The sequence below is a fragment of the Streptomyces sp. NPDC091972 genome (assembly GCF_044756385.1).
Lineage (GTDB): Bacteria > Actinomycetota > Actinomycetes > Streptomycetales > Streptomycetaceae > Streptomyces.
Window position 1 is genome coordinate 170,443 of sequence record NZ_JBIVSV010000015.1, and the last position, 57,377, is coordinate 227,819.

Below are 57,377 nucleotides of genomic sequence, written 5' to 3' on the forward strand. Positions count from 1 at the left end.
GCCTCCACCCCGCTGGCAGGCTCGGCGAAACGGACCGTGGCGGAGGGAAGTTTCTCCTGCATGTGCGCGCGCATCAGAGTCTTGTCACGTAGGCGGCTCACTACAGCCGGGGGGACTCCTGGCAGTCCCAGATGCTCGGCTGCAATCGCGGCGGGCAGTAGCCCCCTTTCCGTCACCGACACCACTGCGTCAGGCCGCAATGGGCGCAGAACGAAATCAACGAAATCAATGAACCGGCCATCGGTAAAATCTACGGAGTAGAGGTTTGAGCGGGTGTCTACGAGCTTTTCAACCGGCGACCCGGGCTGTTGGACGAAAACGGTCCTGCAGCCGATTTCACGCGCGACGCGTGCAATGTTGACGCTAGCCCCTATGACGACAAGGCGGGATTCTGATATGGATTCCACGGAACGCAATCGAAGTACCTGCCCATCCATTTTAGAAGATGCGCAACCTTAACGTCTGCCATACCTAAAACTCAACACTCCTACTGCGGGCAATCCATCCGTAATCGGTACAACGTGTCCATCATTGGAAGGTCGCACCTGGGTGGTGTGCTGTGCTCTTCCATCAGGTCATCACCGTCGAAGGAGCCTATGATGCGCTCGCGGTTCACACTTTGGAGGGGCGTACGTGGCGAAGCAACAGCACCCGGTCGGCCAGAGACCGAGCACTTGTGGTACTGCCGCCACCCCACTGCTCGCTGCAGCTGTGATCGTGCACGACACCGCAGCACATCGCGTCGTTCTGCTGCAGCGCGGTCACGAGTCCCCTTTCGGGCAGGGAATGTGGGACCTACCCTCCGGAAAGAGCGAGCCGGGCGAGCCCGTGACCGCGACTGCTGTGCGGGAACTCTACGAGGAGACAGGTCTTCTGGTGGACCCGTCCGCTCTGCGTGTCGCTCACATCATTCATAGCGCATGGGGGGTGGCCGCCTCACAGGGCTACCTGACCGTTGTGTTCGCGGTGCACGAGTGGTCAGGGACGCTGGAGAATCGCGAACCCGGTAAGCACCGCCAAGTGTGCTGGGTTGATGCTGCAGCCGTCCCCAGAGCTTTCGTGCCCACCAATGCACAGGCTCTACACAGCCACCTTGTGGGCGGAGACCTCATGACGCTCGATGGCTGGAGCTGACCGACTCAGGTGCCGCTGGAAGGACCGGTGCAGAAAGGGAACCCGCGGCCCGGGCGCGCACCCCTCAAGCACTCGTACCAGATACCCGCGCGCCGTTAGCGGCCCCAGCAGGTGGTAGACGGTCGACAGCGAACACGACACACGCCGTACGAGGTACAGCCGTCGCTTCCCCAGGTTCGTCCAGGCGGGCCCGGCTCAGCAGAGAGGGCCCGAGCGATGACCGCTGATACGTTGAATTTGGGCATTTCCGGGGCGCGGGAGTGCGGAGATGCCACGTCGATCTGCGTCGGTTCGACGTGGTCAGGGCGTCACATGGGGCGGGGATGGCTGAAGCGAACTCGTTGGGCTATCGGCTGGTGCAGCGGAATGTGCGGCCCCCGCGTGCCATGAGTCTGGTGTATTCGGGCGGGGACTGGCGGGCGGACGTGCTGCGGATGGTGGAGGGTTATGCGCGCACGTGGGGTGGTGACGGCCACGGTCTGATCGCTTGTTCGCCTACGTGGGAGGTCGCGGAGCCGTTTTGGCGGCTCGCGGAGGCTTTCGACACGGATCACTGGGCGGTGTTTGTCCGGACCGGGCAGGGCCTGCAGAGGTCGGACCCTCAGGCGTACGAGGCGCAGCTCGCCTCGATCGTTGAGCGATGGGCTCGGGAGAACGACGTTGACCAGGACCAGGCCCGGCGGATGCTCGAGCCTCAGCTCCTGTCGGCCGGGGGCGCGGGGAGGGTGGCGCCGCAGGAGCTGGGGGACCGTATCCGAAGGCACATGGCTCCGCTGGCGTCGGCGCAGGTGGCGGTAACAGCCGAGTTCCGGGCGGACGAGGCGCCGCCGCACCGGCTGGTGGACATGTGCGGACGGACGTTTCAGCCCGAGCGCATCCGGCCTCGACGTGGACGGGCTGCCGCCGGCGGTGCAGCTGCTCGTTGCCGCGCGCACCAGCCTGGTGGCGCCGGGGCATCTGGCGCGGCTGCGGGAGCGCGGCGAGGTGGACCACGTCACCGTCCCGGTGGACCGGGAGGACTTGGCCCAGGTGCTGCGGTTCGCGTGGACGGGCCGGACCGAGACCGGCGTCGGCTACACCGAGCAGGAGTTCCTGGACGACATGCCGCTGGCGCAGTCCCGGCTGGGCTGCTCCTGGTTCACCACGTTCGACGCGGACGCGGACAGTGAGCCGTTGGTGGTCATATGCGGGGACAGCGCCGAGGACTTCTGCTACTCCTACACCCGCCAGCGTGTGGTGGGGGATGCGCACTGGCTGCCGCGGCCCGGACACCGAAGAACTCAGCCGGGAGGTGTACACCGAGTTGATGCGGCTCCTGTACGATCTTGCGGTGCCGCCGGTCTCCGCCCGTCCCGTCCTGCTGTCGTCGCTCACCCTCGATAAGGACCAGCTGCAGGAAGTCCGTGACCAGCTGCTGGCCACCCCGTGGGGGCAGATGGCCACCTCCGGCTCCCCGGGCCGTTTGGGCGTGCGTGTCTGTGCCCCGGCGGATCTCCCGGTGCGCCGCCGTCTCCACCCGCTCGACAAGGCCCACGTCGGCGACACCTTGCACGAGCCGTTCCTGGGAACCGACCAGGCACGAAACGTCGAGATCCCGCTGCCCAGCGAGGCGGCCGGGGTCCAGCCGGACTCCTGCCGGTGGCAGGTCGACGTCCTGGACCCCAAAGCCGTCCTTCCCGCCCGGTGGGCCCTTAACGACGTGATCACCGCCGACGGCACCTCGTGGGGAGTCCGCTCCAGCACATCCGGGATCAGCATCGACTCCCACGGCCGGATCTTCACCGTCACCGGGACCTCCCTGACCCAACTGCTGGTCCAAGTACGGCTGCGGTTCCCGACAGCCCGTCAGGTGTTCAGCACCCTCCTCGCGGGGGCGGGCGTCACCCTGGAGGAGTCCGACAAGGGCCGCTACACCCGACGCATGATCGAACTGTGGGGAGACTTCGCAGCCCTGGCCGCCGATCTCAAGGAGGGTCCTGCCGCGAACCTGCTGTCCGGGTGGATCTCCGCCGGGAAAGAGCCCGGGCGTGTCTACCAGGGCCGCAAGTACCTCACGCTCGCCGACGTCCGCACGATGACCGGCGGGAGCGAGGAAAGTGCCCGGCAGTTGCTGGATGGCTACCTGCAACGGTCCATCGCGACCCGGGGCCTGCTGTTGACCTGCGGGCAGTGTGTCGGCACGGCCTTCTACCGGCTGGAAGACATCGGAGCGCATTTCCGCTGCCAGCGCTGCCGGCAGCACACCCCGATCGTCCGATCGGCCTGGAAGGGACAAGAGCTGGAGCCGCAGTGGTACTACGGCCTCGACGAGGTCGCCTACCAGGGCCTGCGCTCGAACATCCAGGTGCCGATCCTCGCTCTCGCGGCGCTCGCGGAGCCGGCGCACTCCTTCCAGCACATGCCCGAGGCGGTCGTACGCCGGGATGGCTACCCGGACCATGAGGTCGACCTCTGGGCCGTCGTCGACGGCCCGATCGTCATCGGCGAAGCCAAGATCAGCGATCGCCTCGAGCCGACGAAACACGCCGAAGCGCGGCGTTGCGCCGCCCTTAAGGGCCTGATCGACGAGCTCAGCGCGGACGAGTTCGTCATGGCCACCACCGGCCCCGCGTGGGACCGGCGGACCGAGACCCTGGTGAACGAGAAGATTGCGCCGGCAGCGAAGGTCACCTGGCTCACCAACCTGCGCTGATACCCAGCGCCGGTGCAGCACCATGTCGCGCTCCGCGCCTCCGGGACGCCGCGCTCCAGCGCCCGCCGTCGAAGCGCCGTATCCGGTGCTCAGCGACAGCGTCCTTACCAGCCGTTTGGGCACAGGGGCCACGGGTATGAATCGCGTCTGCTCAGGAGTGATATTGGTTGATGTCGCCTGGCGCAACGGGGGGATGACGGGGTGTCGGATTCGCGCAACGAGGGGCCGGAGGGCGCACAGCCGCCTCCGCTGACAGTGCTGCCCCCTACGCTGCGTATGGCGCCGATGCCGTCACCCAAGCAGATGGTCACCTTCTACGACCCGAACCAGTTCGAAGAGTTCGTCAAGGAGTGGGTTCCGGCTCTGGACGCCAAGTACGTGCTGGTCGAACGGCATGGCGGCTCTGGAGACCACGGTATCGACGTGGCCGGCTACCTGTCGCGGGAGAGGCTGGAGGGGCCGTGGCACAACTATCAGTGCAAGCGGTACGCAGCTGCCGTGACCTGGGCGACCGCGGCCCAGGAGATGCGCAAGATGTTCGTGGCGGCCGCGGCCGGCGAGTTCACCGTCCCCACCCGCTATGTGTTCGTCGCGCCGATCATCTCGCGCAGCCTGCCCCGCCAGTTCGCGAAGCCGACCGAGTGCCGGGCCAAGTTCCTGCAGGAGCTGGCAACGACCAAGGACAAGCTCGTGACACGCCTCACCGATGACCAGCGAGCAGCCGTCCGGGATCTGGCTGCGGCCACAGACTTCGCCATGTTCGAGTGCGTCGACCTGGACGAGATGCTTGAACTACACAAGACGACCCCGCACTGGGCGGACCGCTTCCCCTTCGCCCCGTTCGATCAGGGACCCACGGAGATGGTCCCTCCGCCCCAGCACAGCGCGGACGAAACCCGCTACGTCCAGCAGCTGGTCGACATCTACCGCGAGCGCTATCCCGGAACGATCGACAGCCTGGAACACGTGCCGAGCGTCCAGGAGGCGGACGAGCACCTCAAGCGGCAGCGCGTGGCCTTCTACGCGGCCGAGGCCCTGCGCGTGTTCGCCCGCGACGCCACCAAACCCGCCTACTTCGAGCGGGTGAAGCAGGACGTGTACGACATCGTCGTGGAGGTGGCCGCCCGCTCGTATCCGGACGGCTGGGAGCGGCATGGTGCCGTCATGGAGGCCGCCGGGACCGTCCAGCTGACCCCGACGGCCCTGGTTCCCTTCGTGGAGCCAAAGGCCCGAAAAGGGGTATGCCATCACTTGGCGAACGAGGAGCGTCTGACATGGTGTAGGGAGGGAGAGAAGTGACCCCGCTCAACAGCCCGCTTGAGGTCGGCGTACGCGCCCTCGTGCTCCTGGCCGAGAGCCACCCCGAACCCATGGACCTCGCGCAGCTGGTCGCTTTGGACCACGTGCTGCTCCACAGCGGTGAATACGACGGGCCTCCCAGTCTCCATCCCGGCCTGCCGGGACGTGGGGGAGAGCTCGGAATGAAGCGAGCCGTGCTGGAAGAGGCCCTCCTAGTGCTGATCAGGGCCGGCCTTGCGGGCATAGTGGACCGCAGCGAGGGCCTGATGTACGCAGCCACCGACCGGGGGCCGGTCTTCGTCGACGTCCTGGAGGCGCCCTACGTCGAGTCCCTGCGTGAGCGCGCCGAGTGGGCGGTCCACCAGTTCGCGGCACGCTCGGACTCCCGTGCTGCGACACAGAGGATCGTCGACCGCGCATTCGCCGGACTCGTACGGGGCGGTGCCGACCGTGGATGATCTGCGGCTGGTGCATCTCACCTACGCGGGCATGGGCAAGCCCACCGCGAGCGTGGAGTTCGACCCGGCACTGACGGTGATCTACGGGGCCTCCGACACCGGCAAGTCGTTCATCGTCGAGTCCATCGACTACATGCTCGGCGGCACCCGAACGCCCGAGGTCCCGGAGGCCGAGGGCTACAGCCAGATCCTGCTCGGCCTGCGGCTTCCGAGCGGAGCTGCGCTGACCCTGATGCGCGCACCGCGCAGCAACACCATCCACATCTACCGGGACGATCTGAGGGATCTGGTAACCGGTTTCGCCGATACGCAGGTGACCGCGGCTCACACGGCGCGCAGCAAGAACAGCCTTTCGCTGTTCCTGCTGGGCGAGCTGGGGCTGGCGGATTTGAGGATCCGCAAGAACGAGGCGGGCGGCAGCCGCGGCCTGGCCCTGCGCGATCTCGTGCACCTCTGCGTGATTCCCGAGACCCGCATGGTCGACCCCTTGTCCCCGGTCCTGCACTCGTCCGCCGCGAGCGGGAAGACCGTGGCGGCCTCGGTCATGCGGCTTCTCTTAACCGGGGACAGCGACCCGGACATCGACACCGGCCTCAACGCCGGGCAGCGCCGCGTCAACAAGGGGAAGATCGCCTTGCTCAATCAGATCATCCTCGATCTGCAGAGCAAGCTGACCACGAACGAGAACGTGAGGGACCTGCGGGACCGTCAGGCACGCCTGCAGGCGTCCATCGACGAGCACTCCACCACGCTACGGGTGATCACCGACCGTCACCTCGCGGCGGTCACCGCTCGGATGAGGGCGGCGGAGGAGCTGTCCGCGGTGGAGTCGCGCCTGGCGGAAGTGGGTGACCTGGTCTCCCGGTTCGGGCTGCTGGAGGAGCAGTACCGCTCCGACCTCGCCCGTCTGGAGATGGTGACCGAGGCGGGCAGCCTTCTGGGCTACTTCCGCGTGGGCACGTGTGTCTTCTGCGGTGCCGAGCCAGAACACCAACATCCCGGGCACGGGGAGCACGAGACGACTCAGCTGCACCTCGCGGTGCAGAACGAGACCGCGAAGACCAGTGCCCTGCTGGCCGATCTGCTGCCCACGATCGAAGACCTGCGTGCCCAGTTCGCCGCGCTCGGCGCGCGGCGGACGTCCTTGCTGCAGGAGACGGCCCGCATGGATGCGGAGATCCGCGCGACGGAAGGCGAGCTGGCGCCGCTGCGGGAGCGCATGGAGGAGCACCTGCAGGTCCGTTCGGAGATCGAGCGGAGCCTGGAGCTCCACGTGCGGATCGACGAACTGGAGGAGCGGCGCTCACGGCTGGACGGAGAGACGGTCGGACCGGGGCAGCGGCCTGCTGAGTACGTTCCCAACCGGATCCTGTCGTCTTTCGACGAGATGCTCCGGCGCACGCTGGAAGCGTGGAAGGTCCCCTCGGTGGAGTTCGCGGAGTACGACCAGTACGCCATGGACGTCCGTGCGGGGGGCCGCCCCCGAGCCAGCCGGGGCAAGGGTGTGCGCTCGGTCCTGCACTCGGCGTTCACCACCGCGCTGGCCCAGTTCTGCCTCGGCAACGACCGGCCGCATCCGGGCTTCATCGTCCTCGACTCGCCCGTGGTGACCTACCGGGACCCCATCGCCGACGACCCCGTCGGCGAGGACGTCGACCTGACCTCCCACGTGGTGGACCACTTCTACCGGGACATGCTCGACTTTCCCGGACAGGCGGTCATCATCGAGAACGGCGACCCGCCCGTCGACGTGCTCTCCGAAGCCCGCAGCTACCGGTTCACCGGTACCGGCCCGGGCCGGCACGGCTTCTTCCCCGTCTCCGCCACAGACAGCTAGCAGGACTGCAGGAAGCGGCGCGGCGCCGTCCGGGGCGGTTGCACCGACGGCTTCGCTACGGGGTAGGGGGACCGCTGTTGCCCCAAGAAGGCGTGCCGTGTCCCTGCTCGCTGTTGCGCTTGCGGGAATGCTCAAGTTCGCGTTGCAGAGAGTTCGGCGAAGGCCTGCCCGTCGAGGGCCTGGCTGAGCAGTTCGTGTAGGTGGGGGCTGGCCCGGTGCATGTACGGGGGCAGGCCGGGGTCGAAATCGCGGAGTGTCGCTGGGTGAGGGGCGCGGAAGACGCGCCGGGCGGCATCGGCAGGGTCCGGGCTGTCGAGGATCTCGCTGATGACGGTGAGCTTGGCGGCCGCGGTGACCGGGTCGCGTTGCTGCCTGGAGCTGCTCGGTGATGTGCGGCGCCAGGGGTAGAGGAAGCCGCAGTCGGAGCGCTGCCAGCCGACGTTGCGGTCGGTGTCGTCAAAGTGTCGCCCGGGCGGCAGACCACGGGTCGCCGCTGAACAGGATTTGGGCAGAGATTCGCAGTGCCGCTGCTTTAGCCATGGGTTTTGGCCCTGCAATCCTGGGGGCGTAAGCTCCTTGATTGGACGGCGTACAGAAATCGGTGAAGCCGTCAGCGACAACCGGGTCGGCTCATACTCCACTGCCCGGGGCGCACGTCAACCTCGACCAAGGAAGCTGCCACGGCTCCGAAAAGCATCGCATGACAGACCTCCTGCTGACTTTGCAGCCCGCCCACTTCCGGTTCGAGCGTTGCCACTAAATCAGGCATGGCGTAAAACGCCGCCGCAGGACACGACGCGACTCATCGCTCGGATCGTCGAGTCAGTGCGGGTCGCCGCCCCCTCCGTGAAGGGGCACAACGGCCGGGTTCCGCGGTAGGCCCCGACTGCTGCGCCGAGGATCAGGCTGCTGCCCTGTCCCCTCGAACGCGCTATGTGACGCTGAGGCTTCAGGCCCGCCGCTGCCGATGAGCTGCTCTTTTCACGGTGAGTGACGATCCTCCCGTGCTTGGCCTGCGCGTGGATCAGACACTGAAATCTTTCGTGCGGCAAATGTGATGTAGGTCACCTCGCGAAAGATTTCAGTGCCCTGGTCAGCGAGGTGCCAACTGAAATCTTTCCCGCCATCCGACACGCGCAGCAGGTCCGCCCACGACTCGGTCGACTCGCGCAGTCCCTCGGCCAGCGCGATCAGTTCCTTGGTCCCGTCCAGGCGGACGCCGAGCAGGACCAGCACGCACGAGTGTGTCTGCCCGAGCCGGACCTTCGGGTGGACCCCGTCGGCCCACACGTAGACGAAGTCGCCATCGCCCCACTGCCGCGTCAGCCGGGTCACCGTCGCCGACGACAGACCGGCCGTCGAGCCCAGGAACTGCTCCAGCGCGGGCACGAAGTCCCCGGACGACAGTCCGTGCAGGTAGAGCAGCGGCAGCACCTCGGAGACCTTCGGGGACTTGCGGCACCACGGCGGCAGGATCTTGGAGGAGAACCGCTTGCGCTCGCCGGTGGCCTCGTCCACGCGGCGGTCGTTCACCCGCGGTGCCCGCACCTCGACCGGGCCGGCGGCAGTGACGACGGTCCTGGGCCGGTGATGGCCGTTGCGGACCACCAAACGTCAGCCCGCCTCATCAGTCTCGGCAGCCAACCAGGCTATGTACTGGTTGACTTCCGCTTCCAGCGCCGCGGCGAGCATCCGCCGGACGCCCTCACGGACGATCTCGTCGATCAGGGAGCCGGACTGGGTGGAGCCATCCTCGGTGACTACGCTGAGCGCGGGCGTGCCTTCCCGACCCGCGCGCCAACGCGGGCCTACTCGGTGACCATCACAGGATCATTCGGGAAGGTACGCCCTCCGCATTCCACCCGGGGCTGATCCACAGGTCTTGAGCATTGCTCGCCCTCCGGTGACCACGATGGCCGAACAGGCCGTATAGGCGGTCAAGGAAGGCAAGGTCTGCCTCGTCCGGGCCGCCGTGACGCCCGATCCTGAAGGTGGAGATGTCCACGCTCGACCGGGCCCTTGGGGTGGTGATGTGCAGGTCGAAGGAGGGTCCACCGTCCAGTTGGGTGCTCATTCGATGGGAGAAGGAGTGCCCGGGTCGGGGGCCATTCATCTGCCATACCTGGATCCTGTCGGCTCACGCCCCCGGAGGCCGCCGCTTCCGCTCCGCAGCCGTAACCGACTCGCGTGCCAGGGCCCCAGTCCGTTAGAGGCCATCCGCGAGCTGCCAGGGGCGTCGGGTGTCAGCGGGCAAACCCTCCCTTGGGCTGGATGATCTCCAGATTCGTGCCGTCCGGGTCGTTGAAGTACGCGACCCTGGTGCCCAGGGCTCCCTCAGGAGTTACTTCACCCGCCAGGAACGTGTACTGGTCGCCCAGAAACTCGTACCCGGCCTCCCGCATCCGCTGATACACAGCTTCGAAGTCGTCGACCTGGAAGCACAGGTGCATGGACCCGGGCCGGTTCGCCTTCCCGTCGGTGCGCTCGCCGACCGGGTCCTGGAACTGAATGAGGTCGATACCGAGACCCTCTATGTTGATGGTGGCATATCGCAGCTTCGCGTTTGACAAGCCTTGGGAGCCACCGAACGGGACGCTGTCCATAGTCCCTTGCGCAACGGGTTCCCGTCCGGTCAGAGCTTGGTAGAACGCGACGGAGGCATCCAAATCCGAGACCGAGATCCCGACGTGGGCTGGCTGGGCCAGATTCATCGGGGTGCCAGCAACAGTCATGATGCTCTTCCCTTCCTTCACGACGAGCTCAGGAGGCCGGTTAGACCGGTGATGCGTGCCTTCCTCCGAGTTCCCGAGTGCACAGGGCTTAGACATCCCACCGGCTCCCGTTAGGCGACTGCCGGTTTCCGACGCGCTGAGGGAGGATCTGTACCTGATCGGGGCTGGCCTGCCCCGCCGGTCGAGATGAGGAGCACTCTGTATTCCACCGCGCTGAGCGTCCGCTTGACACGGCCTCCTACGGCCCCCGGCTCTCAGGCAGACGTGGTAACAATTGCTGTCTGAATTGAGAGAGCGAGGCAGGGCAGGCCGCCCTGCCGAGGAACCGGACGCGTCGAGCGGGTTGTCCGAGGAAATCATTGGGACCAGTGGCGACGGCTCACATGGCCGGGGCCCTGGTCATGGATGGGCCAGAAGAGATCGGTTAGGCACGCCTTCTCGATGCCTGCCGTGCCGCGGCCGCCTTTCCTTCGCCCGACCTACCTTTTCGACTGGTGCCGGGGCTGGTACTCCAGCTGTAGATCGTGGTCTTGCTGGTCGGGCACCAGGATTCGTAGCGAAGCGGCGCCCGCCTCGAATGGTCGGGGGGGGAAGCGGTCACTGACGCAGCGGCGCACCGAGTGCGTTATGGGTTAGACAGCGTCTGGAAACGGGGGTCGGCAAGGCTGTCGGCCAGGGCTTGCCGAATCTGAGCGGCCAACTCGAGATTGGACCCTTCGGCGGCTTCCTGTCCCAAAGCCTGCAGCACCCTGATGCCTTCGTTTGCTCTGCCCTGCTGAATCAGAAGTCGGCCTTCCAGCACGGACAGCCTCATTGCACCACGGAGCGGTTGTGGATCGTCGACGGCACCCTCATCCCGTTCCGCGACCGCAAGGTCGGCGCCTCGAGCCGCAACTACCGGTTCTCCGCGAACGTGCAGGTCATCATCGATGCCGATACCCGCCTGGTCGTGGCCACCGCCGTCCGGCTCCGGGCAACATGGCCGACGCTCATGTCTGGCGCAACTGCGGGTTGCCGGAGCAGTGCCAGGGAGGCACGATGCTCGGCGACGGCGCCTACGTCAACACCGGCCTGGTCGTCCCGCACCGCAAACGACCCGGCCGGGCGCTGCTGGTCGGCGAGGAAGCCGACAACGCCGAGCATCGCCGGGACCGTGTGCGGGTCGAGCAAGCGATCGGCCGACTGAAGAACTACAAGATCCTTTGGGACTGCCGACAGCACGGCCATGGCCTCCATCACGCCGTCCAAGCGGTCGCGCACATGCACAACCTCGCTCTGTCCGCGTGATCCGAACAGCCGACGACGGGCCCTGACCTGCAAACTCACGGCCTTCTGCAACGCGCTTGGTCGGGCTGCAGAGGAGGTCGGAGGCAGTCAGAGAAAAGCGCTCCGATTCGACCGGGGTTCGACCCGAGCTGCTCGGAGCCAGTCAGAGGCAATCGCCCTCTGTTTGGTCCCGAATCGGCCGAGGTCGGGGCGGTGTCGAACGGGTCACGACTCCTCTGGCGGCACTCCGAGTCGTTCTCGGTCGAGCCGCGTTGGGGACGTCTGCCTCTGATGCGGGGCCAGGCATACGAAGGCCTCCAGGACGGCAATCCTGAAGGTCTTCGCTTGGCACCGATTGAAGGTCGGCTCCGGACACCACCCGTGGGTTTAGCGGGCCTGGGTGGCGTCCACGTCCTTGCGAGACGACCCCACAGTGCCACACCACACCCCAGCAGACGGACTCACCCCGACGTCCAATTCACCCGAGCGAGCGACTGGGCCTTCACCGGCTGCCTCCGGCTGCGGCTGACCTGGCTCTGCTTGGCGATCTCACCGGCCGCTAAGCGGCGGGGAGCTACAGCGGGCTGGGCTCCGACCGCCGGAGCGTCGTCCTGCGCGCGGACCACCAGGGCGCGGCCGAGCACGGTCACCGGGTCACCGCAGCCATCGCCTGCCACGTGGCTCGTGCCGACGGCACCGTCGACCAGCTCACGCAGCTCCTGCTGCACCCGGAGCACGAAGGCGGACGGCACATCCGCAACATCGCGCTGCGTTCCGGGCAGTCGCGCGCCCTGGACTACGTCCGCCGGTGTGGGCCAGCGCCTCGGATGCAATCAGCACCACCATCGCGCTGAGTTCCCGGCATGAAGCGTACGAAGTCCTCGCCGCACTGCGCGACCGGATCGAAACGACACCGTGGCGCGGGGAGCGTGGGCGGAGAGCCCTGCGGGTGCTGCGGGCTCACCTGAACTTCGCCGAGGGGCACGCTGCCGTATGGCGGGCATCGGCGACGAGATCGCGTTTGAGACGAAGGTGGATGGCCAAGGCGGTGGTCCGCAAGGCCATAGCAGCCCGGATTCCGTTTGGCTGGGTGACTGCGGATGCGGCCTACGGGTTCAGCAAGGGCTGGCGGTTCGAACTGGAGCAGGCGGACGCCTTCCACGTCATGGCCACCACCCGGCACGACACGGTCGTCACCCGCTGGTCCATCGATCACCCCGTTACGACCTGTTCCCCGGCCTGCCGCGGCAGAAATGGACACGCCGTTCCTGCGGCGAGGGCGCCCACGGCCGACAGATCTATGACTGGGCCCGGTGCGGCCCTGGCACCGGGAGGACCGCCGGCATTGGGCCCTCGCCCGCCGCAGCGTCAGCAGGCCCGGGGAGATCTTCTACTACATCGCCTACTGTCCCGCCGAAACCACACTCGACGAGCTCATCCGTATCGCCGGAAGCCGGTGGGCGGTCGAGATATGCTTCCAAGCCGCCAAGCAGGAATACGGCCCGGACGACAGCCAAGTCCGCCGCTATCCCGACTGGCACCGTCACATAACCCTGGGCACGGCCGCCCCCGCCTGCCTCACCGACCGCTGCCCCACCCCCATCGAACACATCCTGCATGGTCGACATGGCGCCGACGACGCCAGCACCAAGCCCGCATCAGCCACTACAAACGACGCGGCCACAGCCCCTGAAAACTGCCCAGCAATCAGCAAACATCGTTGCAGAACTAGACCTAACGAAGCACCGCTAGCCGCCGAAGAACCCGCCGCCGAAGCCGTGTCCGTGTTCCTCGGCCCCGGTGGGTGCCGTGGTGGGTGCGGTGGAGCCGTCGGCCGCCTTGAAGCCAGCCTTGTCCAGGGCAGACTGGAGGGACGCGGCATAGCTCTGGCTGGTGTAGGTCGCACCGCTGACCACGTCGATCGCGGCGCTCTGCTTGGCTAGGGCACTCTGGCGCAAGGCCGGGATTGCAGCGTTGCTGATCTGCACGGACTGGGGCTCATTACTGGGGATTTGCAGTGGCTTGACGTCTGTGATCTTCCCGCTCTTGATGGTGACTTGCACCTGGGTGTCGCCGAACTGGGTACTGATGACCGCACCGGTGACGGTAGTGGTAGAGCCGCTCTTCGAGACGGTGGCGTCCTGGCCGGTCGAGGAAGAGGGCGAGGATGAAGAGGAGGATGAGGAGGCAACCGTCGGGGTGAGCTCATGGGGTTTGAACAGCAGCACGCCGGTGGTGCCGATCACGGTCGCGACCAGGACGATCGGTGCACGTCGCATGGGAATCTCCAGATAGTGAGGGGACTGCGGCTGGTGCGGGTTCTCAGAACGCGAAGTCCTCGCGATGGATGTGGCGGGCGGGTACCCCGGTATCCCCGGCGGCGGTGACGACCGCACGGGTGAACTCGTCGGGGCCGCAAACGAAGACGTCCCGGTCAGCGATGTCGGGGACCAGGGCGTGCAGGGACGGCGCGTCCAGCCGGACCTCCTCCCGCGGGCCGGTCAATGTGTGCAGCAGACCGTGACGTTTGGTGATCAGACGCTCGAACTCGTCGAGGTGGGCGATGTCTTGGGGGCGCCTGCCACGCAGCAGGACGACGACGTGGGTGTCTCGCGGCAGGTCGTCGAGGAGGGCGCGGATGGGGGTCGTGCCCACGCCGGCGCCGACGAGCAGGACGTTCCGGGACTGGCGTGCATCGGCGGTGAAGACCCCGTACGGGCCCTCGAACGCCACCCTGGTGCCCGGAGTCAGCCGGGGCAGGGCTGTGCTGTGGTCGCCCAGCTCTTTGACGGTGATGCGGAGATGACCCGCCTGGGGCGCGGCCGACAGCGAGTAGGGGTGGGCCTGCCACCACATCTCGCGGCGCAGGAACCGCCACATCATGAACTGGCCGCCCGCCGTGGGAAGGTTCTCCAGTTGCCGCCCACGGAGCACGATGGACCACGTGTTCGGCCCCACGCAGGACACCTGGGCCACGCGCAGGTCGTGCCGGACGGATCGGTACAGCGGCAGCCCGACTCGGAAGGCGAGGACGACGATGAGGGCGCCCACCCACAGCGAGGTCCACCAGGCCGTAGCCAGCGGGTGCCCCACGAACGGCGCGCCCGTGTCGATCTGGTGGACGAACGAGAGGCCGAGGCCCAGGTAGGTGTAGAGGTGGACGGCCCACCATGTCTCGTACTTCATCCGGCGTCGCGCCCGCCGGTAGGAGGTGATCCCGGCGGCCAACAGCAGGGTGCTGCCCACGGAGGCTGACAGGACACCGGGGTAGCTCCACAGCAGTCGGCCGATCTCCGCCAGGATCCCGGTACGCGCTGCGCGTGCGTATCCGACGGTGATCAGCACGGCGTGGGCCAGCAGCAGGTACAGCCCCCAGGGAGCCAGTCGCCGGTGCCAGACGATCAGCCGGTCCTGGCCCAGGGCGCGTTCAAGCGGGGGGATGCGTGCCGACAGCAGGATGACGATGACCATGACGTAGCCGCTGAGCATGCCGGCGACGCGACCGAGTGCGGTGGCGAGACCGCCCGGCGCGTTCAGGGCGCTGACGGTCTGGGCGCCGATACTGAGCGCGAGTGAGATGCCCAGACCGAGTCCGGCGGCCGCGGCCAGCGCGTCGACGACGAGCGGGCGCCGGGGAGCGGGAAACTTGCGAGCCGTCCGTACGTAGCGCTGGGAAGAGGGGGGCACGGACGGCGGGGGCCAGCTGCGCGGACGAGCGGACGGCTTGGGCGGCGGCTGCTGGGAGAGACCGGGCGTGGTCACGGGGACTCCTTTACTGGATCGGCCAGGGGGAAATCCGGGGTGACATACACGCGTTCGTCGTCCAACACGGTCATTGCCTCGTACCGGTCGAGCCTCAGTGTCCAGTCGACGGCTCCGCGTCCCATGGCGAAGGCCGCGGTCGCGTACGCGTCCGCAGTACCCAGGTCGGGGCCGCAGACGGTGACGGACAACAAGCCGGTGGGGGCAGTTCGGGTATGCGGGTCGATGATGTGTGCACCGCGCTCATAGGTTCCCGAGGTCGCCACCGCGAGGTCGTTGGCGTGCACCACTGCGGCCACGGCGCCGCGGTCCTGGGGGTGCTGGATCCCGATCCGCCAAGGCGGACCGTCTCCGCCTGTGCCGCCGCGACTGCCCCGGCAGATGACGTCTCCGCCCGCCGTCAGACAGAAGTCGGTGAACCCCCACTCCGCCAACATGTCCGCGGCCCGCTGCAACGACCAGCCCTTCACCAGGGCGGACGGGTCCAGCAGCCCCGTCGCCCACACGTCGAAGTACCCGGCAGTCTCCCGACGGAGTTCCTCGCATCTGCCGAGCACCAATTCCACCTCGACGCCCGCCTGCTCCGGCAGCAACTCGTCGCGGCCGATACGGGAGACAGCGCTGTCCGGGCGGTAGGTACTGAAGAGCGCGTCGACCTCGTGCAGCCAGCGCACCACCCGGCGGGCACCCGACTCGGCCTCATCCTTACCGCAGCGGCGCAGGTCGATGGAGACGACGGTGCCCATCACGTGCTCGACATGGACGTATCGTGCGGGCAGGCCGGTCGCAGAGTCGGCAGGGCCTTGAACACTGCTCATGGGGGCTCCTCGGGACGTGACGGGGACTATGGCCACCTTCTCGACCGGACTTCTGAGTTTCCTGTCATATCGGCCGGGATACGGGCTGTCCGGCCGGTTTCAAAGAGAAATCTCAGCCAGCACCACGGTGAGCACCGTCAAACCGGGCCCCTTCATGATGGTCAGCGCCCCTTGCCGACGGCCGCGATGGAGATGCCCGGCCGCGCAGTCCGTGCTGGCAGATGAAGGCCGTGCGCGAATACATCGGTGAACGTTATATGGCTCGGGACGCTGGCACTGAGCCCTAGTGCAGCAGGTCCATGACCCGGTTAACAGCAGGTTGCGGAGCAATGCTCAAGACCTGTGGATCAGCAGGTGGAACGCGGAGTGCGTACCTTCCCGGTGGTCCCTTGACGGTCATCGAGTAGGCCCGCGTTGCAGCGCGGGTCGGGAAGGCACGCCCGTGCTCAGCGTAGTCACCGAAGACGGCACCACCCAGTCCGGCGCCCTGATCGACGAGATCGTCCGCGAGGGCGCCCGCCGGATGCTCGCCGCCGCACTGGAAGCCGAAGTCAACCAGTACATAGCCGAGTTGGCAGGAGAGCGTGACGAGCGTGGGCATCGCCTGGTTGTCCGCAACGGCCATCACCGGCCCAGGACCGTGGTCACCGCGGCCGGCTCGGTCGAGGTCACAGCGCCGCGAGTCAACGATCGCCGCGTCGATGACGAGACCGGCGAGCGCAAGCGGTTCTCCTCCAAGATCCTTGCCCCGTGGTGCCGTAAGTCCCCGAAGATCTCCGAAGTCCTGCCGCTCCTCTACCTGCACGGCCTGTCCTCCGGGGATTTCGTGCCCGCACTGGAGCAGTTCTTCGGCTCCGCGTCCGGCCTGTCGTCCGCGACGGTGACTCGGCTGACGAAGCAGTGGAGCGACGACCACGCCGCCTTCCAGCAGCGGGACCTGTCAGACCGGGACTACGTCTACGTGTGGGCGGACGGTGTCCATCCCAAGGTTCGGCTCGGGCAGGCGCATTCTTGCGTCCTGGTCCTGCTCGGGGTCCGCCTCGACGGATCCAAGGAGCTGATCGCGCTGGCCGAGGGGCTTCGGGAGAGCACGGAGTCATGGGCCGACCTGCTGCGAGACTGCCGCCGCCGCGGCATGCGCGACCCGGAGCTCGTGGTCGGAGACGGTGCGATGGGGCTCTGGCGGGCCCTGGCCGAGGTGTTCCCCGCCGCCCGGCATCAGCGCTGCTGGGTCCACAAGGCCCGCAATGTCTCGAACTGCCTTCCGAAGTCAGCACAGTCGAGCGCGACGAAGGCACTGCAGGAGATCTACAACGCTGAAGACCGCGCCCACGCCGAGAAGGCGATCGAGACCTTCGCGAAGACCTACGGCACGAAGTGGCCCAAGGCCGTCGCGAAGATCACCGACGACGCCGAGGAACTGTTGGCGTTCTACGACTTCCCGGCCGAGCACTGGGTCCACCTGCGGACCACGAACCCGATTGAGTCGACGTTCTCCACGGTCAAGCTCCGCACGAAGGTCACCCGCGGGGCGGGCAGCCCTGCTGCGGCCCTGGCGATGGTGTTTAAGCTGGTCGAGTCCGCCCAGGCCCGCTGGCGCGCGATCACCGGCGCCCATCTCGTGCCCCTGGTCCGCGCCGGGGCTGTCTTCGAGAACGGCCTCCTCGTCGAGCGCGAGCAGCAGGTAGCTTGATCACGTCAGAGAGCGGTCGGCCGGGCCATGGCGGGGCCAGTCCAGCTGCATAGATCTTGATCTATCCTCAGTCCTTCACAACCGGGACAGGGGTGATCAGACAATGGCGTATCGGATTGGGGACGAAGTGATCGTCTCTTGCGAGCCGGCAAGCGCTCGGGTCGTCTCGGTGAATGCGACCCACATCTGTCTCCAATGGCCATGGGGAGAGATCGACAGCTCCAGGCAAGTTCGCTGGGACGGGACATTCCATCTCCCATGGGCCGACTCAAGCCGTGAGTGGTCCCCCTATCACTTCGAGCCGGCACCTCCTGCCCTCCGAGCAGGAGACGTCTGCCGGTGTCGATCCCTCCCACTCGCCTCTGCGTGGGGCACTACGAGGAGTACGAGCCTCCCCGCGACTTCGGCTGGGTTCCCGCCCCCACCGCCGGAATCTACGTCGTGCCACCAGAGAGTTTCGATCCGGAGGACGTGGACGAGACCGCGGGTTGCATGCTCTACCTCGGCGGAGCGGAGCCCCACCGAGTCGAACATGTCCAGGACTGAGTCGCCAACCGCACCTCATCTCGTCCACAGGTCTTGACTATTGCTCCAGGTTGCGTCAGGGTGTCCGTTTGCCGAAACTACGGGCCTGGAGACTGCGTGGTCGCTCGCCGCCGGGCAAGGCCGAGGTGAGCATGCACAGCCGCCATCGGCGCCACTCGTTACGGCATGCGGCGCGAGGAGTGCTCTGGCTCCGGCAGTCCCTTGAACAGGGGCAGCAGGATGTCCTCGACGATGCGGATGATGGACTCCTCCGGCACCGGAAGGCCCTGCAGGGACTCCGCGCGCATCAACGCCATGGGCAGTGCAACGACCCGCGCGGGGATGGCCGCGCCGCTGTACTCGCCTCGCTGCGTTGCACGTTGGAGGATGCGCTCCAGGGCCGGGCGGAGGTCCACCTGGCCAACCCGGGTGTACAGCAGCCGCGTCAGTTCCGCATCATTCAGCATTGCTGCGTTCAACTGTCCGACGACCTCGGGGGAAACGTTTGCGAACCGATCCGCGAGCGGGCGGAGCAGGGCGATGAGGTCGGAACGCAAATCACCGTGATCCTCGTCCGGGTTGCTCGAGGTGGGGACCTTGTCGAGGATGGCGGCCAGCAACAGTTCGGCCCGGCTCGACCAGCGCCGATACAGCACCGGCTTGCTGGTTCCCGCGCGGGCGGCGACCGCATCCATGGTGACATTTTCATAGCCGTCGGTGACCAGTACGTCCCAGGCTGCGCTGAGGATGGCTGCTTCGAGTGCAGCTCCCCGGCGCCGTGTCCGGACGCCCGGCTTCGCGGTAGGCCCCTCTGTCTGACCGGCCACGTCTCCCCCGACTCGCACATACCTGTCGATTTCGGCAGGCGCCTCCTCAAGGTACCACGGTTCCTTCTGATCGCCCGGGAGTGACCGGTGCCCCAAGAAGCCAGCACGGCGACGAACCGGCTGGCTGCCCGGGGACCTCATGTTTCCTGCTGCGGCCTGCGGTGCGGCGGGAAGCGCCGAAACCATCGGCCTTACCCGCCGACAGCGGCATCGAGATCACAGCAGAGCTATCCGCGCCCTGTCGCATCTGCCACCTGACCGGGCCGGTCACAGGGCGGGAAAAATCGGTTATCAGCCAACAAAAGCCACCGACCAGCCAACCGATGGGTGCACGGTTCAACACTGCCAGGCCCGCTGCCGAGACACCCCCCTTCCGCGCCAGCCACAGTCACTATCGAAGCCACACAGCACAGCCGCGTCTGCCTCTTTCCAGGAGATCCTTCCGCCAAGGCCAACACGCGCAACGCCCGTCACTCGCCCACTTCCGCCCGGCTCGGGCCGGCATGACCTCTGGCGACCCACGCGATTGCCTCAAGCGGGAAACCGTGGTTTCCTGCATAAGGTACTAGAGTTTCTTAATCGAAGGCGGGCACGTGAGCAGTGAAAGCGCAGTCGTCATCGTGGGAGCAGGACCAGTCGGACTCGTACTCGCATCCGAGCTGGAGATCGCCGGAGTCCACGCCGTGATCGTCGAGCAGCTGTCCGAACCCGACCCGCTGCAAAAGGGCCGGGGTGTCGGCGTGTTGGGCAGCGAAGCGTTGCGCCGCCGGGGGCTAGGGCGCCGTCTGTACAGCCAGCACCAGGCCGGCAGAGTCAACTACCAGCAGGACATGGGCAGCGCGTTCGGCCACTTCGCCTGGATCCACAAGCTGACCCCCACGCACCTGATCCCCGAGGGGGACAACCGGATGGGGGCCGCCCTCTGGCAACCCGAACTGGAACAGGTACTCACCGAACACGCCACCAAGCTCGGCGCTACGGTGCTGCGCAGCCACCGCGTCACTGCATTGACACAGGACACCACGGGCGTCGAGCTGACGGTGGAAACCCCAGAGGGCGACCGTCAGTTCAAGGCGGCCTATGCCGTGGGATGTGACGGCGGCCGGTCCTCAGTCCGCAAGCTCGCCGGATTCGATTTTCCCGGCGTCGACGGCGGCTTCCTCACCAGGATTGCCCGGCTCAAGGTCGCCGACCCCGAGACATTTCCCGCACCGGTCAACTCCCCCCGGGGACGCCTGCAACACGGCGGCGTCCACGATGGATGGGTCCGTGTGCGGGTGACCGAGCCCATCGACAAAAGCGTGAACCGTGACCACGCCCCCCTGACCGAGACCGAAATACGCGAGGCGATCAACCGGACCAGCGGCGCCTCCCCTGTGATCCTCGAGATGCGGGAAGGGCGTCGCACCCAGGACAACTCGCGGCACGCAGCCACCTACCGCATGGGCCGGGTCCTCCTCGCCGGTGACGCTGCCCACGTGCACTCCCCCATGGGCGGCCAGGGCCTCAGCCTCGGCATCATGGACGCCGTGAACCTCGGATGGAAGCTCGCTGCAGTCGTCCAGGGGACCAGCGACGCCCGGCTCCTCGACACCTACACCAGCGAACGCCATCCAGTCGGCGCAGGTGTCGTCCACAACACCCGCGCGCAGACGGCGCTGCTGGCAGCCACCCCCTACGTCGAGGCTCTCCGCGACATCTTCAGCGACCTCATGGACCTTCCCCAGGTCAACCGCTTCATCGGCGGCATGCTCACCGGCATCAACGTGCGCTACCAGCTGCCCTACGCCCCGGGAAGCGATCACGACCTGATCGGCGGCCATCTGCCGGACTTCGTCGTCGACGACGCCACCCTGTACTCGCTCATGCGCGACGGCCGGCCCGTCCTGCTGTATACACCCCCGGCTGAGTCCGCCGCAGCAGCAGCGCGGCCTTGGGCGGATCGGCTGCACGTCGTCGATGCGCTCGTCCTCGGCCGACGCGATCTCACCGCCGCCCTCATCCGGCCCGACGGCGTGCTCGCCTGGGCCGCCACCCCAAATGCCTCGCCGGACACCGATGCTCTCATTGAGGCCCTGGGCACATGGTTCGGGACGGGCACGCCGCTTCAGGTGCAGACGACGCAGTAACGCCCGGCCAACCGACCGACCGGAACCGCCATTTGGCTTAGCACCGCGAACCCCAAAAGACGCCACGGCCTCGGCCACCAAGTGCGCCGCGTATCCATAGGGGCGCCAGCCCACCTGTTCCTGCGGCAGGTGGGCTCGCCCCTTGTCGCGCCCCCCACACAGGCTTACTTGCAGCTCTCCGGTACTGCACAGTACGGGCCGCGAGCGGGTGGGACGTTGCGGTGCCTCATCGGCCCTTTCTCTCGCCGCGGAGGGGCAGTCCGCAACTGCGGTAGATCTCGTCTAGGACGCCCATGTTTGCCACGGCGTCTGCCGACGACGTGATGACGGGACCTCCATCGCGCACTGCCGAGGTGAATGCCGCGAGCTGGCAGACGTAACTCGACGGTTGGCGAGGCAGGCGTTCCCGTCTCACGACGCGGCCCCCGTCGTGCGATGCGCGGACGGTGAGTTGGTGGTAGAGCTGCGGCATCACGAAATTGGTCACCCGCAGTTCACCCGCCGACCCGATGGCCCGGGCTCGGATCGACAGCACGCGCCGCGACCACATCGACGCACGTACTCTGCCGGTTACCCCGCCCGGGAACGTCAGCTCTGCGGTCATCGCACGGTCGACACGCCGGTCCTTGCGCAGTGTAAGCATCTGTGCGGTGGTCACCGTCGGGTCGCTTCCGGCGAGAAGTCGTACGGCGTGCACGGCGTAACAGCCTGCGTCCATCGCCGCTCCGCCCGCGAGTGCGTAGTCGTAGCGGATGTCACTGAACCGAGGCAGCGGGAAACACACCTCGGCCTCCACGCGGTGCAATTCACCGAGTTCGCCGCTATTCGCGATCTCAAGCATCCGAGCGGCAAGTGGGTGGTGGCGGTAGTGAAAAGCTTCCATCACCACCAGACCACTGCGTGCGAAAGCCGCGTCGGCGGCTTTCGCGACCCGTTCAGCCTCATCACGGTTGGCGGTCATGGGCTTCTCGCACAGCACGTGCTTGCCGGCCTGCAGTGCCTTGAGGGTCCACTCTGCGTGCAGGCTATTGGGGAGAGGCACGTAGACGGCGTCCACCTGGGGATCGGCAAGCAGCGTTTCGTAATCGGCGTGCACGACGGGGATGTCGTGTTTGCGGGCAAACTTCTCGGCACGAGTGCGGTCGCGAGCCGCCACTGCGGTCACAGTCACGCCGGATACCTGACGTGCCGGATTGATCAATGCGCTCGGTGCGATGGCGGCAGCTCCGAGCAATCCGATCTTGAGCCCTGGGGACATGTGGATCATTGTGCCAGCCGTGTCGTGCATCGCGGAATCTCCGCTCCGGCGCTTCTTGTGAACTCCCGGACCTACAGCGGCAGTTGCGCCTCCGAGGCGTGGGCATCTCCGAGCAGGAACCTGGCGGAGTCCGCGGAGACAAGGAGTTCCAGCGCGACAGCCAGAGCCGCGGCACGCTCCTCTTTTGTACTGTTCCCGATTCCCGCCAGCGCTTGGGGGGCTCCATGGACGACGAGCAGGGCGAGGACGCAACGGAGCTGGCTGGCAAGGTCGGCCTCGGGGTCCAGGAAGAGGTCCATGAGGCCCTTCATGACGTCGCGGTACGTGGCCGCAATCGCGAGGTTACGCAGGGCGCCGCCGTTGTCCTGGAAGATTCCGAAAAGCGGCGTGACGTGAGCGACTTCGGCTGCGTAACGGCGCAGCGCCTCCTGCCGGGTGCTCGGTCCGGGCGCTTGGCCTTGCATCCAGGCGATGAGGGCTTCGACCGGTCGGATCCGCTCCGCGAAGAGGGCAGTGAGGATGTCCTCCTTCGTCTTGAAGTGGTAATACACGGCCGCCTTGGTGACGCCGAGGTGCTCCGCGATTTCCCGTAGCGAGGTCTTGTCGTATCCCTTGGCGGTGAAGAGCTTGAGAGCCGTCTGCGTGATGCGGTCGCGGGTGGTACCTGCAGTCATCGTGCGTGTGCCGCCTGTCTTCGGCATTGCATGGGAGGGGGCGGCCATGTCAGCCGGCCGAACGGGGGGCGGCTGAGGGGGTGGACGGCTGACCCGGCGCAAGCGCATCCGCCGACTTGGATGCGGTACTCGATTCGCCGGCGTAACCGCGCAGGGGGACGTGGCGAATGAACAGGGCGAACACGATGCCGATCACTGCGGTGCCCGCGCCCCAGGCGAAGGCGGTGTCGATGCCGTCGCTGACGGCCTGGGCGAAGGAGTGTCGCACCGCCTCGGGCAAAGCGCGCAGCACCTCGGGGGTCATCTGGGCCACCGTGCCGGCGGAGCCGGCCGTATGGGCCACGGCGCCTGCTCCAGAGGTGAAGGAGTCAGCGAGGGTGTGGGTGTAGAGGGCACCGAGGACAGAGACGCCGAGAGAGCCGCCCATGTTACGCAGGAACGTGGCGGCGCCGGTGGCGGCGCCCATATCGCGTGGTGGAGCGCTGTTTTGGGCGATGAGCATGGTGGTCTGCATCAGGCAGCCCATGCCGGCACCGAGGACGACCATGTAGAGCGAGGTGAGGATGCGTGAGGTGTCGGGGCCCATGGTGGCGAAGAGGAGGAGTCCGGTCGACATCAGCACACTGCCCGCGATCGGTATGGCGCGATAGCGGCCGGTACGGCTGATCAGGGCGCCGCCACCGAGGGAGAACGTCATGGCGGCGATCATCATCGGCATCAGCAACAGTCCGCTACTGGTGGCCGAGGAGCCTTGTACGTACTGCTGGAATTGCGGCAGCAGGGTCACTCCGCCGAACAGTGCGAAACCGACGACGAAGCTGAGGGCGCCGGACAGGCTGAAGTTGCGGTTTGTGAAGACCGACAGCGGCATGATCGGCTCTGCGACGCGGCGTTCGACCAGGACGAATGCCGAGAAGCCCACCACGGTGGCCAGGACCAGACCGACGATCACCGGCGAGTTCCACGCGTACTCGGTGCCGCCCCAGCTTGTAATCAGAACCAGCGTGGTGATCCAGGTGGTGAGCAGCACGGCACCCGCCCAGTCGACATCCACCCGACCGGAAGATCGGGGCAGCTTCGCCAGGACGAACCAGCACACCATGAGCGCGACGATGCCCAGCGGCAGATTCACGTAGAAGGCCCAGCGCCAGGTGAGATGGTCGGTGATGAAGCCGCCGGCCAACGGACCGCCGATCATGGCAACCGGCATGACGGCCATCATCATGCCCTGGTACTTACTGCGGTCCCGAGGCGGGATGATGTCGGCCAGTACCGCCATGACGCCCACCATCAAACCGCCCGCACCCAGCCCCTGCAGGGCACGGAACCCCACCAGCTCCCCCATGTTCTGCGACATACCGCACAGCGCGGAGCCGATCAGGAAGAGGGCAATGGAGGACAGGAAAGTGATGCGGCGGCCGAGCAGGTCACCCAATTTGCCCCAGATCGGGGTGGCGGCAGTTGAGGCAAGGATGTAGCCGGTCGTCACCCAGGCAAGGTGGTTGAGGCCTCCGAGGTCGCCCACGATCGTGGGCAGCGCGGGCGCCACGATCATGTTGTCCAGCATGGCCAGTAGCATGGCGACAACCAGCCCGCTCATCGTCACCATGATCTCGCGGTGGGTGAAGCGTGGCAGTTGGGCCATCTCGGCGTCGGCCGATGCCGATGCTGTCTGCGTCACGGTGCACGGCCCTTTCAGCAAAGGACGGCCACCCGGCACGCACAGAAAGGCCGGGCGGAGTGTTCGGACGAAGCAGGCCGGTTCCACTCAGACCCTTCGACCCTATGCCATCACTTACCGGCCGGTTAGTAGATTACTTGTCGCCCGGTAAGTTGGCAAGCCGGTGCCGCGCGACGACGATCGAGTTAGGCGTTCCAACGGGAAGCGCCTCACGGGAGGGGGCGAGGATGCCAGGGGCAGGGCAACGACGGGGCAGCGATACGAAGGCCGAGATTCGTCAGGTGGCCATCGAGCTGTTCACCGCGCAGGGATACGAGGCAACCTCCCTGCGGGAGATCGCCGAGCGTCTGGGCATCACCAAGGCCGCCCTGTATTACCACTTCAGCAGCAAGGAGGACATCGTCCGCTCTCTGTTCACCGAATACCTTGATGCCCTCGACGCCACGGTCGCCTGGGCTAGGGAGCAGCCCGCCGGGCCGGACCTGCGGATCCGCGCCGTGGACCGGATGGTCGATCTCGCGAGCGGGGACGGTATGCCTGTCATACGGTTCGCGCTCGCCAACCAGCGCGTTGTGCGCGACCTATATCCCGGCCGGGAGAATGCCGTCGCCCGACTCAGCGAACTCTTCAAGATCCTCGCCGGGCCGGCGGCGACGGTCGAGGAAGAATTGCGGCTGCGCGCCGCACTGCTCAGCGTCAACATCGTGCTGCTGGCCTCGCAGGGGCTGACAGCGCCCGACGAGAAGATCAGCGCGGTCGCCCGGGACATCGCCCACCTGCTCATGCCGGCCGGTGCACCCCGTGACGGCGCCGGAAGCGATGGCCCCAGCGCCTGACCTCCTTTGCCACGAGCGGAAGTTTGCCCGTAGCAGTGCTCCGTGCCGCTGTCAGCAGCTTCGCGGCCCTCTTGTGACGAGCTTCCGGTCGCAGGCCGGTTCGGCTTCCTCCTCCGAGCGTGGCGCGAGCACCATCCGCACTAAGGGTGTTTGCCCTGCGCTGTTTCGGCATGGGCTTGGCGCGCCGCCTCGAGCGCCATCGCCAGCCTCTGCGGCTCCCGCGTCGACAGATACAGGTACGGCGTGGGGTCCTCGGGGTCGACGACCTCAACGCGCAGCGCAGTCGGGATGTACGCGCGCAGCAGCAGGAACGCCCGGGTGTCGGCCTTGTACGTCCGCCAAGCGCGAGCCTGCTCCTCATCCAGCACATCCGCCTCGCCCAGCGCACCAACCGGGATCTTGGCCTCGCCCGCGATCAGGAAACCGCCCACTACACGAATACGCGGCGAGCCATACGCGCTGACGACAAGTGCCGCCATGGCCGTACCGCCGACCAGGCCGCCGAGCAGTGGTAGAGGGCCAAAGGGGAGAAAGATGAGGGCGAAGGAGACACCCAAAAGAAGACTGTTCAGCCACCACGAGCGGGGGGCAGCGAGGCGTTCTTCGTAGGAAGCGGTGGAAGGCTGCATACGGCCAAGCTTGGCACGGCATCCTGGCGCTTCCGGAGCCGGGGCCTTCGGCACAAACCACTGTCGAGTGGGGCGGAGGGTGACGGACGGGCTGATCGCCCATGCGTCGGGCTCTTCCCACAAGCAGCCGAGATTCAAACACCCTCGGTCGGGGGTCATGTCGCGCCATGCGGTGCAGCGACTGAGGTGAAGCTGCAGGTCGCCTCCCGGTCTGCCCGCCCCGACGCCACCGATACCTGACCGCCCGCTTGGAGCGGCCGTCGCGACCGCCGTTGTGTCGCCCGCAGGCCTGACCTCGATGATGGCGGTGTCCATACCGACGTGGCAGGGCAGTGGGCGCGCCGCACTGACAGATCATCAGGTCAGCCCGGTGGGAGGCCACGCGAGTCAGGCCAGTCGGGTCAAGGCCCCGGAAACCAGGCAGGTATCGCCGATGTTGGGAAGCAGCAGCCGGTTGCGGGACGTACCCGTCCAGCGGAGTGACCCCACCAACAGTTCAAGACTCGAACGGGCTTTCCTGTGAATCGGAGAGCTTTCGAACAACTCGTTGACTGTTGAATCTGTGCTTGCAATCATCTCTGCGCCAGAGAGCGCTCTCGGCTCAGCGCCATCGATCTCCGTCACGGTCCCCCACCCGGTTGAGGAGTATGCCTGTGTCAGTCACCGCTTTGCCGCACCGCTCACCAGGACGGATACAGCCCCGGCCTTCCGTCGTCCTGGCCCTCCTGATAATGCTCGTCGCCGCCCTTGGCCTGACCGCGGCCGCGCAGTCGCCCGCACTCGCGGCCAGCACCCTGCTCTCCCAGGGAAGGCCTGCTACCGCCTCCTCGGTTGAGAACGCCGCCTACAGCGCCACGCAGGCCGTGGACGGCAGCGACCAAACCCGCTGGTCCAGCTCGTTCAGTGACCCCCAGTGGCTCCAGGTCGACCTCGGAACCGTGCAGAACATCACGCAGGTCACCCTGAAGTGGGAGACGGCGTACGCCAAAACCTTCGACATTCAGACAGCCACGAGCGCAAGCGGCCCCTGGACCACGCTCTACTCGACCAGCGCTGGCACGGGTGGCGTACAGAACCTGAACGTAAACGGCACCGGGCGGTACGTCCGAATGTACGGTACGCAGCGTGCCACTGCGTACGGGTACTCGCTGTACGAGTTCCAGGTCTACGGGAGCTCCGGAGACGGCGGCGGAACCGCGCCCGCGGATGACTTCTGGGGGACCACTGACGATATCCCGGCGTCATCGGCCGTGATGAAGGTGAAGGTACTCAACCGCACCGAGGGCGCTTACCCGGACAGCCAGGTCTACTGGAGTTACAACGGGCAGGTGCGCTCCATCGCCGAGCAGCCCTACGTCGACATCGTCGCTGGCCCCGCCCAGCGTATGTACTTCTACGTCGGCGCCCCGAACGGCCAGTACTACGACTTCATCGAGTTCACCACCGGCACGGCGGACTTCAGCGGCAACACAACGCGCGTGGACGCGTGGGGCCTGCCGCTGGCCATCCGGTTGCACTCGCACAGCGGGCAGGAAATCCAACTGGGCGATACGCAAGACCTCTTCACGATGAGCCGCGACCAGGTATTCCAGAACTTCCAGGACTCCGTGCCACAGCAGTTCAAGGTGCTGGCTCAGACCCAAGCGCCATACCGGATCATCGCCCCGGGCAGTGACCCGAGCTTCCGCGCGGGCGGCGCTAACGCCAACTACTTCGCTGCCTACGCGAACTCGGTCGGCGTCAACGAATCCAGCTCCAACATCTTCGGATGCGCGGGTTCCCTCGCCGCCAATGCGAGTCTGTGCGCGGCTCTGAACCGGCACACGGCAGACCTGCCGGCTGCACAGCAGCAGGACCCGTCAAAGTTCTACCCCGCGGACCCTGCCAACTGGTACGCCAAATACTGGCACGACCACGGCATCAACCACCTCGCGTACGGCTTCCCCTACGACGACGTGGCGGGTCAGGCCGCGTACACCAGCATGCAGAACCCACAGTGGATGGAGGTCGCCGTAGGTTACTAAGGCCTCGGATCCTCCTAAGCCCAACCGGCAACTGGTCCTGTCAAGAGCAGAGCAAGTTGTCGACCGGGCACCACCCACGCGGACCTGGACGCGGGCCGGTCATCAGCTCCGCCAGGTCGTCAGGCCACGAGAAGGGCAACGGCCGGGGTGGCTCCAGTCAAACGGGCTCTTGGCGTCCTGCACTCACTGATGTCCGATGGGCGGCCGCTCCACCTGCACACCCCACAGACCAGCCCTCTGGCCGCGAAAGCTGCTCCGTGGCTGACCGGGTCGATCTCGCCTCCGCCCTGGTACTCGGACGGCGAGATGTGACCGCTGCCCTGGTCCGCCCGGACGGTGTCCTGGACTGGGCGCCCGTACCGAGCGCGTCAGCGGACACCGCGGCGCTACGCACGGCGCTGTCCACCTGGTTCGGTGCACCACGGCCCCAGACCGGCGTTCATGCCTGACGTCGGCGCCGGAAGAGGTCGCGGGAGACGCTGTGCAACGTTGCCCCGCCGAAGGTCCCCTACCCGATGATGTGCCCGCTCGGCGCGCCCCGCCGGTGTTCACCCGGTCTCATGCCGTTCGCGCCGGCGTGCAGCTGGACGTACTGGGGAGCGTCCTGGTCGAGAAGTATCCCGGCGACGCAGCTGGTCTCGCGGTACTTCGCGGACAGCTCTGGATACATCTTGACTGCGATCGAAATGCAGGCCCGCTGCCACGCTCCTGCCATGCCCCACCCCCGATCCCTTTCATCTGGACCGGATTGCAGTTGATCGGGTTCGTGTATGCACTGGCGTAGTCAGGCAGGGCAGTTGAAGTCAGGCCGAAAAGTTGACGAGCAATTGTCAAGACCTGTGGATCACAGCGTGCCGGCCCGGTGATCAGAATTGGGTCGCCTGTGGGGGCAAGTGGTCGTAGCGTCCGCCCATGGACTGGGGCACCTGGCACGATCAGTACGACGTGGCCGACTCGTGGATGGCGCGACGACTGCGGGCAGTTCAAGCACAGGTTCGCGCTGCCCTGTCTGATGCCCCTGCGGGTGGGTTGAAGGTGATCAGCCTCTGCGCTGGCGACGGCCGCGATCTTCTGGACGTTCTGGCCGATCACCCCCGCCGCGGCTCTGTGAGGACGAGGCTTGTCGAGCTGGACCCGCGTAACACTGAGGCTGCTGCAGAAAGGGCTGGCCGGGCCGGCTTGCGGCAGGTTGAGGTTGTGACCGGCGACGCCTCGCTCGTCGACCATTACGAGGACCTGGCCCCCGCGGACCTCGTCCTCATCTGTGGAGTCTTCGGCAACATCACCGACGCCGACATGGAGCGCACCATCGCGGCCTGCAATCAACTGTGCAGGACCGGCGGCACCGTCATCTGGACCCGACATCGCGCCGCGCCCGACCGGGTACCGCTGATCTGCGAATGGTTCGAAGCGCAAGACTTCGAATTGCGGTGGCTATCGGCAGCAGACGTGGGCTTCGGGGTCGGTGCGCACCGGTTCGTCGGAGCACCTCAACCTCTGCGCCGCGGCACCCGTCTGTTCGAGTTCGTGGGCTACGACGTGCTGCGCCAGACCGTGGCAGCGGAATCTCCCGGCCGTAACGTGCCCACGCCGCGTGACCAAGCCGAGTTGTAGTCGGGTGGGGCGCGCTCAGGCGACGGCGGCCTCGGACCGCTCGGCCAGGACGCCGTTCTCGAACCTCGTGCCGGCGCGGACCAGGGGCACCAGGCGCGCTCCAGCGATCGCGCGCCAGCGGGCCGGGCGGACTCGACGAGCTTGAACACCAGCGCGAGGGCTGCGGCGGGGTTACCCGAACCGCGAGTGAACTTGGTGCGCAGCTTGACCGTGGAGAACGTTGACTCGATCGGGTTGGTGGTCCGCAGGTGGATACGGTGCTCGGCCGGGAAGTCGTAGAACGCCAGGAGTTCCTCGGCTTCGTCGGTGATCTTTGCCACGGCTTTGGGCCCATTCGCGCCGTAAGTCTTGGCGAACGCCTCAATCGCTTTCTCCGCGTGAGCGCGGTCATCAGCGTTGTAGTCCTTCGTCGCGGTTGCGCACGGCTGAGTGGATTTCGGAAGACGGTCCGTGACATTGCGGGCCTTGTGCACCCGGCACCGCTGATGGCGGGCAGTCGGGAACACCTCGGCCAGCGGCTTCCACAGCCCCATCGCACCGTCACCGACGACCAGCTCAGGGCCACGCACGCCGCGCCTGCGGCAGTCGCGCAGCAGGTCGGCCCATGACTCGGTCGACTCGCGCAGGCCCTCGGCCAGCGCGATCAGCTCCTTGCTGCCGCCCAACCGCACCCCGAGCAGGACCAGCACGCACGAGTGCGCCTGTCCGAGCCGGACCTCGGGGTGTACGCCATCGGCCCACACGTACACGTAGTCGCGGTCCGACAGGTCCCGGTCAGAGAAGGCGGCGTGGTCCTCCTGCCACTGCTTCGTCAGCCGGGTCTCGGTAGCTGCGGACAGGCCCTACGCCCCGCCGAGGAACTGCTCCAGCGCCGGGACAAAGTCGCCGGAAAATGGCCCGTGCAGATATAGCAGCGGCATCACCTCAGAGATCTTCGGTGACTTGCGGCACCAGGGCGGCAGGATCTCGGAGGAGGACCGCTTCCGCTCCCCGGTGGCCTCATCGATTCGGCGGTCGTTCACCCGAGGAGCCTTCACCTCCACCGGCCCAGCTGCGGTCCGTCTCGCCCGCCAACTCGGCTACGTGCTCGTTGACTTCGGCTTCCAAGGCGGCGGCAAGCATTCGGCGCGCGCCCCGCGCACGACCTCGTCGATCAGGGAGCCGGGTTCGGTGGAGCCTTCGCCGGTGACTACGCTGGGAATGGGCGTGCCTTCCCGATTCGCGCCGCGGAGGCGGGCCCAGCAACCCGACCTGCGCAAACTCCCCACCACGTTCGAATTGCCGCCCTTGCCAAGCCAATGCATGAACACGCGTGAGCAAGCGTTCACCACGGCGCGAGGTTGCTTCGCCACCGCTCTGGGGCTTTCCGACCCTCAACCGATTCGACCCCTGCGGCAACCTGATGCCTAGGGGTCGGCGATCCCACCTCGCCACCCGCGCGCCGTCCGCTCACCAGCGGCATTTGCCGAGGAACCCGATCCTCCGAGGAGGCCGCGGTTGTCCGCGACCGCCGGCAGTCGGCACCCCTTGGGGGGCCTTCACCTTGGCACAGGTAAGGAACTATGGTTTCCTCAACTTAGATACTGCGGTGTCTACTGATCGGGCCTGGCGTCGTTCGAACTGCGGACCTGCGACGCCGTAGCGCCTTGGCCATCAGTTGGTGGCAAGGGTGTGTGCCTGACCGACGACAGCCGCGATGCCCGTCCTGAGGCAGCTGGTGGGAGGCGCGTGAGACAGCTCCAGGTCCCCGCGGCCGCACGACAACCTTGAGCTTGAGGACGGTCGGCCAGTTTGGGGAGTCCGCGGGGAGGAGCCCGGTCCAACCCGCTCTTTGATCTCGAGTCCGAGCCAAACGCGCATCCTGCCGGAGAACCTGGTCGCCCGTAGGACCGGATCTATCCAGAGAGCGATCGACAGTGACCGCTCGGCTCAGCACGCTAAAGAGAACGATGGAGGACGAAGCCATGGAGCCCACGCATCAGGTTGCCGCCCCGACGGTTCATTTCAACCATCCCCAGGTTCGGCGAGCCTTCAGGCAGACGAAGACCCTTCTCGCTGCTTACGGCGCACTGAGCACTGCGGTCCTGATAGTGGTTGCCATCCTCGCCCTGACTGAAAAGCAAACAACCCCGTTCATGTGGGTTCGGTCTGTCGGAGTTCTTGCAAGCGCAGGGCTGGCCTTCCTACTGGTCGCCCGGGCCTCCAGGGGAGCACATCGGGCTTATCAACGCCTGCGTTTCATCTCAATCGGCATTCCGTCCCTGAGCATTGCTATCGATCTGATCCCCGGGATGTGTCCGCTGTGGTTCGCCGCCATGCAGGCTGTGGGCGCTCTTTCAATCGCGGGAGCCGCGATTATTCTGAATGGATCTCAATTGCGTTCAGTTTTCTTTAAGTTGCATTGATCCTGGCGAATGGGTCAGGGGTTCCAGCCGCTGAATGAGGAGAGCGCCCTCGGCGGTCTTCGGCGAGGGCGGCGGAGTGTTCATCGTCGACAACACCCTCCCTCGGCCGAGCCCTGGCGGACCGCGAGCCCTACCTGCCCAAGTCCCGGACGGACGATCGTGAGCACTGCCGCGCCCCCTACATCTCCGATGAACGACCCTTCGCCACCAAACCAGAGCTGGCCAGGGTCATCGTGCCGCGCGCACTTCCCAGTCGCAGGTCACCCTCGCCGATACGAGACCAAGGGCACCCTTTGACATGCTGACTGCAAGTACCGCAGCCGCCCGCCGTGTTGACAGCAATGACTCACGAGGCAGCGACACCAACCCGCCGATGAACAGGACGAATTCGCAGGCGACGGGCAGACGATCGGCGACTAGCTCATCCCGCTGAGTACCTGATGGCGAAGGCGGTGGCCGCTGCCTCGTCCACGTTCGCGGCCGCAGCCTTCGGTTGGCGAGGGCCGGCGCGGGATCAGCGTTCGCGAAGCGGTGAGGCAAGGGCTGGCCCCTGCCTCACCGCTCGTCATACGGTCAGATCCGCACCGCTACTGGGTTCCCGTTCTGTCGGGGTTTCCGCGGCGCAGGACGACCACCGCGCCTGCACCCAGGACGGCGGTGCCGGCAACAGTCCACGAGATCCATGGCACCCTGCCTACGCCTTCTTCGTGGGCGGCAGCCACTGGGGCGGGGGACGCCGTGGCAGTCGGCGTTTGCTGCGCCGATTCCTCCTGACGGATCAGTTCGGCTTTGGCTGAGGCAGCATCAAGGACGAGTACGGGCGCCGGAAAGTCTGGTTCCTTGCCGCCTGTCTGCCGCTCATTCCAGTTCACGACCGACCCGTCCGAGTAGGTCTGGGCCACATCGAAAGCGATGCTTGCCCTCTTCGGGAGCGGCCCCACCTGCATGTCAAAGTAGCGGTGGTCGTCCGGCTTGATCTCGTGGCCCGCGGCAGCCGTCCAAATGATGTGGGTTGCCCTGTCGGTAGGGGATACGCCCTCTTTCCATGTCCATCCCGAAGCCGGCGGCACAGAAGCGGGCACGACTCCCCTGGGGAGTGCGACGTCAACACGGACGGTGGTGACGTCCGCTTTCTCGGAGGGGACCCGGAATTGCAGGGTGGCCGGGCTTCCCTCCTTGGCGCCCTCGGAGAACACCCGCACGTGTGCCGAGGCGGTCCCCGCGAACAGCAGGAGCGTTCCCGCAGCAGTTCCCAGCACCGCCGCTGCCCGGCGTGCGCTACAGATGGAGCGGATGCGAGATAGGCGTGTCATGGTGGCGTGAAGCCTTTCAGCAGCAGTCACAGTACAGAAGGTCGGCAGCCTCAACGGCGCTGTCCGACCCGGGGTGCATGGAAGCGACCGCCGAAGACAACCGGGCCAGCGTCTGGGCGGTGGCCTTGCCCTCGGAGGTGAGGGATACGCTCACCCCGGTGAAGTTGGCGAAAGCCAGGACCTGCGGGGCGTTGCCTGCGGAGTCTGTGGTGAACGACAGCAGAGGAATCTTGCTGCCGTCCTTCTGGACCACGTACGCCTGGTAGGTGGTGGTTGCCTGAAGGCCGCGGGCTTGGAGCTGGATCATGTCGAGCCCGCTCACCGGCCTGACGGTGGCCTCCAGCTGACGGCCCGTGTTGTCGGGACGCATGGTCTCGCCCGCCGTTCCGTCGGGCAGGGCGGTGGGCACGTTGCGCGGCGAGTTACCGAGTCCCTGGCGCCCGAGATTGGCGGCGGATCCGGCGGGCGCCGCGTTGGGCACGTATACCAAGGCCTGGGGCTCCTGGCCGGTGCTGACGGTGTCGATGACCTTGTTGGTGGCAGTGTCGATGACGTCGACCGCGTCGGACTTCTCCATGCCCACGTACATGCGGGTGCCGTCCCCACTGGGCCACAGGCCGTGTGGCGCATGCCCGGTGTCGTGGATGCGCGTCATCAGCTGCGGTGTGCCACCGGGGTTGCGGCGGTAGACCAGGGTCTGGTCGAGGCCGCCCACAGTCAGATAGGCGAACGAGCCATTCTTCGTGTCGGCGAAGTTGGGGTGGTTCGTGTCCGGCCCAGTCTTCAGCACGGCGGCGACCTTGCGGTGCTCGAGATCGATAACACTGGTCATGCCGACACGCTTGTGCGCGGCCCACAGCTCCTTGCCATCGGGCGAGATCGCCTCGTCGGAAGAGAAGGTGTCCCCAAGGCCCTTGATGGTGTAGCTGACCTTGTGAGTGCGGACATTGACCACCGTGATCTCGGGTGCGCTGATGTGGTTGATGTAGGCGGTCTTGCCGTCGGGGCTGAGGACGACCTTGGAGGGTCCGTCGCCGACCTTAATGTTGGTGACCACGCCGCCGTGGACCGCGTCGACGACGGTGACCGTGTCCCGACCGCGGTCTGCAACCCAGAACTGCTTGCCGTCCGCGGTGAAGGTGCCCTCGTGGGAGGCACGGCCAACGTCAGTTTCGTTGATCACCTTGTTGGTGGCGGTGTCGATGATGTCGACGGTGTTGCTTGTGACGCTCACGACACCCAGGCGCGTGTCATCACGAGAGAAGGCCAGACCATGCACGCCCACGTTGTCGGTGTACTGCGGGCTGAGGGTGGCCCCCAGACGCTGCGCACCGAGAGCGATCGTACCCAGCGTCTTGTTGGTGGACGGGTCGATGACCGTGACTGTGTTGGATGTCTGGTCAGCGGTGTACACGCGGTCGCGGCCCGAGACCGGCACGGACACCGATGTGCCGTCGCCAGCAGTGGTCGTCACTCCGCTGCTCCGACTGGAAGCAGAGGCAGACGTGTCGGCCTGGGCGATACTCACCGCTCCGAGGGCTGCGGCACCGATGCCCGTCAGCACTGCCGCGGCTCGCGCAGTCTTTTTGATGGAAATCACTAACAAACCTCCATATAAGGTGCACCTCTGAGGCGCGTTGAGGGGGCCGTGCACGCTGCCGGCCTGATTCGGGTGGTCTAGGTCGGGGCGGTAATCGCCCCGAGTCAGGTGCTGGGGTGTGGTCCCACAGGGGTTTGGGCGATGAAGTGCCCGTCCGCATCCTGGACGTAGAGCGTGGTGATGGTGTCCTTGCGCATGGCCGTGGTCAGCCTGACACGCATGGGGGCATTACTTTGGTCGCTCGCCTGCACGCTTCCAGCCTGGAGCCGTTCACCACGGGCGTTGCCTGTCATCAGCCGGTAGGTGCTGCCGTCCTCCAGCCCGGACAGCGCCACCGGGATTTCGGTGCCCCAAGGGTGCGCAACCATCTCGCCGTCCTGAGCGACGTGGACCGAGGTGGCCGATGTATGGGAGTCGTTGCCGGAGGTGGCCACGACCGTTGAGAAGGCTGCGCACGCTGCCAGCACCAAAGATGCGATTCCCGCCGCCGCCCGACGGCGGACGCGTCCCTGCTTGCGCGTCGGGGCTGCAGCAGGCGATGTCTGGCCAGTCTTGAAGCCGTACGCGACGTGGGGGGAGTCCGCACGCTCGAAGGTGCGCATGACCCTGCGCACTCCTTCCGCTTCCTCGGAGCATCCTTTGCACGACGCCACGTGGCGGGCGAGAGGGGCGGGCAAGGGCCTGCCCAGCAGCAGGAGTTCGGTGACCTCCTCGCGGATCGCACTGCAGAAGTCGTTCATGGTGCCAGCCATCCGTTCTCATCGAGAATGCCGCGCAGTGCCCGGATGCCGTGGTAGAGCCGGCTACGAGCACTGGAAGCCGCAAGGCCCAGGTCATCGGCCACGTCGGCGCAGGTCCTGCCCAGGAAGTACACCTGGATGATCACCTCCCGGTGCTCGGGCCTGAGCCTGCCCAGGGCTTCGCGCAGCTCTATCCGCGCAAGCAACTGGTCGTAGGGATCGATCTCTCCCGCTACCGTGGCCTGCTCTGCATGGTCTGCTTGGGCCATGGGCGGCCGGGCCTCCCGGCGCCGGCGTGCGTCGACGATCGCGTTGCGGGCAATGGAGTAGAGCCAGGTCCGCAGGCTGCTGCGCTTGCTGTCGAAAGAATCCGAAGCACGCCAGGCCCGCAGAAATACCTCCTGCACGACCTCCTCCGCCAACTGCGGGTCATCGAGCTGGTTATGAGCGAAGCCCAGAAGTTCGCCGCCATACTCGTGATAGGCAGCTCGCACCCCGGCTTCACTATTCAATGAAGCGGCTTCAGCCTTTTTCCGCCAGACGTGCCATGTCCGGACGCCCACTACGAGCACCTGCCATTTCCGGCATGCCATGTGTTCATCCGGCATCCTCCGATTGGCCTTGCTGATTGCGCGAAGGGATACGCAGCGGAACAAAGCAACGTTGCCACCTCTACATGTGACCTGAGTCACGCCTCGCGGATGGGTGGGCGCCACGTGATCCCACGGCGCTCGACCGGCACGCGTGGCGTGGCGCTTGCTGCACTGGGGCGCAGCACCAGGGCAAAGAGGTGCAGCCTGGGGAGGTAAGCCCTTGCCGTCCTTGTAGCCTCCACCGGTGTGCGGAGCCGCCCTGGCATTCGGCTGCAAGTTGGCCGAGGGCGTCGAGGCCTCGGGCGTAGGTGGCCGCCGTTTGGTCATCGGCGGCGTGGACATCCACACCGACCGGTTCCAGACTCGAAAGGGCGGTTCGCGGTGTAGGCACCGCCGATCGCGTCGTACAGTCGCGCTCTTTCACGGAAAGTCGGTGAACACCCGAAGTTTCGAGCAGGCCCCGCGCTCCGGGCAGACGAGGTGCCCGGATAATCGATGGACGGCGATCACCGGTTGGTTTCCTCGGAGAGCAGCCGCTGCTTCCTTCCGGCTGGTATACGTGAAGGAGATGCTCTCCGGAGGCATCTGGAGCTCAGGATTGTTCTGCCTCACTGGACACGTCCGACTTGCCAGTTGTCGCAACGGAGGCACCATGTGCATCGGGACCATTCCTTTCCGGCACCGGAATTGACGAAGACGCTGTGTGCTTTTGTGCGGGCCGCCGGGCGGCCACGGCAGCCCCGAGGAGAATGAGCAAGGCGCCGGCCACCGCGTGTGGTGTAAGGGGTTCGCCAAGCACGACTACACCTGCCACGACGGCGGCGACGTAGGTGATGAAGGATGCCCGTGCCGGGCCCTCGGCGCCGGCCAGGGCGAAGAAGCAGGTGAAGCCGCCCGCAGTGCAGGCGGCTCCGAGCGCGGCTACTGCGAGCAGGACCCGGGCGGTGCGGTGTCGGCTCGAGGGCCCCAGCAGCGAGCAAGAGCGGGCCTGCGGCGAGGGCCAGCATGCCTGCAGTGACAGTCAGGGGCGGCACGTTGGGAAAGAGCCGGTGCATCATCAAGGCGCCCACCGCGTAGCAGGCCGCCGCGGCCAGCGCGAGTACGGGACCCCGCCCACACCTTGACCCCGAGCAGAAGGACCACGCCGAGGAAGCCGAGGGCGACGCCGGCGCGTGCGCCGCGTGCCAGGCGCTCTCATCGGCCCCAGAAGAAACTGAGCGCCCAGGATGAACAAGGGCTCGGTGGCGATGAGCACTCCTGTGAGGCCGGAGGGAACCGTACGCTCGCCTATGGCGATCAGTGTGAAAGGCGCATGACTTCTACTCTGGCGAGGAAAAACAGCGGGCGCCAGTTCTTGCCCAGCAGTTGTGGAAGGCCGCGTCGCCATGCCAACGGCAGCAGGATGACGGCTCCCAGGGTGACGCGTGCGGCCACCACGCTCACGGGCTCCAGGCCCTCCAGGGCGATGCTGATCAGGAGGTAGGGGGTCCCCCACAGGACAGCCACGGTCAGGAACAGCAGCAGGCCACGGCGACTCATCGAAAAACTCCATGCACAAGAGGGACGCAAGCCCGAGCGGGCACTGAGAACCGTACGTAGGCCTGCCCTGGTGCCGGAATGCATGGTGTGCCGTTCTATCGCTGGATGGCTCGCCATTTGTTAAGTTCGAGTGCGATGAGGGCACGGCATCCCTCGATTCCATCGACTGGCAGCTACAGGGCTGCTGCAGGAAGACGCCCGTTTCGGCTACCGCGAGCCCGCCCGCCGTGGCGACCCGGGTGCGGCGCCTGGAGAGCATGCAGGTGATCACCGGATACAGCGCACGCGTCGATGCTGCTTAAGTTCCCGGTGCCCGCGCGACCGGGTGTCGGGCGGGCAGGCGAGATTCAGGCGTAACCCGGCAACGTACGGGCCACGTCGTGCGGTGACGGCATGGCGGCCACCTCGTCGGCTATCGCCCGCGCCGCGCCGCGCACGGCCTCGTCGGTGAGCAGGTGCCGTGCCCGCTCCTCGATCGCCTCGGCGGCCACCTCGTCGCCCAACAGTCGGTCGCCCAGCCCTGCGTGGATCACCATCTCCGCGTTGATGAACTGGTCCGCACCCCGCGGCATGAGCAGCTGCGGCACGCCCGCGCCGAACGCACCCAACGTTGTCCCGCTCCCACCGTGGTGGACCACGAGGTCCACGTGCGGCATCAGTTCGGCCTGCGGCACCCACGGTTGCACCACGACGTTGTCGGGCACCTCGCCGAGCGCGTCCACCGGCACCGTCGGGCCGGCTGCCACCAGCACCCGCGTGTTCAGCACCGCCAGGCCCTCGAGCGCGGCACGCAGCACACCTACGTCGCCGAACGCTGTGCCCAACGTCAGGTACACCAACCGTTCGCGGTGCTCGGTGACCCAGGACGGCAGCACGCCGGGCTCGGAGAACGGCACCGGCCGCAGCTCGATCCGCCGCACGGGCCCGGCCATGAACTCCGGATCCTGCACCGACGGCGGGCAGATGTCGAGGTATGGGTGGCCGAGTATCCGGTCTGACGCGTCGACGCCGAGGTCCGCGGCCACCTCCGACAGGTGCTTTGCCGCGGCAATGACATTTTCGCTCCCCTGTGAGCTGCGGCCGAACCCGTGGCACAGCGCCGGCAGGCCCGCGACCTTCGCGGCCAGTCCCGCGCCCGGGTTGCCCACCTCGTGCACCACCAGGTCGGGCTTGCGGTCGGCGATGATCGGTTTGAGGTCGGCGGCGAAGCGGCGGGGCAACACCGAGCCGAACCCGAGCGCGAACCGTTCCGACGTTATGTCGTGTCCCTGATCGGGGGGCAAGGCCTCTTGCACGGCCTTGGACGCCTCCTGCATGTCCATGCCGCCGGTGATGTGCTCGATGCCCTGCGCGGTCAATACGGCAGCAAACGCTTTCCCGGTGACGAAGGTGATGTCGTGGCCGAGCTCACGGGCCGCGATCGCGAGCGGCACCAAGGGATAGGTGTGTCCGTATCCACTCAGGCTGGAAAAGAGGATCTTCACTGGTCGAGCCTAGCGCTTTCTGGGGTGGATGGGTTTTCCCATTGCGGACGTCCTCCGGAATTGAGATGACGATCACTTCGCAAAGGACGTGTCGCAATCCCTTGTGCCCGATCGTCCTGTGGAAACGGGGGTTTGCCCTGGAGTCGATGGCGAGATTGATGGATGAAGGTGCGGCGGCACCGGCGCGGTCGGCCTCGACGCACTGCTCGCTGGAGCACGTGCCACAACGCAGGCCGACGACACTCGACGAATAGACGGCAGGCACCGGTTGCCTGCCAGCAGCAGGCAACTACCGTGACATTTGCCTTAGGCGGCACAGTGGAGGCTTGAGACTCTCCGTAGAGCTCCTTTCGGGGGCGGGCGCCGCAGGACTGCGCGCGCTGCGTACACCGCGCGGGGGAAGCGGTCGCATCGCCGAACTGTCCCTCGCTGTCGTGCAATACGGGCACCAAAGCAGGTGCTGCTCAAAGCGGCGCAGGCGCAGCGGCTATACCCGCCCGTGCCGCCCCTCGAGCGGCCGGGTTCCGTGCCGTCGGCTGCCGCCCCACTGAACCATGGAGTTCTGCACGGTGCCGGGAGCGGTTTCACGGGCTCTTCTTCTCCCCGGCAACGGCCGTTTCGTCTGGCTCTGGAGTCGTCGCGGATCCGAAGAACAGGGCAGCCATGTCTGGTCGCTGCAAGAGGCTCGCGGCGCTGTCTTCCAATAGGACTCGGCCGCGTTCCATGACGACTGCGTGGGATGCGAGCTTGAGACCGAAGCGGACGTTCTGCTCGACCATGAGAACCGTCGCTCCGAGGTCCTGCATCATGCGCGTGCTGTCGAAGACGAGTTCACTCGCCTTCGGGTCCAGGCCCAAGGTGGGCTCGTCGAGGAGCACGACGCGGGGTTCCAACACGAGTGCGCGCGCGAACTCGACGATGCGGCGTTGTCCGCCGGACAGATTGGCCGCCTTCTCGCTGGCTCGCTCCCGGATAATGGGAAAGACCTGCTCCAGCTCCGCGATGCGGCGGCGCAGCCGCGGGCGATCGCGTCGGATGAGGTATCCGCCGAGCAGCATGTTTTCGTGGATCGTCAGTTCCGCGAACAGGCCCCCCTGTTGGGGGACTTGCACGATTCCCGCCGCGATGACCTGGGCAGGACTGCGTCCGCTGATGTCTTCTCCTGCGAGGGAGATGTGTCCGCTGCGAGGACGGACCAGGCCACTGATGGCACGTAGCACAGTGGACTTGCCCGCACCGTTTGGGCCGACGATGCAGGTGATGGCTCCTTCCTGCACGCTCAGGTTGACGCCCTGGAGGACATCGCCGGCGCCGTATCCGGCAATGACGGATTGCATCTCAATCATGTGTTTCCTCCGGTCATCACTGGATCGAGGACGTAGTCCTCGCCCAGGTAGGCCTCCTTGACGGCAGGGTCGGCGCTGATGTCAGTGGGGCTGCCGCACGCGAGGACTGAACCGCGGGCCAGGACGACGACCGGGTTGGAGACGGACAGGACGAAGTTCATGTCGTGCTCGACGACCAGGAAGGTCTGGCCGGCCTCGTTCAGTGCGCGGATGAGTTCGGCGAGTCGTTGGATGAGAGTCGGGTTAATGCCTGCGGCTGGCTCGTCGAGCAGGATGAGCTGGGGCTCAAGCATCAGTACCTGTGCCAGTTCCACCAGCTTGCGCTGTCCGTAGGACAGGTCGCTGGCCCGGGCATTGAGGTACTCACCCAGACCGACGAACTCCAGCAGTTCCTGTGCGCGAGCGGCCTCTCGCCCCGAAACTGCGCTGCGTGCGAGCCCGAGGAGGCTGAACTCGCCCGACGCCGCAGTGACGTTGTGCAGTACGGACAGGCTCTCGAAGAGACGTGGCAACTGGTAGGTGCGGGCGACGCCGGCGAAGGTGCGGCGTGTGCGGCCCATGTTGTCGAGGCGCTGTCCCGCGAAGTGGATCCTCCCGGAGGAGACGCGGTAGGTACCGTCGATGAGGTTGAACAAGGTGGTTTTGCCGGACCCGTTCGGACCGATCAGCGCGCTGATGGAACCCCTGGGCACTTCCATGCTGCACTTGTCCACGGCGGTCAGCGCACCGAACTTCTTGGTGACGTCGGTGATCTGGAGCAAGGGCGCGTCGCCGGAGTCCGTCGGCTGAGGGCAACGCAGGGCCGGAGTTGCAGGCAGATCCGCGCCCAGGAGCCGGCTGCCCACCGGGCTGGACTGCCCACGCGTTCTGCGAGCCTGCACCATGGTGGTGATTTGCGGGATGATTCCTCGGGGAAGAAGGAGAACTACGGCCAGCAGCAGGCCTCCGAAGAAGATCAGGCGCAGTGCGCCCGCATTTGCCCCGCCCATTTGGGTGTCGGTGACTTCTGCGAGGGGCTCGAGGATGAAGGCGCCGAGGATGGGGCCCCAAACGGTGCCACGGCCGCCGAGCATCGCTGCCAGCACCGCTTCGACACTGAGGACGATGTCGAACATGGCGCTGGGGTCCAGGGAGCTGAGGTAGTAGCCGTATATCGCGCCCGCCATGCCGACGAACACCGTGCTGGCCATGAAAGCCAGGGCCTTGTGCGCACTGGTGGTCACCCCGATGCCGGCTGCTTTGTCCTCGTCGTCGCGAATAGCGATCAGGCCAACCCCGAGCTTGCTGCGGGCGATCCACGCGGTGAGCGCGACACTGAGGATGAGCAAGGCCAGCAGAGCGTAGTAGAACGGCCAGTCCTGGCGGGACACATCCCAGGTAGGAATGGGCATCAGCAGGCCCGCGCTGCCGCCGGTCAGCGACTTGAAGTTGCGCACGACCAGGCCGGTCAGCTCTAGGAGAGCGAAGGAGACGATGACGAATGCGGCACCGCGGGTACGCCGCGTCACGAAGCCGAGTAGGAGGGCGGCAAACGCCGCGGTCACGCCGCCCAGCGGAGCCACAAGGAAGGGCGAGACACCCCATTCACGCGACAAGATCCCCGCTGTGTATGCGCCGATGCCGATGAACGCGCAGTGTCCTAGGGACACGTAACCGGTGTAACCCGACATGATGTTCCATCCGGAGGCGAGGATCGCCAGCACGAACGTCAGAATCAGCATGTTCTGGTAGTAGATGCTCCCGTTGAGCACGGGGAACGCTGCGAGCAGAGCGACGCCCGCCGCGAGAAGGGCACGGCGGCCGAGCCGGCTGGTCAGGGCACTCATGCTTGACTCCCCTCTCGGCGCAGGGTCGCGCCGAACAGCCCCTGGGGGCGCAGCAGCAGTACCGCGAGGATCAGCATGTACGGCACAGATGTGGTCCAGCTGACGCTCCAGTAGGTCGAGGTCAGCGTCTCCCCGAGTCCCAGTAGCACGGCACCGAGGGCCGCTCCGGCGAGACTCCCGAGGCCACCGAGGACCACCACACACAGCACCCGGCCGATCCAGATGTCCTGTGAGTCAGGGGTGAATTGGTAGAGAACCGAAAGAGCGGCACCACCGAAGCCGGTTGTCGCGACGCCTAGAGCGAACATCTGTGCCATGCTCTGCTCGACGTTGACGCCGATCAGCTCGGCTCCGCTGCGGCTGCTCGCGCAGGCGCGTATCGCCCGGCCGAGGAAAGTCCTGTGCAGCAAGGCGAACAGGGCGCCCAGTACGGCCAGCGCGCCGAGACAAGCGTAGAACTGGGCCTTGGGGATGGCCAGGGAACCGAGGTGGTAGGAGGTGGTGAAGTACCCAGGGGTGGAGGCGTGCGCGCTGTTGCCCCAGATGAGTGTGATCACGCCCTCGCCGACCATGGAGAACGCAAACGTCGCCACGAGGGTCAGGCCTGGGTCGATGCGCTGTACCTGCGCAACGACTGCCTTGTAGAGCAGCCAGCCGACGGCGGCCATGGGCACGCAGGCACACAGGCCAAGAAGCAGGGGGTCCAGGCCTGTCTCGTGCCACAGCCACCACGACACGTAGGCGCCGAGGACGATCATGCTTCCATGAGCCAGGTTGATCACGTTCATCACGCCGAAGATCAGCGTGAAGCCAGACGACATGAGCGCATAGACGCCGCCGACCAGGCATCCGAAGATCACAGTCTGCAGGAGGAGGGTCATGAGACCCTCCTGCCGGCCGTCAGTCCGGCAGGGAGCCGAAGGATGCTCAATTCGACCACCCGGGCTTCGTGAGGACTGCTTTCTTGGCCGTGGCTGCGCTGCTCGGGGCGACGATCTGCAGCTTCCCCGACTGCCATTGGGCAAGCAGCAGAGAGCCGGTCGGCTTGCCAGATGCCGTCCAAGACAGCGGGCCGACGATGGTCTGCACAGTGTGCGCGTGAAGCCACTGGGCGATGGCTGTCTGGTCGATCTTCCCGGCCGCGGTCACACCGGCCTGAAGGACCTGCCCGGCGGTATACGAGTTCGCCGCGTCCTCGGAGGGCGCCTCGCCGAACCTCTTCGTGTAGTCGGCGACGAACTTGGCGTTGCCTGGGAAGGGGGCTTCGGGGCTGTAGGCGAGGGCGGTGAAGATGCCCTCGGCGTTCTTCGTGCCGATGGCGGAGGGGAACTTCGGGTCAGAGGGTGAGTTGGTCTGGAAGAGCATCTTGGGGCTGAAACTGACCTTTTGGAAGGCTCGCACCAGTGACACTCCGTCGTCAGCCAGTGCTCCTTGGACCACCAGGTCGGGGGAGGCTTGCTTGATCGAGTTGGCTATTGCGTCAAAGTTTGAGGTGTCCGGAGCGTACGTGGTGTTGTAGACGGATTTGACGCCGAGAGCCGCGAGCTTCTTTTTGAAGAGAGCTGTGGCAGGCGACGTATTCGGGTCGTCCTGGGTCACGAACGCGGCGGTCTTGGGGCGTTGCGAGGCCGGTAGCGCAGCAATCTGGGCGACGAACTGGTCCGGCAGTCGCTCCGTCGTGGCCGGCTGAGCGAAGAACAGGTACTTGAAGTTGCGTGCAAAGATCGAATCGGCGCCGCCCGAAGGCTCGATGTAGACGTACTTGTTGCGCTCGGCGACCTGAGCCACTGGCAGATTCAGGAACGAGGAGAACGTGCCCAAGAGCAGGTCCACGTGGTTCTGGGCGATCAGTTTGTTGTAGTCGGCGAGTGCGGTGTTCTGCTGGAAGGCGTCGTCCAGCACGACGAGCTTGACCTTGCGTCCGAGCAGGCCACCGTGAGCGTTGAGCTCGTCGGCCCATTCCTGATAGCCCCGGTAGCCGTCCTTGGAGATGTCAGCTATCGCGCCACTGAGGGGGAGTGACATGCCGATAGTGATCGGCCCGCTCGTTGAATGGGTCGAGGTGCTGCTGCAGCCGGTTGCCGCGAGGGCGAGGGCCGCCCCCGCGCATGCCAGTTGGGTCCCGCGACGCACCGCGAGGGGGCGGGAAAGGGATCTCATGTACGGCTCCACGAGTCGTTGATCGGCCGTGCGGCGACGGCCATCAGATTGGCCTTGACCGATGTGGATCATGGCTTCGGGGGAGGGAGGGTCTTGCTTCTACGGGTCCAGGAGGCGGGGGACGCAACCTGCCCATAGGTCTTCGCGCCCGCGGTGGGGAGAGGGGTGAATCCCCTGACGTCGCGCGTGCAGACGGAGCGGACACCATTGCGGTTGATTGGGGTCGGTCTCCCGACCGCGGTGTGCCGCTTGTCGGCCGGAGGCGGTGCGGAAGTGCCGGGTTGTTAGGCGCAGGCGCCGGCATGGGGCACGGCTCGCGGACGTGAGCGCCAAATCACGGCGCCAGACTTTGATGGATGTGGTTGTGCGGCCGACAACACCCGCCTCGAGCGGAAAAGGTGGAGATTACGTATCAGGCGTGCTTGGTTGCCTGTGTCCAGGGCCGAGCGGTCGCTTTTTTCGAGAGCACAGAGAGTCGCTGGTGGCGAGCCTCTCGCATATTCGTCATCGGGTACCGGTCATTCAGGCTCGCGGCGTATCTACGGCATGTCAACGGGATGTTAATGATATATCTCATGCCTTGACCAGAAACTGGCGTGAGTTGGCTGAACGATTACTTTCCGTCTCGTGGTCGAGTGCTCACAGGGGTGGGCTCGTACTCCGAGGCTGTGCGAGCGATCTGCCACTCCGCGGCGGAGTGACGGCACTCGGCGCCTGCTGGCGCCCCTCGCTCCCGCGGATCGCCGAGCGCTTCGGGTAACGCAGGGAACGCAGGTCACCAGACGACTCGTCCACCATCGACGGCATCGACTGCCGCGGGCAGGTGTCCACGCAGGAGGCGAATACCCTGACTGTGTTCTTACGGCCTCCGCGGTTGCACAGGCTAGGCCCTCCCGGGTCGAGCAGCGGCGGGCGGCCTATGCGGACGTTCGCATCGGCTGGGCCGGTCGATCACGCCGGGAGCGGGGCGCCGGGCCCGCCAAGATCCGTGCGGGCCGTGGTAGGCGCCCGAAGCACTTTTTTCAGTCCGGGCATCAGGATGAAGCGGCGAGAGGACAGTGACCCCTTACTGACGTCAGACGGCCACGTTCTCTTCATCGACCACTAGCCCCATCCGCCTGTCTCTCGCGACCTCAACCTCGCGCCATAGCAGCCGGAACCACATGAAGACCACGAATCCAGCAAAAACGAACCACTCGCCGGTGTAGCCCAAGTTCTGGAACGCCTTCAAGTCCAGCCCGGAGTCCGCGGGCGCCGTGACAGGCACTGTGGTCATCCCGCTGTCGGCCTTGTCGAGCGTGATCCAGGCGTCGTACACGTCATACGGCACAAGGTTCACCAGAGATGCCGCGCTGATCGCCGCGGTCTGCCCTGCTGGCAGGCCCCCCTGGGCACTTACACCGTTGTCCCCCGGCGTCTCGGACGCCTGGAGGGCGCCAGTGACGGTGACCTTGCCAGCGGGCGGGGCGGGTGCTTTCGCAGTGTCGGCGGATCCCGGCAGCCAACCCCGCACCACGGGCAGCGCCTTGCCGCCATCGGTGCGCATGAGCGACAGGACGTAGTATCCGCGCTTGCCGTCAAGGTCGCGGTCCGGAACCAGCAGTTGCCTGCCGTACCGGCCAGTTGCGGTGGCCTGTCGGCCGGACGTCTCCATGTCGACGGGCAGCAGTTCTTGCAGCGGGCGGGGCGCCTCGTGCCGGTCCGTCCTGACCTGCTCCGCCGCGTCGCGGTGCTCCTGCATGCGGTCCGTGAACCGGCTCAGTTGCCAGGAGCCCATGAATATACAGACGGGAATGGCGAGTAGTACGAAGATATTGATCCCGCACCAGCGGGGCGTCAGCAGAAACCTGTACACGCCATTAAAGGTACGGCGCCGCTTGGCGGAGCCCGGCACAGGGTCGGTACCGCTCGCTGAGGTGGTCCGGCCGATCGGTCTTCGTGCAGTTCGAGTGAGGGGGCCGCTTGTGGGCGCGATCCGCTCCTCGCCCGTGAAGGATGAGAACGGGTGCATCTCTTTCGACTCCGACTGTGTGAAGTGGATCCAAGCCACCACCTGGCCCGTCTCAGCAACGAGACGCTCGGCCCTCCCCTGCCGCGTGGCGGAAGGTCCTCAAGGGAGGGGAACGTGAGGAAAACCGCTCAGCCTCGCAAGGCCGCGGCCCCGTACAGTTTCGCCTCCGGATGGGCAGTGCACAGCCTGGGAGGAGTGCTCGGACGCCAGCCCGCCTCATGCACCGGCCGGAAGGTAAAGAGCGCCGTCGCGCGGCTACGGTCGCCACTGGGACGAACGTAGCCGCGCACGTCTGCTCACGTCTTCGTGTCACTCTCCTCAGGGTGAAGTTACTGCGATGTTTTGTCTGCCGCTGTTGGGCTGCAAGCTTGGAGGCTGCTGATCACTCGGCTGAGTCGCGAGGACGCGAGGAAAGCGCTCGGGAACCGAAGGCTGTGCAGACGATGTGCGCTGTGCTGCGTTGGGCGTTGCTCCTCAGGTCCGGGCGTTTTCCGATACGGTGATCCGCCCCTTGCGGATCGTGGCCACACGCGTGGCCTTTCGAGCGATGGACGAATCGTGGGTGACCATCACGAAGGTGAGGCCCAGTTCCTTCCACATCCGGTTGAGTACGTCCATGATCTCGTCGCGTGTCGACTCGTCGAGGTTTCCGGTGGGTTCGTCGGCCAGTAGCACCTTCGGTTGCTTCACCAGGGCCCGCGCGATGGCGACTCGTTGTTGCTGGCCACCGGACATCTCACCGGGGAGATGTCCGAGTCGCTCGCCAAGTCCTACTGATGTCAGTGCCTCCGCCGCTCGCTCGCGCCGTTGCTTGGTAGGCACCCCCAGTGGAACGAGTGCGGTCTCGACGTTTTCCTGTGCGGTCAGGGTCGGGATGAGGTTGAAGGTCTGGAAGACGAAGCCGATGCGCTCGCTGCGAACTCGGGTCAGCCGGGCCTCGGGCAGTGTGGTCAGGTCGGTGCCGTCGAGGACAATCTCGCCTGCAGTGGGCCGATCCAGTCCGCCCAGCATTTGCAGCAGCGTGGACTTGCCGCCGCCGGTGGGCCCCTGAATGATGAGCCGGTCGCCGTCAGGGATGGTCAGATCGATCCCATCGAGGGCGCGGACTGTGTCCTTGCCCCGGGTGTAGTGCTTGGTGATGCCTCTGAGGTCGTACATGGTGCAACTCCTGAAAGGGGTAGGGCAAGGCGGCGTGTTATTCCACGCGGCGTAGGGCGTCCGCCGGGCGCAGCCGGGAGGCGCGCCAGCCGCCGAATCCGCCGGCGATAAGTCCGCCGCCCACGGCGAGGCCTACCGCGAGAGCGATGGTGGCGAGGCTGATGGGAGCGGTGAGTGAGACTTCTACGGTCCGGGTGGCTGCCTGGCGCACGCTGGCGAACGCACTGGAACCGCCGCTGGCCGTGTTCCCGCCCCCGCCGGCCTGGGCCTGGAGGGTCGGACTGACGACAGTAACGATGTATGCACCTACCAGCCCTATGGCGATGCCGAGGGCGCCTCCGACCAGACCGTGGATGATGGCTTCACCGACTATCTGTCGTGTGACCCGACCTGAGGTCCATCCCAGTGCCTTGAGCGTGCCGAACTCACGCACGCGGCGGGAGACGGCGGAGGATGTAAGCAGTCCGGCGACCAGGAATGCCGCTGCGAGCACGACGATGGAGAGCCACTTACCGACGCTGGTGGCGAGTGAGGCCGCGGTGGACAGTGAACCGGAGACCGTGTCGGCCAGGTCGGCAGAAGTGGTGACTGTGGTCCCTGGGATGTCCTTCTGGAGCTGGGACTTGACACTGTTGATGCGCTGCGAGTCGGTGGTCTTGACGTAGACGGTGGTGACCTTGTCCTTGACGTCGGCGAGCGTCTGCGCTTGCTTCAGCGGGAGGTACAGGTCGGCGACAGCGTCGCCGCTGTCTGCTGTGGCGATGCCAATGACCTTGTACTTGGTCTCCTTGATTTTGACCTGGCTGCCGATCTTGAGGTCCTTCTTCTTGGCGTACGCCGCGTCGGACACGAGTACCTTGGCGTCGGTTTCGGAGGCTTTGAACGTACGCCCGCTGGTGATCTTGGAAGTTGTCAGGGGGCCGAGGGCGGGTTCGCTGACGTCGGTGCCGTAGACGGAGTAGCTGTCGACGTCGAAGTTGGCGCCACCACCGCTGACCTCGCCCCGCGGGGCCTGGGGCTGGCCGTTCTGTCCCTGGCCGCCCTCCTGCTGGAACTGGCCGGGGGTGAATTCGCCGTTGACCTTGAGTACTTGGAGGCTGAGTCCGCCGACGGCGTTCGCGACCCCCTTCTTCCCTGCCACTTGGTTGACGGTGGAGCTGGCCAGGGTCTGGAAACCTTGGACCACCACACGGTCGCTGCTCTGTTCAGCCCCGGATTCGCCGTCCTGAGCGTCGAATTGGAAGCGTGGGCGTTCGGAGGTGCTGGCGTCGGGGTCGACCGCCTTGGTGACGGTCATGTCCGTGCCCAGCCCGTACAAGGACTGGAGGACCTTGTCCTGGGCTTTGCCCATGCCCGTGGACACGGAGTCGACCACGATGACCAGTGCGATCCCAAGCGCCAGACCCGAGGCGACGACGAGGGCCGCCTTTCTGCGGCGCCACAGTTCGCGCGCCAAGTATGTGAAGTACATGCCCGAAAGCTAGGAGCAGCCTCTGACCCGCTCATAAGGCTTCAGTTAGATATGCATGAGAATTTCTAAGACCGTGTTTGAGATCCACTGAGATGCCAGCCATGCGCTGCACCAGTCGAGGAAGTCCGGTCCCGAGGTCAGGCCGCCCCAGGACCGGTCGTCGAGCCAGACTTGTCCGGCGCCTGTGCCCATGATGACGAGGCGAGAGAGGGGCCCGCAGCCGATCTCGCTGAGGACCAGAGTCCCCGCGACCGAGCAGTCGGCTTCGCCTCCCGTGCCCGGCCCCCGCCAGTCCGTGGTGTCCGGGAACGGGTTGACCAGGGAGCCGGCCCGCAGGCACTCGGTCCGAAGACCGTGCAGGGCCTCTTCGTCATCCACTTCCTCTGCCAGGCCCGTGGATCGCCTCCTCCGACAGGAGCGGTTGGAGCCGTATCCGCGGTGCGAGGCACCGAAGCGGCGACCCTCAGGATCCTGCAGGGCCATCGCGGCAAACGGGAGCGGGATGGCCGCGGGGGCGACGGCAGACCATCACGCCGATCATTGCCCAGCGGATCACGGTTTCAGAGCGGGGGTGCTGCTCGTAGCCGCCGGCGAGGCGCCGGTGCACGGTGATCCACGAGAAGGTGCCGCTCGACGGCCCAGCGCTTGGGCTGGCCCTGGGGCTGCGCTGGCCTGGGGCCTTGTGCACGATCTCCAGCTCGCGGCCGGGGATAGTGCGGGCCCAGTCCACGAGGCGACCAGCGAAGCCCTGATCGGCCCAGATCTTCTGAGCTCCCAGACGGTCCAGCCGAGTCCACAGCAGCGGGTGCTTCGCCCCCTCGCGGTCCTGGATGTTCGCGGCGACAACGTGGACGGTCAGGACCAGGCCATGGCTGTCGGTCGACGATGACCCGCTTGCGACCCTTCACCTTCTTGCCCGCGTCGATTCCCCTAGCGCAGACGGGAACGGTGTCGGCAGAGTACTTGGCCAACCGCCGCCAGGCATACCCGGTGCAGACCACATAGAAGATCGCATCCACGATCCGCCGACACGAGTTGCTTCTCACGTCGCCTGCCCTTGGGACCCACCCGAGCCGGCGGCAGCAACGCCTCACCAACGCCTACTGGCACCCGCCAAATACAACGAATACCCGCCCCCTGAACCACTCTCGCCGGGCTCAACGCCCCCGCCAGTCACGGGATGCGGCAGATCTCAAACACGGCCTAAAGATCGTCTTCTGGTCTCGGGGCGCCGGATGAGGCGACGGTGGTGAGTTTCGTTTGCACAGTGATCCTGGGTCGGTTGGCAGGCCGTCGCGCTGGCACGCCGACCGCTGTCCAGGCTCAGTAGGTGTTTTTCTACTCGCTTCCTCGGTCTGCGTCCGGCAGCCCGCGAGCCAGTGATCTTTGTTCCGGAACAGGGTGTGCATGCCGCAGGGACTTGATGGACTGGGGCGATGAAGATCTTGCCCCCTCGTGTCCTGCGGGCTCTTGAACGGTTCAACGCCGCTTATTCCTGGGATCACAACGCCTACTACCACCGCTGGATCCTGAGGCAGTTGCCGAGGCGCTTCGACCGCGCCCTGGACGTCGGTTCCGGCAGCGGTGATCTTGCGAGGCTCTTGGCCGGACGAGCCGATGCTGTGCAGGCCGTCGATTCCGATCCGGTAATCACAGCCCAGGCCCAGAAACTGACTCCTTCCGAGCTTCCCGTCACCTTCACTGTCGCGGATGCAATAGCCGAGCTTCCTGCCGGCGCTTACGACGTCATCACGTGCGTCGCCACGATCCACCACCTGCCGTTCACCCTGGCCCTCACCCGTTTCCGCCGTCATCTGACTCCGGGAGGGACACTGGTGATCGTCGGCCTGTCTCGCGCCCAGACCCCCGTGGACCACTTGCTCGGTGTGGTCGCCGTTCCGGCCAACGCTGTCATGGGCTGGTTGAAGAACAAGGGGCGCCCCTCGCAGCGGCCCGTCGCCATGACGGCCCCGACTCGCTCAGCGGACATGTCCTTTGACGACATCGTCCGTGAAGCCGGAGACGTCCTCCCTGGCGCACGGCGGCGACGACGGTTGTTCTGGCGCTATACGCTTGTATGGAATCAGCCCTGAGTGGCCCGTGGCTTCCTCGACCAAGTGTCGGTGCGGGAGGGGCTCTTGCGGGTGAGACGCCGAGTCATCATGGTGATGAGCGCCCAGTTCAGGTGTGCTCGGAGTGCTGGGGCAGGCGCTCGTAGTCGCGTGAGTTGCGGCGGGCGTTCATGCACCAGCCGGTCGTCCGCTCGACTTTCCATTGCCGGGGCAGGACGACGAAGCCCTTGGTGCCTTGGGCCGGAAGACGATGCACAGGCTCAGCCAGAGCCGGTCGCGGGCCCAGTCCACGAGTTCGCCGGCATAGCCGCGGTCGGCCCAGACCTGGGTACTCCGCGGCAGGGTGAGACGCAGGCGCCAGAACACGTCGCGGGCGGCGTCGCGGTCCTGGATGTCGGTGGGCGTCGCCGTGATCAACCGGCAGGCCGAACGTGTCCACGGTGATATGTCGCTTGCGCCCGTTGATTTTCTTCGCGGCGTCGTAGCCGCGGCTGTCGAGGGTGGCGCGGACGCCGGTGAGCTGTGCGGTGGCGAGCTGGGCCCATTCGTCGTCGGGGTAGCGGGCCAGGTGCGGATCGAGCGTGGCCGTGAACACCCGGGTCAGCCGGCCGAGGATCTGCCGGAACTGCCGCTTGTCGTACTCGATCCAGTCCACTCGGTCGTCGGAGAACATGAACCCGTCCCGCCGTGTCGAGGTGATCGGGGTCAGGTTCTCGGCGACGGGTCGCGGACGTCGGATTCCCCGATCGATCTGTGCGCAGATCAGCCGGGTGGCGACCATGAGCTGGCAGGTAGCAGGCCAGCGGGGCGTGCTTCCATCAGGGCGACGCGTACCAGGTCACCGTATTGCTCGGCCAGCGGCCGGGCCTCCCGGCGTCGCGGCACGGCTACTCCTCGCCTTTAACTGGCTCTAACAAAAGCGTTTGATCATGTGACTGTCGGCTTGATCGCTCGTTGATGCGGTCATGGGGAAGCGTCAGTCGCGGCCGTGGATCGTGTCGGACGAACTGTGGTCGCTGATCGAGCCGTTGCTGCCCGAGCCTCCGCCCAAGCAGGTGGAAGGGCGGCCGCGGGTGCCCGACCGGCAGGCTCTGTGCGGGATCCTGTTCGTGCTGCACACCGGCATCCAGTGGGAGTACCTGCCCCAAGAGCTCGGCTTCGGATCCGGGATGACCTGCTGGCGGCGCCTGGCGGCCTGGAACGAGGCCGGCGTCTGGGACCAGCTGCACCGGCTGCTGCTGAACAAGTTGCGGTCGAAGAACCAGCTGGACTGGTCTCGGGCGGTGATCGACTCCTCCCACGTCCGGGCCGCACGCCGGGGCCCAAAAGCGGACCCAGCCCGGTCGACCGCGCACGACCAGGCAGCAAACACCACCTCATCACCGACGGCCAGGGCATCCCGCTCGCGGTGTCGCTGACCGGCGGAAACCGCAACGACGTCACCCAACTGCTGCCGCTGCTGGACAAGATCCCGGCCGTTGCGGGAGTCGTAGGCCGGCCGCGCAGACGGCCCGACATGCTCTTCGCCGACCGCGGCTACGACCACGACAAGTACCGCCGACTCCTGCGCCAGCGCGGCATCCAGCCCGCGATCGCCGAACGCGGCCAGCCCCACGGCACCGGCCTGGGCACCTTTCGCTGGGTCGTCGAGCGGACGATCTCCTGGCTGCACGGCTTCCGCCGCCTGCGGATCCGCTGGGAACGACGCGACGACATCCACGAGGCCTTCCTTGGACTCGCCGTCTGCCTGATCACCCACCGCCACGTCCAAAGGCTTTGTTAGCGCCAATAAGCAGCTGGACCAGCTGCTCGTCCAGAGTGAACTCCCCGTTGTCGAGGGCGCCTTCGAGCCAGTCCGCCGCGGCGCGGACCCGGCCGATCTCCCGGCGCACGGTCTCGCGCTCATCCTCGGTGAACTCCTGTTCGCGCAGCTGCGGGACCAGGCGGCCGAGCGGGGCCACGAAGCCGTGGCAGGAGCCGACCAGGTCGAGGTATTCGATGGTGTGCTCGATCGCGCGAACGGCCGGGTGCGTTCCCGGATCCGGTCACGGGTCTCGTGGGAGTTGTCGATCTGGGCGCGGTTGACGAGCATCCGGGTGGTGTCGTCCCGCATGGTCGTCCGGGCGACGGCCGGGCGGCGCAGCAGGTCGTTGGTCACCTGCTGGGCGACGGTGTCGTCCCTGGTAGCTCCGTGACGACCCGCACCCGCTCGGCCGGGGTGACGTGCTCGGTCACCGCGGGCCGCTTCAGCAGGTCGGTGGCGACCTGGGCTGCGACCTCGTCGTCCCGGGTCAGGTCGGCCACGGCTCTCCCTCCTCATCCACTGTGACCGGCCGGTCGACCCGCTGGCCGACCACCCGCTTCGCGCCGTCCGGTGTCTACTGCCGAGCCCCGGGGCGCGGGTTGAACGGCGCGTCCTCGATCGCCGCCCACCGTTCGTGCTCGTCCGCGAACGACGCAAGGATGCGGTGAACCGTGAACGACACCCCCTCCTTGCGGCGCCCTTCGGGCCAGCGGTTGGCGGTGTAACGCCAGTCCTCCACCGTCCGGCGCTCGACGCCTATGTCATCCGCGAACATCTGCAAGGACTCCGTCACGGTGAACAGGTCCTCCGTGCCGTTCGGCATCGACCCGCCCACCGCCCTCATCGGCTCGATCTCCAACGCCATGTCACCCAGGGCGAACTGCGAGCGGGCGATCTGCGCGATCAGTTCTTTCGCCTGGGTGACGAGCTGTTCGTAGCGCTGCCGGATGACGTCCCCTATCTGGTCGGCCACGTCGGCCACGATGACCACCGCCCTCGCCCGGATCCGGCCCAGCCCCCACGACGTGACCGGTCAAAGGGGCGCCCGCCCCGGTCACCGTCCACCGTGACGCGCGCGACACACCGGGGCAGCGCCCCGACTACTCCTAGGAGATGGTGAAGGCTATTGCGGAATCGTTGTCGTTGCGGCTGCTGCGGCAAGAAGGCTTAGTCCCTTGGCCGACGGTGAGCCTGGCTCGGCGTGATAGATCATTAGAGTCAGTCCGTCACTTCCGGTGACAGCGAGCTTCTCCACGAACAGTTCCAGAGAGCCAACGGCAGGATGGCTTATGTGGAAGGTGCCGCCCGTCTGCCCGCGGACATCGTGACGCTCCCACAGACTGCGGAATCGCTCGCTGCCCGCTGACAGGTCACTGACTAGGGACTGTAGATGAGGGTTGCCAAGATGCGGTGGGACGGCCAAAGACCGTAGTCCTGCGACCAGGGCACCGGTGAAAGCCTCCCACTCGGTGTAGAAGCTTCTCACTTCGGGGTCGAGAAATGCGTCCCTGAACAGGTTCCTACCCGCCTGGTAGGAAGGGCACAGAGCTTCGGCAAGAGAGTTGGCCACGTGGATGTCACCAAATTTGCCGATGACAAAGGCTGGGTTGGCCGTCCATCCGGATATGAGCTGGCGAATGCCGGGCGGCACCACTTCCAACGGCTGCCTCATTGTCTGGTGCCGGGGCATGGAGGCGAGCCTATGAAGATGGGCAGTGGCCGCGGCATCAAGCTGCAGCCCCCGTGCGAGAGAGTCGACGACCTGCTCCGAGGGATGCCGCTCACGCCCCTGCTCAAGCCGTACGTAGTACTCCAGGCTGATACCTGCCAGCTGGGCGATCTCTTGACGCCGCAGGCCAGGGACGCGCCGGCGCTCAGCAACTCCGAACCCGAGTTTTTGCGGCTGCAGCACGGCCCTGCGTGCCCGCAGGTATTCGCCAAGCGGGCCGGACTTGTTGATCAACGACCGAGACATACACCAGAGCATAGGCACAGCGCGACGGACTTGGGTGGCCCTGTCCCTACCACCCTGGCGGGAGCATGCAGGGCGGGACGAACGTTCTTGCCGTTCGAATGAGCATTTCCAATCAGCGAGGAGTCACCAGCTCATGAAGAACAGAACCAGCACCGTCGCGGTCGCCGCCCTGGCAGCCGCTCTCACCGCGCTTGCAGCGGTGCCCGCCGCCGCATCGACCACCGAGCAGACGATCGTGAGGGCCGAAAGCCCGGCGGCCCGAACCGCTTCGCCGAAGGCCCTGGTCACCTACGTGTACGACCAACTGTTCAATCAGAAGAACACTGCTGTCATCGACCGGTACATCAGCCCCGACTTCATCCAGCACAATCCGACCGTGGCCAACGGGTCCGAGGCAGTGCGCAGCCTGGTGCAGTCCATCAAGGCAAGCACCCCGGACAGCCACAGCACCATCGAGCACGTGGTTGCACAGGGAGACCTGGTGATCCTGCAGAGCCATGTTGTGCCCGTTCCGGGTTCCAGGGGCCTCGACATTGTCGACATGTTCCGCGTCGAGGACGGCAAGCTCGTTGAGCACTGGGACACGATCCAGTCGGTTCCGGCCCAGACCGTCAGCGGCAATGACCTCTTTTCCGACCTGACGGGCCATGGCACACCCGCAGCGTCCGCGGCGGCCACGCGGCGCAACACCAACCTGGTCCGATCCTACCTAGAGTCACTGACCGTCGATCGCAATGTGACGGCTGTCGATCGGTACGTTTCGCCGACGCTGCGACAGCACCAGCCCGATCTCGCCGACGGCGCGGAAGCCACCGAAGAGGCATACACCGAGCTGTTCTCGGCGCACCCGGATTTTCGTGCCACGATCACGCAAGTTGTCGCCGAGGGCGACCTCGTCGCCGTACATTCGCACTATCAGAACAGCCCGGACGATCGCGGGCAGTCCGTGTATGACATCTTCCGTGTCCAACACGGGAAGATCGTCGAACACTGGTCATCGGCGCAGAATGTCCCGGCGACTTCAGTGAATGGCAACTCCATGTTTTGACGGAGTCGGCTGACCGTCTGATTCGTTCCAAGCTGTGGCTTTGGCCCGCGCAGTTGAAGGCTGCCCGGCACAATTGCCGTCCTGATGAGGCGATTGCGCCGGGCCGTCGTGCCAAGTGGCCTGATTCCTCCGTGCGCTCGACGACATGATGGAGGGTACTTGCAGCGCCTAACAGAATGGGCGCTTGGTACCTGCGGTTACAGGTTTCCCGTCTCGCCATCGGCGATGAACCGTGTCAGGAAGTGCTCCAGCAGTTCCAGGTACTGCCGCCGGCCATCGGCCACCTTGTCGAGCTCCGGTTCGTCCAGCGACGCCGTCTGCGTTGGATAAACCGACCTATCAGGGGCTGCCACGTAGGACCGGCCGCCGTTCGAGCCGATGACCAGGCCATGGACCTTTCGGTCTGCGCTGGCATCAACGATGCCGTTCTCCCGGAGCTTCTGCAGGGGCCCACCGCCACCCCAGGAGCCCCTCCCCCGCCCCGCAGAGCCATCTCCCGGAGGCGTAAGGAAGCAGGTCAACCGGGCAACGGCTACTACGCCGTATGTCCGATACCTCGGGGGAGGGGCCACAGGCACCTTCACCCCGGTCCTTCTCAGCCCAACCGAACCCGCGTGACCGTCACCAAGCCAGCCGAGAACTGCGGACCTCATGGGCTACGCAGCGCAGTACCGGCAGGCGATGGAGGACGGGGCGACCGACTCTGCCCACTCGATCGTCGTCTCCGCCGCTCAGGCCGCCGAGGCCGGGGGTGTGAGCCCCGAGGCCCTCCGGGCCTTCGTGGACGAGATGAAGGAGAATACCGGGAGCGCGTTCACCAGCCCTTGGATCGGCCGCCGAGGATCTAGCGGTATCAGCCCCACGGTATTGGCCCATCAGCGCGAGAAAGCGGCAAACTGATGTAATGGCATACGACTTCTCCAAGGGTGAACCTGCGCCCCAGC

The 57,377-nt window shown here is 66.3% G+C and carries 51 protein-coding genes and 6 pseudogenes (2 of these 57 only partly in view); 21 read left to right on the plus strand and 36 right to left on the minus strand.

Annotation, left to right across the window (positions count from 1 at the left end; all coding sequences use genetic code 11):
- Positions 1-407: the 5' portion of an ATP-grasp domain-containing protein gene (locus ACIQJT_RS35140; RefSeq protein ID WP_402649808.1), read on the minus strand. 787 nt of this gene lie to the left of the window's left edge; only the first 407 of its 1,194 coding nucleotides appear in the window; the start codon lies at positions 405-407; its stop codon lies off the left edge, out of view.
- Positions 408-696: 289 nt separating this feature from the next.
- On the opposite strand from ACIQJT_RS35140, the gene ACIQJT_RS35145 reads away from it, so the two are divergent.
- The 6 genes from ACIQJT_RS35145 (at position 697) to ACIQJT_RS35170 (ending at position 7,420) form a co-directional block, all read left to right on the plus strand.
- Positions 697-1,134: an NUDIX domain-containing protein gene (locus ACIQJT_RS35145; protein WP_402649915.1), complete on the plus strand. Its 438-nt coding sequence runs from the start codon at positions 697-699 to the stop codon at positions 1,132-1,134.
- An 888-nt stretch (positions 1,135-2,022) separates the two neighbouring features.
- Positions 2,023-2,517 carry a hypothetical protein gene (locus tag ACIQJT_RS35150; protein ID WP_402649809.1) on the plus strand — a complete coding sequence of 165 codons (495 nt, stop codon included), beginning with the start codon at positions 2,023-2,025 and terminating at the stop codon, positions 2,515-2,517.
- Positions 2,465-3,826, plus strand: coding sequence for a hypothetical protein (locus ACIQJT_RS35155; RefSeq protein ID WP_402649810.1), 1,362 nt, complete (start codon positions 2,465-2,467; stop codon positions 3,824-3,826). Before ACIQJT_RS35150 ends, ACIQJT_RS35155 begins: the two co-directional genes overlap by 53 nt.
- A 276-nt stretch (positions 3,827-4,102) precedes the next feature.
- Complete coding sequence (locus tag ACIQJT_RS35160) at positions 4,103-5,125, plus strand: ABC-three component system protein (protein ID WP_402649811.1); 1,023 nt, start codon at positions 4,103-4,105, stop codon at positions 5,123-5,125.
- Positions 5,122-5,583 carry an ABC-three component system middle component 2 gene (locus ACIQJT_RS35165; RefSeq protein WP_402649812.1) on the plus strand — a complete coding sequence of 154 codons (462 nt, stop codon included), beginning with the start codon at positions 5,122-5,124 and terminating at the stop codon, positions 5,581-5,583. The genes ACIQJT_RS35160 and ACIQJT_RS35165 overlap by 4 nt, the downstream gene beginning before the upstream one ends.
- Positions 5,576-7,420 carry a hypothetical protein gene (locus ACIQJT_RS35170; RefSeq protein WP_402649813.1) on the plus strand — a complete coding sequence of 615 codons (1,845 nt, stop codon included), beginning with the start codon at positions 5,576-5,578 and terminating at the stop codon, positions 7,418-7,420. The genes ACIQJT_RS35165 and ACIQJT_RS35170 overlap by 8 nt, the downstream gene beginning before the upstream one ends.
- 131 nt (positions 7,421-7,551) lie before the next feature.
- Here ACIQJT_RS35170 and ACIQJT_RS35175 read toward each other — a convergent pair whose 3' ends face one another.
- From ACIQJT_RS35175 to ACIQJT_RS35190, 4 genes and pseudogenes are all read right to left on the minus strand, one after another.
- Complete coding sequence (locus ACIQJT_RS35175; RefSeq protein WP_402649814.1) at positions 7,552-8,061, minus strand: hypothetical protein; 510 nt, start codon at positions 8,059-8,061, stop codon at positions 7,552-7,554.
- A 493-nt stretch (positions 8,062-8,554) separates the two neighbouring features.
- A pseudogene (locus tag ACIQJT_RS35180) lies at positions 8,555-9,148 on the minus strand (transposase); the annotation flags it as partial.
- Between the two features lie 515 nt (positions 9,149-9,663).
- Complete coding sequence (locus tag ACIQJT_RS35185; protein ID WP_402649815.1) at positions 9,664-10,173, minus strand: VOC family protein; 510 nt, start codon at positions 10,171-10,173, stop codon at positions 9,664-9,666.
- 604 nt (positions 10,174-10,777) lie between these two features.
- Complete coding sequence (locus tag ACIQJT_RS35190; protein WP_402649924.1) at positions 10,778-10,954, minus strand: hypothetical protein; 177 nt, start codon at positions 10,952-10,954, stop codon at positions 10,778-10,780.
- 21 nt (positions 10,955-10,975) lie between these two features.
- Between ACIQJT_RS35190 and ACIQJT_RS35195 the strand changes: the two are divergent.
- Positions 10,976-11,439: pseudogene (locus tag ACIQJT_RS35195) on the plus strand (transposase family protein); the annotation flags it as partial.
- A 440-nt stretch (positions 11,440-11,879) separates the two neighbouring features.
- Here the strand turns inward: ACIQJT_RS35195 and ACIQJT_RS35200 are convergent.
- Entirely contained in the window at positions 11,880-12,170 is a 291-nt protein-coding gene (locus ACIQJT_RS35200; protein WP_402649816.1) for a hypothetical protein, read from the minus strand.
- Between the two features lie 232 nt (positions 12,171-12,402).
- Between ACIQJT_RS35200 and ACIQJT_RS35205 the strand changes: the two are divergent.
- A pseudogene (locus tag ACIQJT_RS35205) lies at positions 12,403-13,088 on the plus strand (transposase); the annotation flags it as partial.
- A 78-nt stretch (positions 13,089-13,166) separates the two neighbouring features.
- Here the strand turns inward: ACIQJT_RS35205 and ACIQJT_RS35210 are convergent.
- Genes ACIQJT_RS35210 through ACIQJT_RS35220 form a run of 3 tightly spaced genes read right to left on the minus strand, consistent with a single transcriptional unit; the run spans position 13,167 to position 15,998 of the window.
- Positions 13,167-13,697, minus strand: a complete 531-nt coding sequence (locus tag ACIQJT_RS35210; protein WP_402649817.1) for an FMN-binding protein — start codon at positions 13,695-13,697, stop codon at positions 13,167-13,169.
- A gap of 43 nt (positions 13,698-13,740) precedes the next feature.
- The gene (locus tag ACIQJT_RS35215; RefSeq protein WP_402649818.1) at positions 13,741-15,180 is read right to left on the minus strand and encodes a ferric reductase-like transmembrane domain-containing protein; all 1,440 of its coding nucleotides are present in this window, start codon (positions 15,178-15,180) and stop codon (positions 13,741-13,743) included.
- Positions 15,177-15,998: an FAD:protein FMN transferase gene (locus ACIQJT_RS35220; protein ID WP_402649819.1), complete on the minus strand. Its 822-nt coding sequence runs from the start codon at positions 15,996-15,998 to the stop codon at positions 15,177-15,179. Before ACIQJT_RS35220 ends, ACIQJT_RS35215 begins: the two co-directional genes overlap by 4 nt.
- Before the next feature lie 442 nt (positions 15,999-16,440).
- Here ACIQJT_RS35220 and ACIQJT_RS35225 point away from each other — a divergent pair, with 442 nt between their 5' ends.
- Together ACIQJT_RS35225 and ACIQJT_RS35230 are read left to right on the plus strand one after the other, a co-directional pair.
- On the plus strand, positions 16,441-17,691 hold the full coding sequence (locus ACIQJT_RS35225; RefSeq protein WP_402649820.1) for an IS256 family transposase: 1,251 nt from the start codon (positions 16,441-16,443) through the stop codon (positions 17,689-17,691).
- Positions 17,692-18,030: 339 nt separating this feature from the next.
- On the plus strand, positions 18,031-18,237 hold the full coding sequence (locus ACIQJT_RS35230; protein ID WP_402649821.1) for a hypothetical protein: 207 nt from the start codon (positions 18,031-18,033) through the stop codon (positions 18,235-18,237).
- A gap of 158 nt (positions 18,238-18,395) precedes the next feature.
- Here ACIQJT_RS35230 and ACIQJT_RS35235 read toward each other — a convergent pair whose 3' ends face one another.
- A complete protein-coding gene (locus ACIQJT_RS35235; RefSeq protein ID WP_402649822.1) occupies positions 18,396-19,043 on the minus strand; it encodes a TetR/AcrR family transcriptional regulator in 648 nt (215 codons plus the stop codon).
- A 593-nt stretch (positions 19,044-19,636) separates the two neighbouring features.
- Between ACIQJT_RS35235 and ACIQJT_RS35240 the strand changes: the two genes are divergently transcribed.
- A complete protein-coding gene (locus tag ACIQJT_RS35240) occupies positions 19,637-21,172 on the plus strand; it encodes an FAD-dependent monooxygenase (protein ID WP_402649823.1) in 1,536 nt (511 codons plus the stop codon).
- A 226-nt stretch (positions 21,173-21,398) separates the two neighbouring features.
- Here the strand turns inward: ACIQJT_RS35240 and ACIQJT_RS35245 are convergent, their stop codons facing one another.
- From ACIQJT_RS35245 to ACIQJT_RS35255, 3 genes are all read right to left on the minus strand, one after another.
- Complete coding sequence (locus ACIQJT_RS35245) at positions 21,399-22,430, minus strand: Gfo/Idh/MocA family protein (RefSeq protein ID WP_402649824.1); 1,032 nt, start codon at positions 22,428-22,430, stop codon at positions 21,399-21,401.
- Between the two features lie 71 nt (positions 22,431-22,501).
- Positions 22,502-23,104 (minus strand): TetR/AcrR family transcriptional regulator, encoded by a 603-nt coding sequence (locus ACIQJT_RS35250; RefSeq protein ID WP_402649825.1) that lies wholly within the window; start codon positions 23,102-23,104, stop codon positions 22,502-22,504.
- A 49-nt stretch (positions 23,105-23,153) separates the two neighbouring features.
- Positions 23,154-24,749, minus strand: coding sequence for an MDR family MFS transporter (locus ACIQJT_RS35255; RefSeq protein WP_402649916.1), 1,596 nt, complete (start codon positions 24,747-24,749; stop codon positions 23,154-23,156).
- 317 nt (positions 24,750-25,066) lie between these two features.
- On the opposite strand from ACIQJT_RS35255, the gene ACIQJT_RS35260 reads away from it, so the two are divergent.
- Positions 25,067-25,621, plus strand: coding sequence for a TetR/AcrR family transcriptional regulator (locus ACIQJT_RS35260; RefSeq protein WP_402649826.1), 555 nt, complete (start codon positions 25,067-25,069; stop codon positions 25,619-25,621).
- A gap of 140 nt (positions 25,622-25,761) precedes the next feature.
- Here ACIQJT_RS35260 and ACIQJT_RS35265 read toward each other — a convergent pair whose 3' ends face one another.
- A complete protein-coding gene (locus tag ACIQJT_RS35265) occupies positions 25,762-26,250 on the minus strand; it encodes a DUF3093 domain-containing protein (protein ID WP_402649827.1) in 489 nt (162 codons plus the stop codon).
- 647 nt (positions 26,251-26,897) lie between these two features.
- On the opposite strand from ACIQJT_RS35265, the gene ACIQJT_RS35270 reads away from it, so the two are divergent.
- A complete protein-coding gene (locus ACIQJT_RS35270) occupies positions 26,898-28,274 on the plus strand; it encodes a beta-1,3-glucanase family protein (protein ID WP_402649828.1) in 1,377 nt (458 codons plus the stop codon).
- 257 nt (positions 28,275-28,531) lie between these two features.
- Positions 28,532-28,723, plus strand: a complete 192-nt coding sequence (locus ACIQJT_RS35275; protein WP_402649829.1) for a hypothetical protein — start codon at positions 28,532-28,534, stop codon at positions 28,721-28,723.
- Positions 28,724-28,782: 59 nt separating this feature from the next.
- Here ACIQJT_RS35275 and ACIQJT_RS35280 read toward each other — a convergent pair whose 3' ends face one another.
- Positions 28,783-28,944 (minus strand): hypothetical protein, encoded by a 162-nt coding sequence (locus tag ACIQJT_RS35280; protein ID WP_402649830.1) that lies wholly within the window; start codon positions 28,942-28,944, stop codon positions 28,783-28,785.
- A 242-nt stretch (positions 28,945-29,186) separates the two neighbouring features.
- On the opposite strand from ACIQJT_RS35280, the gene ACIQJT_RS35285 reads away from it, so the two are divergent.
- The gene (locus ACIQJT_RS35285) at positions 29,187-29,888 is read left to right on the plus strand and encodes a class I SAM-dependent methyltransferase (protein WP_402649831.1); all 702 of its coding nucleotides are present in this window, start codon (positions 29,187-29,189) and stop codon (positions 29,886-29,888) included.
- Positions 29,889-29,903: 15 nt separating this feature from the next.
- On the opposite strand, the pseudogene ACIQJT_RS35290 reads toward ACIQJT_RS35285, so the two are convergent.
- Positions 29,904-31,090 (minus strand): annotated as a pseudogene (locus ACIQJT_RS35290) (IS256 family transposase).
- Positions 31,091-31,837: 747 nt separating this feature from the next.
- On the opposite strand from ACIQJT_RS35290, the gene ACIQJT_RS35295 reads away from it, so the two are divergent.
- Positions 31,838-32,293: a hypothetical protein gene (locus ACIQJT_RS35295; protein WP_402649832.1), complete on the plus strand. Its 456-nt coding sequence runs from the start codon at positions 31,838-31,840 to the stop codon at positions 32,291-32,293.
- A gap of 587 nt (positions 32,294-32,880) precedes the next feature.
- On the opposite strand, the gene ACIQJT_RS35300 is transcribed toward ACIQJT_RS35295, so the two are convergent.
- The 15 genes from ACIQJT_RS35300 to ACIQJT_RS35370 all read right to left on the minus strand — a co-directional run bounded on the left by ACIQJT_RS35300 (position 32,881) and on the right by ACIQJT_RS35370 (position 49,912).
- Positions 32,881-33,606, minus strand: a complete 726-nt coding sequence (locus ACIQJT_RS35300) for a YcnI family protein (RefSeq protein ID WP_402649917.1) — start codon at positions 33,604-33,606, stop codon at positions 32,881-32,883.
- Between the two features lie 16 nt (positions 33,607-33,622).
- On the minus strand, positions 33,623-35,206 hold the full coding sequence (locus ACIQJT_RS35305) for a beta-propeller fold lactonase family protein (protein ID WP_402649833.1): 1,584 nt from the start codon (positions 35,204-35,206) through the stop codon (positions 33,623-33,625).
- A gap of 104 nt (positions 35,207-35,310) precedes the next feature.
- On the minus strand, positions 35,311-35,958 hold the full coding sequence (locus ACIQJT_RS35310) for a hypothetical protein (RefSeq protein ID WP_402649834.1): 648 nt from the start codon (positions 35,956-35,958) through the stop codon (positions 35,311-35,313).
- Positions 35,943-36,554, minus strand: a complete 612-nt coding sequence (locus ACIQJT_RS35315) for a sigma-70 family RNA polymerase sigma factor (RefSeq protein WP_402649835.1) — start codon at positions 36,552-36,554, stop codon at positions 35,943-35,945. Before ACIQJT_RS35315 ends, ACIQJT_RS35310 begins: the two co-directional genes overlap by 16 nt.
- 577 nt (positions 36,555-37,131) lie before the next feature.
- Positions 37,132-37,560, minus strand: coding sequence for an EamA family transporter (locus tag ACIQJT_RS35320; protein WP_402649918.1), 429 nt, complete (start codon positions 37,558-37,560; stop codon positions 37,132-37,134).
- A 275-nt stretch (positions 37,561-37,835) separates the two neighbouring features.
- A complete protein-coding gene (locus ACIQJT_RS35325; RefSeq protein ID WP_402649836.1) occupies positions 37,836-38,078 on the minus strand; it encodes an EamA family transporter in 243 nt (80 codons plus the stop codon).
- Positions 38,079-38,425: 347 nt separating this feature from the next.
- Positions 38,426-39,562 (minus strand): glycosyltransferase, encoded by a 1,137-nt coding sequence (locus ACIQJT_RS35330; protein ID WP_402649837.1) that lies wholly within the window; start codon positions 39,560-39,562, stop codon positions 38,426-38,428.
- Between the two features lie 584 nt (positions 39,563-40,146).
- Positions 40,147-40,908 carry an ABC transporter ATP-binding protein gene (locus tag ACIQJT_RS35335; RefSeq protein WP_402649838.1) on the minus strand — a complete coding sequence of 254 codons (762 nt, stop codon included), beginning with the start codon at positions 40,906-40,908 and terminating at the stop codon, positions 40,147-40,149.
- A complete protein-coding gene (locus ACIQJT_RS35340; protein WP_402649839.1) occupies positions 40,905-42,734 on the minus strand; it encodes a branched-chain amino acid ABC transporter ATP-binding protein/permease in 1,830 nt (609 codons plus the stop codon). Before ACIQJT_RS35340 ends, ACIQJT_RS35335 begins: the two co-directional genes overlap by 4 nt.
- A complete protein-coding gene (locus ACIQJT_RS35345) occupies positions 42,731-43,615 on the minus strand; it encodes a branched-chain amino acid ABC transporter permease (protein WP_402649840.1) in 885 nt (294 codons plus the stop codon). Before ACIQJT_RS35345 ends, ACIQJT_RS35340 begins: the two co-directional genes overlap by 4 nt.
- A gap of 46 nt (positions 43,616-43,661) precedes the next feature.
- Positions 43,662-44,894 (minus strand): amino acid ABC transporter substrate-binding protein, encoded by a 1,233-nt coding sequence (locus ACIQJT_RS35350; RefSeq protein ID WP_402649919.1) that lies wholly within the window; start codon positions 44,892-44,894, stop codon positions 43,662-43,664.
- 1,075 nt (positions 44,895-45,969) lie between these two features.
- Positions 45,970-46,749: an SURF1 family protein gene (locus ACIQJT_RS35355; RefSeq protein WP_402649841.1), complete on the minus strand. Its 780-nt coding sequence runs from the start codon at positions 46,747-46,749 to the stop codon at positions 45,970-45,972.
- A 630-nt stretch (positions 46,750-47,379) separates the two neighbouring features.
- A complete protein-coding gene (locus tag ACIQJT_RS35360; RefSeq protein ID WP_402649842.1) occupies positions 47,380-48,063 on the minus strand; it encodes an ABC transporter ATP-binding protein in 684 nt (227 codons plus the stop codon).
- A 37-nt stretch (positions 48,064-48,100) separates the two neighbouring features.
- Positions 48,101-49,534, minus strand: coding sequence for an ABC transporter permease (locus tag ACIQJT_RS35365; RefSeq protein ID WP_402649843.1), 1,434 nt, complete (start codon positions 49,532-49,534; stop codon positions 48,101-48,103).
- A gap of 45 nt (positions 49,535-49,579) precedes the next feature.
- A complete protein-coding gene (locus ACIQJT_RS35370; RefSeq protein WP_402649844.1) occupies positions 49,580-49,912 on the minus strand; it encodes a hypothetical protein in 333 nt (110 codons plus the stop codon).
- Positions 49,913-50,970: 1,058 nt separating this feature from the next.
- On the opposite strand from ACIQJT_RS35370, the gene ACIQJT_RS35375 reads away from it, so the two are divergent.
- Positions 50,971-51,627: a class I SAM-dependent methyltransferase gene (locus ACIQJT_RS35375; RefSeq protein WP_402649845.1), complete on the plus strand. Its 657-nt coding sequence runs from the start codon at positions 50,971-50,973 to the stop codon at positions 51,625-51,627.
- 88 nt (positions 51,628-51,715) lie between these two features.
- Here the strand turns inward: ACIQJT_RS35375 and ACIQJT_RS35380 are convergent, their stop codons facing one another.
- On the minus strand, positions 51,716-52,387 hold the full coding sequence (locus ACIQJT_RS35380; protein WP_402649846.1) for a hypothetical protein: 672 nt from the start codon (positions 52,385-52,387) through the stop codon (positions 51,716-51,718).
- Between the two features lie 184 nt (positions 52,388-52,571).
- Here ACIQJT_RS35380 and ACIQJT_RS35385 point away from each other — a divergent pair.
- Positions 52,572-53,389: pseudogene (locus ACIQJT_RS35385) on the plus strand (IS5 family transposase).
- Here ACIQJT_RS35385 and ACIQJT_RS35390 read toward each other — a convergent pair.
- The 3 genes and pseudogenes from ACIQJT_RS35390 to ACIQJT_RS35400 all read right to left on the minus strand — a co-directional run bounded on the left by ACIQJT_RS35390 (position 53,358) and on the right by ACIQJT_RS35400 (position 55,373).
- Positions 53,358-53,910 (minus strand): annotated as a pseudogene (locus tag ACIQJT_RS35390) (DUF6192 family protein). The pseudogenes ACIQJT_RS35385 and ACIQJT_RS35390 sit on opposite strands and share 32 nt — an antisense overlap.
- A 74-nt stretch (positions 53,911-53,984) precedes the next feature.
- A complete protein-coding gene (locus ACIQJT_RS35395; RefSeq protein ID WP_402649847.1) occupies positions 53,985-54,383 on the minus strand; it encodes a DUF6192 family protein in 399 nt (132 codons plus the stop codon).
- A 150-nt stretch (positions 54,384-54,533) separates the two neighbouring features.
- On the minus strand, positions 54,534-55,373 hold the full coding sequence (locus ACIQJT_RS35400; RefSeq protein ID WP_402649848.1) for a helix-turn-helix transcriptional regulator: 840 nt from the start codon (positions 55,371-55,373) through the stop codon (positions 54,534-54,536).
- 145 nt (positions 55,374-55,518) lie between these two features.
- Here ACIQJT_RS35400 and ACIQJT_RS35405 point away from each other — a divergent pair, with 145 nt between their 5' ends.
- Positions 55,519-56,433, plus strand: coding sequence for a nuclear transport factor 2 family protein (locus ACIQJT_RS35405; RefSeq protein WP_402649849.1), 915 nt, complete (start codon positions 55,519-55,521; stop codon positions 56,431-56,433).
- Positions 56,434-56,630: 197 nt separating this feature from the next.
- Here ACIQJT_RS35405 and ACIQJT_RS35410 read toward each other — a convergent pair whose 3' ends face one another.
- Entirely contained in the window at positions 56,631-56,786 is a 156-nt protein-coding gene (locus tag ACIQJT_RS35410) for a hypothetical protein (protein ID WP_402649850.1), read from the minus strand.
- Positions 56,787-57,084: 298 nt separating this feature from the next.
- Between ACIQJT_RS35410 and ACIQJT_RS35415 the strand changes: the two genes are divergently transcribed.
- Complete coding sequence (locus ACIQJT_RS35415) at positions 57,085-57,333, plus strand: hypothetical protein (RefSeq protein ID WP_402649851.1); 249 nt, start codon at positions 57,085-57,087, stop codon at positions 57,331-57,333.
- A 4-nt stretch (positions 57,334-57,337) separates the two neighbouring features.
- On the plus strand, positions 57,338-57,377 hold the 5' portion of the coding sequence (locus ACIQJT_RS35420; RefSeq protein WP_402649852.1) for a hypothetical protein. It continues 356 nt past the right edge of the window; the window shows 40 of its 396 coding nt (coding positions 1-40); it begins with the start codon at positions 57,338-57,340; its stop codon lies off the right edge, out of view.

Excerpts from the sequence above, each read along its gene's own strand:
- ACIQJT_RS35160 (WP_402649811.1), top strand. The coding sequence starts at position 4,103 with ATGGCGCCGATGCCGTCACCCAAGCAGATGGTCACCTTCTACGACCCG.
- ACIQJT_RS35210 (WP_402649817.1), bottom strand. The coding sequence starts at position 13,697 with ATGCGACGTGCACCGATCGTCCTGGTCGCGACCGTGATCGGCACCACC.
- ACIQJT_RS35220 (WP_402649819.1), bottom strand. The coding sequence starts at position 15,998 with ATGAGCAGTGTTCAAGGCCCTGCCGACTCTGCGACCGGCCTGCCCGCA.
- ACIQJT_RS35245 (WP_402649824.1), bottom strand. The coding sequence starts at position 22,430 with ATGTCCCCAGGGCTCAAGATCGGATTGCTCGGAGCTGCCGCCATCGCA.
- ACIQJT_RS35250 (WP_402649825.1), bottom strand. The coding sequence starts at position 23,104 with ATGACTGCAGGTACCACCCGCGACCGCATCACGCAGACGGCTCTCAAG.
- ACIQJT_RS35255 (WP_402649916.1), bottom strand. The coding sequence starts at position 24,749 with ATGGCCCAACTGCCACGCTTCACCCACCGCGAGATCATGGTGACGATG.
- ACIQJT_RS35265 (WP_402649827.1), bottom strand. The coding sequence starts at position 26,250 with ATGCAGCCTTCCACCGCTTCCTACGAAGAACGCCTCGCTGCCCCCCGC.
- ACIQJT_RS35270 (WP_402649828.1), top strand. The coding sequence starts at position 26,898 with ATGCCTGTGTCAGTCACCGCTTTGCCGCACCGCTCACCAGGACGGATA.
- ACIQJT_RS35280 (WP_402649830.1), bottom strand. The coding sequence starts at position 28,944 with ATGTATCCAGAGCTGTCCGCGAAGTACCGCGAGACCAGCTGCGTCGCC.
- ACIQJT_RS35285 (WP_402649831.1), top strand. The coding sequence starts at position 29,187 with ATGGACTGGGGCACCTGGCACGATCAGTACGACGTGGCCGACTCGTGG.
- ACIQJT_RS35295 (WP_402649832.1), top strand. The coding sequence starts at position 31,838 with ATGGAGGACGAAGCCATGGAGCCCACGCATCAGGTTGCCGCCCCGACG.
- ACIQJT_RS35300 (WP_402649917.1), bottom strand. The coding sequence starts at position 33,606 with ATGACACGCCTATCTCGCATCCGCTCCATCTGTAGCGCACGCCGGGCA.
- ACIQJT_RS35310 (WP_402649834.1), bottom strand. The coding sequence starts at position 35,958 with ATGGCTGGCACCATGAACGACTTCTGCAGTGCGATCCGCGAGGAGGTC.
- ACIQJT_RS35315 (WP_402649835.1), bottom strand. The coding sequence starts at position 36,554 with ATGCCGGATGAACACATGGCATGCCGGAAATGGCAGGTGCTCGTAGTG.
- ACIQJT_RS35325 (WP_402649836.1), bottom strand. The coding sequence starts at position 38,078 with ATGAGTCGCCGTGGCCTGCTGCTGTTCCTGACCGTGGCTGTCCTGTGG.
- ACIQJT_RS35335 (WP_402649838.1), bottom strand. The coding sequence starts at position 40,908 with ATGATTGAGATGCAATCCGTCATTGCCGGATACGGCGCCGGCGATGTC.
- ACIQJT_RS35340 (WP_402649839.1), bottom strand. The coding sequence starts at position 42,734 with ATGAGTGCCCTGACCAGCCGGCTCGGCCGCCGTGCCCTTCTCGCGGCG.
- ACIQJT_RS35345 (WP_402649840.1), bottom strand. The coding sequence starts at position 43,615 with ATGACCCTCCTCCTGCAGACTGTGATCTTCGGATGCCTGGTCGGCGGC.
- ACIQJT_RS35350 (WP_402649919.1), bottom strand. The coding sequence starts at position 44,894 with ATGAGATCCCTTTCCCGCCCCCTCGCGGTGCGTCGCGGGACCCAACTG.
- ACIQJT_RS35360 (WP_402649842.1), bottom strand. The coding sequence starts at position 48,063 with ATGTACGACCTCAGAGGCATCACCAAGCACTACACCCGGGGCAAGGAC.
- ACIQJT_RS35365 (WP_402649843.1), bottom strand. The coding sequence starts at position 49,534 with ATGTACTTCACATACTTGGCGCGCGAACTGTGGCGCCGCAGAAAGGCG.
- ACIQJT_RS35375 (WP_402649845.1), top strand. The coding sequence starts at position 50,971 with ATGAAGATCTTGCCCCCTCGTGTCCTGCGGGCTCTTGAACGGTTCAAC.
- ACIQJT_RS35380 (WP_402649846.1), bottom strand. The coding sequence starts at position 52,387 with ATGGTCGCCACCCGGCTGATCTGCGCACAGATCGATCGGGGAATCCGA.
- ACIQJT_RS35405 (WP_402649849.1), top strand. The coding sequence starts at position 55,519 with ATGAAGAACAGAACCAGCACCGTCGCGGTCGCCGCCCTGGCAGCCGCT.
- ACIQJT_RS35415 (WP_402649851.1), top strand. The coding sequence starts at position 57,085 with ATGGGCTACGCAGCGCAGTACCGGCAGGCGATGGAGGACGGGGCGACC.